General features: G+C 66.1%; 53 protein-coding genes, 2 tRNA genes and 1 pseudogene (2 of these 56 cut by a window edge). 33 read left to right on the top strand and 23 right to left on the bottom strand.

What is annotated here, in order from left to right; genetic code table 11:
- The 5 genes and pseudogenes from QW845_RS34220 to QW845_RS29050 form a co-directional block, all read left to right on the top strand.
- A pseudogene (locus QW845_RS34220) lies at positions 1–270 on the top strand (transposase); its annotated part reaches 64 nt to the left of the window's first position; the annotation flags it as partial.
- A gap of 1,145 nt (positions 271–1,415) precedes the next feature.
- Positions 1,416–2,144: a helix-turn-helix domain-containing protein gene (locus QW845_RS29065; protein WP_315804930.1), complete on the top strand. Its 729-nt coding sequence runs from the start codon at positions 1,416–1,418 to the stop codon at positions 2,142–2,144.
- A 48-nt stretch (positions 2,145–2,192) separates the two neighbouring features.
- Positions 2,193–2,351 carry a hypothetical protein gene (locus tag QW845_RS29060; RefSeq protein ID WP_315804929.1) on the top strand — a complete coding sequence of 53 codons (159 nt, stop codon included), beginning with the start codon at positions 2,193–2,195 and terminating at the stop codon, positions 2,349–2,351.
- A gap of 35 nt (positions 2,352–2,386) precedes the next feature.
- Positions 2,387–2,611 (top strand): hypothetical protein, encoded by a 225-nt coding sequence (locus tag QW845_RS29055; RefSeq protein WP_315804928.1) that lies wholly within the window; start codon positions 2,387–2,389, stop codon positions 2,609–2,611.
- A gap of 120 nt (positions 2,612–2,731) precedes the next feature.
- On the top strand, positions 2,732–4,192 hold the full coding sequence (locus QW845_RS29050; RefSeq protein WP_315804927.1) for a hypothetical protein: 1,461 nt from the start codon (positions 2,732–2,734) through the stop codon (positions 4,190–4,192).
- Positions 4,193–4,218: 26 nt separating this feature from the next.
- Here QW845_RS29050 and QW845_RS29045 read toward each other — a convergent pair.
- A tRNA-Leu gene (locus QW845_RS29045) sits at positions 4,219–4,303 on the bottom strand.
- Positions 4,304–4,439: 136 nt separating this feature from the next.
- Positions 4,440–4,733: a FliM/FliN family flagellar motor switch protein gene (locus QW845_RS29040; protein ID WP_409997983.1), complete on the bottom strand. Its 294-nt coding sequence runs from the start codon at positions 4,731–4,733 to the stop codon at positions 4,440–4,442.
- 20 nt (positions 4,734–4,753) lie between these two features.
- Here QW845_RS29040 and lipB point away from each other — a divergent pair, with 20 nt between their 5' ends.
- A complete protein-coding gene (gene lipB / locus QW845_RS29035) occupies positions 4,754–5,476 on the top strand; it encodes a lipoyl(octanoyl) transferase LipB (RefSeq protein WP_315804926.1) in 723 nt (240 codons plus the stop codon).
- 2 nt (positions 5,477–5,478) lie between these two features.
- On the opposite strand, the gene QW845_RS29030 is transcribed toward lipB, so the two are convergent.
- Positions 5,479–5,907 carry a 4-oxalocrotonate tautomerase family protein gene (locus QW845_RS29030; protein WP_315804925.1) on the bottom strand — a complete coding sequence of 143 codons (429 nt, stop codon included), beginning with the start codon at positions 5,905–5,907 and terminating at the stop codon, positions 5,479–5,481.
- 108 nt (positions 5,908–6,015) lie between these two features.
- On the opposite strand from QW845_RS29030, the gene QW845_RS29025 reads away from it, so the two are divergent.
- Positions 6,016–6,873, top strand: coding sequence for a LysR family transcriptional regulator (locus tag QW845_RS29025; RefSeq protein WP_315804924.1), 858 nt, complete (start codon positions 6,016–6,018; stop codon positions 6,871–6,873).
- A gap of 59 nt (positions 6,874–6,932) precedes the next feature.
- Positions 6,933–7,979 carry an AraC family transcriptional regulator gene (locus tag QW845_RS29020; RefSeq protein WP_315804923.1) on the top strand — a complete coding sequence of 349 codons (1,047 nt, stop codon included), beginning with the start codon at positions 6,933–6,935 and terminating at the stop codon, positions 7,977–7,979.
- A gap of 13 nt (positions 7,980–7,992) precedes the next feature.
- Here QW845_RS29020 and QW845_RS29015 read toward each other — a convergent pair whose 3' ends face one another.
- From QW845_RS29015 to QW845_RS29005, 3 genes are read right to left on the bottom strand one after another with little or no spacing between them, the layout of a single operon-like run.
- A complete protein-coding gene (locus tag QW845_RS29015) occupies positions 7,993–9,429 on the bottom strand; it encodes a TIGR01777 family oxidoreductase (protein ID WP_315804922.1) in 1,437 nt (478 codons plus the stop codon).
- Positions 9,426–10,085 carry a DUF4166 domain-containing protein gene (locus QW845_RS29010; protein ID WP_315804921.1) on the bottom strand — a complete coding sequence of 220 codons (660 nt, stop codon included), beginning with the start codon at positions 10,083–10,085 and terminating at the stop codon, positions 9,426–9,428. The genes QW845_RS29015 and QW845_RS29010 overlap by 4 nt, the downstream gene beginning before the upstream one ends.
- A gap of 17 nt (positions 10,086–10,102) precedes the next feature.
- Complete coding sequence (locus QW845_RS29005; protein WP_315804920.1) at positions 10,103–10,672, bottom strand: GbsR/MarR family transcriptional regulator; 570 nt, start codon at positions 10,670–10,672, stop codon at positions 10,103–10,105.
- Between the two features lie 149 nt (positions 10,673–10,821).
- On the opposite strand from QW845_RS29005, the gene QW845_RS29000 reads away from it, so the two are divergent.
- Positions 10,822–11,631, top strand: coding sequence for a class I SAM-dependent methyltransferase (locus QW845_RS29000; RefSeq protein WP_315804919.1), 810 nt, complete (start codon positions 10,822–10,824; stop codon positions 11,629–11,631).
- A 24-nt stretch (positions 11,632–11,655) separates the two neighbouring features.
- On the opposite strand, the gene QW845_RS28995 is transcribed toward QW845_RS29000, so the two are convergent.
- The 5 genes from QW845_RS28995 to QW845_RS28975 all read right to left on the bottom strand — a co-directional run bounded on the left by QW845_RS28995 (position 11,656) and on the right by QW845_RS28975 (position 16,530).
- A complete protein-coding gene (locus tag QW845_RS28995; RefSeq protein ID WP_315804918.1) occupies positions 11,656–11,958 on the bottom strand; it encodes an acylphosphatase in 303 nt (100 codons plus the stop codon).
- On the bottom strand, positions 11,955–12,821 hold the full coding sequence (locus QW845_RS28990) for an isocitrate lyase/PEP mutase family protein (RefSeq protein WP_315804917.1): 867 nt from the start codon (positions 12,819–12,821) through the stop codon (positions 11,955–11,957). The genes QW845_RS28995 and QW845_RS28990 overlap by 4 nt, the downstream gene beginning before the upstream one ends.
- A gap of 112 nt (positions 12,822–12,933) precedes the next feature.
- A complete protein-coding gene (locus QW845_RS28985; protein WP_315804916.1) occupies positions 12,934–14,949 on the bottom strand; it encodes an acetyl/propionyl/methylcrotonyl-CoA carboxylase subunit alpha in 2,016 nt (671 codons plus the stop codon).
- Positions 14,950–15,106: 157 nt separating this feature from the next.
- A complete protein-coding gene (locus QW845_RS28980; protein ID WP_315804915.1) occupies positions 15,107–15,334 on the bottom strand; it encodes a hypothetical protein in 228 nt (75 codons plus the stop codon).
- Between the two features lie 68 nt (positions 15,335–15,402).
- Positions 15,403–16,530, bottom strand: a complete 1,128-nt coding sequence (locus tag QW845_RS28975; RefSeq protein WP_315804914.1) for a putative zinc-binding peptidase — start codon at positions 16,528–16,530, stop codon at positions 15,403–15,405.
- Positions 16,531–16,756: 226 nt separating this feature from the next.
- Between QW845_RS28975 and QW845_RS28970 the strand changes: the two genes are divergently transcribed.
- The 7 genes from QW845_RS28970 (at position 16,757) to QW845_RS28940 (ending at position 26,229) form a co-directional block, all read left to right on the top strand.
- A complete protein-coding gene (locus tag QW845_RS28970) occupies positions 16,757–19,222 on the top strand; it encodes a PAS domain S-box protein (RefSeq protein ID WP_315804913.1) in 2,466 nt (821 codons plus the stop codon).
- Positions 19,223–19,337: 115 nt separating this feature from the next.
- Positions 19,338–20,783 (top strand): HAMP domain-containing sensor histidine kinase, encoded by a 1,446-nt coding sequence (locus tag QW845_RS28965; protein ID WP_315804912.1) that lies wholly within the window; start codon positions 19,338–19,340, stop codon positions 20,781–20,783.
- Complete coding sequence (locus QW845_RS28960) at positions 20,768–22,126, top strand: sigma-54 dependent transcriptional regulator (RefSeq protein WP_315804911.1); 1,359 nt, start codon at positions 20,768–20,770, stop codon at positions 22,124–22,126. The genes QW845_RS28965 and QW845_RS28960 overlap by 16 nt, the downstream gene beginning before the upstream one ends.
- Positions 22,127–22,237: 111 nt before the next feature.
- Positions 22,238–22,939: a hypothetical protein gene (locus QW845_RS28955; RefSeq protein ID WP_315804965.1), complete on the top strand. Its 702-nt coding sequence runs from the start codon at positions 22,238–22,240 to the stop codon at positions 22,937–22,939.
- Positions 22,940–22,984: 45 nt separating this feature from the next.
- Positions 22,985–23,638 (top strand): hypothetical protein, encoded by a 654-nt coding sequence (locus tag QW845_RS28950; RefSeq protein ID WP_315804910.1) that lies wholly within the window; start codon positions 22,985–22,987, stop codon positions 23,636–23,638.
- A gap of 40 nt (positions 23,639–23,678) precedes the next feature.
- Positions 23,679–24,953 (top strand): MFS transporter, encoded by a 1,275-nt coding sequence (locus QW845_RS28945; RefSeq protein WP_315804909.1) that lies wholly within the window; start codon positions 23,679–23,681, stop codon positions 24,951–24,953.
- 22 nt (positions 24,954–24,975) lie between these two features.
- Complete coding sequence (locus QW845_RS28940; protein WP_315804908.1) at positions 24,976–26,229, top strand: arsenic transporter; 1,254 nt, start codon at positions 24,976–24,978, stop codon at positions 26,227–26,229.
- Positions 26,230–26,242: 13 nt separating this feature from the next.
- Here the strand turns inward: QW845_RS28940 and QW845_RS28935 are convergent, their stop codons facing one another.
- Positions 26,243–26,737: a ferritin-like domain-containing protein gene (locus QW845_RS28935; protein WP_315804907.1), complete on the bottom strand. Its 495-nt coding sequence runs from the start codon at positions 26,735–26,737 to the stop codon at positions 26,243–26,245.
- Positions 26,738–26,941: 204 nt separating this feature from the next.
- Here QW845_RS28935 and QW845_RS28930 point away from each other — a divergent pair, with 204 nt between their 5' ends.
- The gene (locus QW845_RS28930; protein WP_315804906.1) at positions 26,942–28,795 is read left to right on the top strand and encodes an alkaline phosphatase family protein; all 1,854 of its coding nucleotides are present in this window, start codon (positions 26,942–26,944) and stop codon (positions 28,793–28,795) included.
- 188 nt (positions 28,796–28,983) lie between these two features.
- Here the strand turns inward: QW845_RS28930 and QW845_RS28925 are convergent, their stop codons facing one another.
- Complete coding sequence (locus tag QW845_RS28925; RefSeq protein WP_315804905.1) at positions 28,984–30,108, bottom strand: S1C family serine protease; 1,125 nt, start codon at positions 30,106–30,108, stop codon at positions 28,984–28,986.
- A 172-nt stretch (positions 30,109–30,280) separates the two neighbouring features.
- Positions 30,281–30,850 carry a hypothetical protein gene (locus tag QW845_RS28920; protein WP_315804904.1) on the bottom strand — a complete coding sequence of 190 codons (570 nt, stop codon included), beginning with the start codon at positions 30,848–30,850 and terminating at the stop codon, positions 30,281–30,283.
- Positions 30,851–31,214: 364 nt separating this feature from the next.
- On the opposite strand from QW845_RS28920, the gene QW845_RS28915 reads away from it, so the two are divergent.
- Positions 31,215–31,874: a peroxiredoxin gene (locus QW845_RS28915; protein WP_315804903.1), complete on the top strand. Its 660-nt coding sequence runs from the start codon at positions 31,215–31,217 to the stop codon at positions 31,872–31,874.
- A 108-nt stretch (positions 31,875–31,982) separates the two neighbouring features.
- Here the strand turns inward: QW845_RS28915 and QW845_RS28910 are convergent, their stop codons facing one another.
- The 3 genes from QW845_RS28910 to QW845_RS28900 all read right to left on the bottom strand — a co-directional run bounded on the left by QW845_RS28910 (position 31,983) and on the right by QW845_RS28900 (position 35,047).
- Positions 31,983–32,384 (bottom strand): DUF2177 family protein, encoded by a 402-nt coding sequence (locus QW845_RS28910; RefSeq protein WP_315804902.1) that lies wholly within the window; start codon positions 32,382–32,384, stop codon positions 31,983–31,985.
- A gap of 58 nt (positions 32,385–32,442) precedes the next feature.
- On the bottom strand, positions 32,443–34,431 hold the full coding sequence (locus QW845_RS28905) for a DEAD/DEAH box helicase (RefSeq protein WP_315804901.1): 1,989 nt from the start codon (positions 34,429–34,431) through the stop codon (positions 32,443–32,445).
- Between the two features lie 109 nt (positions 34,432–34,540).
- A complete protein-coding gene (locus tag QW845_RS28900; RefSeq protein WP_315804900.1) occupies positions 34,541–35,047 on the bottom strand; it encodes a Spy/CpxP family protein refolding chaperone in 507 nt (168 codons plus the stop codon).
- Positions 35,048–35,159: 112 nt separating this feature from the next.
- On the opposite strand from QW845_RS28900, the gene QW845_RS28895 reads away from it, so the two are divergent.
- The 6 genes from QW845_RS28895 (at position 35,160) to QW845_RS28870 (ending at position 43,744) form a co-directional block, all read left to right on the top strand.
- Positions 35,160–35,669 (top strand): DUF6789 family protein, encoded by a 510-nt coding sequence (locus tag QW845_RS28895; RefSeq protein ID WP_315804899.1) that lies wholly within the window; start codon positions 35,160–35,162, stop codon positions 35,667–35,669.
- Positions 35,670–36,457: 788 nt separating this feature from the next.
- The gene (locus tag QW845_RS28890) at positions 36,458–38,542 is read left to right on the top strand and encodes a hydantoinase/oxoprolinase family protein (RefSeq protein ID WP_315804898.1); all 2,085 of its coding nucleotides are present in this window, start codon (positions 36,458–36,460) and stop codon (positions 38,540–38,542) included.
- 2 nt (positions 38,543–38,544) lie between these two features.
- Positions 38,545–40,200, top strand: a complete 1,656-nt coding sequence (locus tag QW845_RS28885) for a hydantoinase B/oxoprolinase family protein (protein WP_315804897.1) — start codon at positions 38,545–38,547, stop codon at positions 40,198–40,200.
- A 269-nt stretch (positions 40,201–40,469) separates the two neighbouring features.
- On the top strand, positions 40,470–41,471 hold the full coding sequence (locus QW845_RS28880) for a TRAP transporter substrate-binding protein (protein WP_315804896.1): 1,002 nt from the start codon (positions 40,470–40,472) through the stop codon (positions 41,469–41,471).
- Positions 41,464–42,069 (top strand): TRAP transporter small permease, encoded by a 606-nt coding sequence (locus tag QW845_RS28875; protein ID WP_315804895.1) that lies wholly within the window; start codon positions 41,464–41,466, stop codon positions 42,067–42,069. The genes QW845_RS28880 and QW845_RS28875 overlap by 8 nt, the downstream gene beginning before the upstream one ends.
- A 370-nt stretch (positions 42,070–42,439) precedes the next feature.
- A complete protein-coding gene (locus QW845_RS28870; RefSeq protein ID WP_315804894.1) occupies positions 42,440–43,744 on the top strand; it encodes a TRAP transporter large permease subunit in 1,305 nt (434 codons plus the stop codon).
- Between the two features lie 9 nt (positions 43,745–43,753).
- Here the strand turns inward: QW845_RS28870 and QW845_RS28865 are convergent, their stop codons facing one another.
- Complete coding sequence (locus tag QW845_RS28865; RefSeq protein ID WP_315804893.1) at positions 43,754–45,457, bottom strand: methyl-accepting chemotaxis protein; 1,704 nt, start codon at positions 45,455–45,457, stop codon at positions 43,754–43,756.
- 126 nt (positions 45,458–45,583) lie between these two features.
- Here QW845_RS28865 and QW845_RS28860 point away from each other — a divergent pair, with 126 nt between their 5' ends.
- Both QW845_RS28860 and QW845_RS28855 read left to right on the top strand, forming a co-directional pair.
- Positions 45,584–47,029: a deoxyribodipyrimidine photo-lyase gene (locus tag QW845_RS28860; protein WP_315804892.1), complete on the top strand. Its 1,446-nt coding sequence runs from the start codon at positions 45,584–45,586 to the stop codon at positions 47,027–47,029.
- Positions 47,030–47,101: 72 nt separating this feature from the next.
- The gene (locus QW845_RS28855; protein WP_315804891.1) at positions 47,102–47,407 is read left to right on the top strand and encodes a histone; all 306 of its coding nucleotides are present in this window, start codon (positions 47,102–47,104) and stop codon (positions 47,405–47,407) included.
- A gap of 251 nt (positions 47,408–47,658) precedes the next feature.
- On the opposite strand, the gene QW845_RS28850 is transcribed toward QW845_RS28855, so the two are convergent.
- Positions 47,659–48,102 carry a hypothetical protein gene (locus QW845_RS28850; protein ID WP_315804890.1) on the bottom strand — a complete coding sequence of 148 codons (444 nt, stop codon included), beginning with the start codon at positions 48,100–48,102 and terminating at the stop codon, positions 47,659–47,661.
- A gap of 223 nt (positions 48,103–48,325) precedes the next feature.
- On the opposite strand from QW845_RS28850, the gene QW845_RS28845 reads away from it, so the two are divergent.
- The 3 genes from QW845_RS28845 (at position 48,326) to QW845_RS28835 (ending at position 50,233) form a co-directional block, all read left to right on the top strand.
- The gene (locus tag QW845_RS28845; RefSeq protein WP_315804889.1) at positions 48,326–48,586 is read left to right on the top strand and encodes a hypothetical protein; all 261 of its coding nucleotides are present in this window, start codon (positions 48,326–48,328) and stop codon (positions 48,584–48,586) included.
- Between the two features lie 116 nt (positions 48,587–48,702).
- Positions 48,703–48,779 (top strand) — tRNA-Arg (locus tag QW845_RS28840).
- A gap of 227 nt (positions 48,780–49,006) precedes the next feature.
- On the top strand, positions 49,007–50,233 hold the full coding sequence (locus QW845_RS28835; protein ID WP_315804888.1) for a tyrosine-type recombinase/integrase: 1,227 nt from the start codon (positions 49,007–49,009) through the stop codon (positions 50,231–50,233).
- 33 nt (positions 50,234–50,266) lie between these two features.
- On the opposite strand, the gene QW845_RS28830 is transcribed toward QW845_RS28835, so the two are convergent.
- The 4 genes from QW845_RS28830 to QW845_RS28815 form a co-directional block, all read right to left on the bottom strand.
- The gene (locus tag QW845_RS28830; protein WP_315804887.1) at positions 50,267–50,491 is read right to left on the bottom strand and encodes a helix-turn-helix domain-containing protein; all 225 of its coding nucleotides are present in this window, start codon (positions 50,489–50,491) and stop codon (positions 50,267–50,269) included.
- Between the two features lie 520 nt (positions 50,492–51,011).
- Positions 51,012–51,725, bottom strand: a complete 714-nt coding sequence (locus QW845_RS28825; protein ID WP_315804886.1) for a hypothetical protein — start codon at positions 51,723–51,725, stop codon at positions 51,012–51,014.
- Between the two features lie 406 nt (positions 51,726–52,131).
- Positions 52,132–52,377 (bottom strand): hypothetical protein, encoded by a 246-nt coding sequence (locus tag QW845_RS28820; protein WP_315804885.1) that lies wholly within the window; start codon positions 52,375–52,377, stop codon positions 52,132–52,134.
- Entirely contained in the window at positions 52,374–53,054 is a 681-nt protein-coding gene (locus tag QW845_RS28815) for a sigma-70 family RNA polymerase sigma factor (protein WP_315804884.1), read from the bottom strand. Before QW845_RS28815 ends, QW845_RS28820 begins: the two co-directional genes overlap by 4 nt.
- A 26-nt stretch (positions 53,055–53,080) precedes the next feature.
- Between QW845_RS28815 and QW845_RS28810 the strand changes: the two genes are divergently transcribed.
- From QW845_RS28810 to tnpC, 4 genes are all read left to right on the top strand, one after another.
- A complete protein-coding gene (locus QW845_RS28810) occupies positions 53,081–53,989 on the top strand; it encodes a protein-L-isoaspartate O-methyltransferase family protein (protein ID WP_315804883.1) in 909 nt (302 codons plus the stop codon).
- Positions 53,990–54,398: 409 nt separating this feature from the next.
- Positions 54,399–55,295, top strand: a complete 897-nt coding sequence (gene tnpA, locus QW845_RS28805; protein ID WP_315804882.1) for an IS66-like element accessory protein TnpA — start codon at positions 54,399–54,401, stop codon at positions 55,293–55,295.
- Positions 55,292–55,645, top strand: a complete 354-nt coding sequence (tnpB, locus tag QW845_RS28800; RefSeq protein WP_315804881.1) for an IS66 family insertion sequence element accessory protein TnpB — start codon at positions 55,292–55,294, stop codon at positions 55,643–55,645. Before tnpA ends, tnpB begins: the two co-directional genes overlap by 4 nt.
- Positions 55,646–55,714: 69 nt before the next feature.
- A protein-coding gene (gene tnpC / locus QW845_RS28795) for an IS66 family transposase (protein ID WP_315804880.1) crosses the window boundary here: on the top strand, positions 55,715–56,399 show its start. 842 nt of this gene lie beyond the right edge of the window; only the first 685 of its 1,527 coding nucleotides appear in the window; the start codon lies at positions 55,715–55,717; its stop codon lies off the right edge, out of view.

Genomic DNA, 56,399 nt, shown 5'->3' with positions numbered 1-56,399 from the left:
GCCGATGTGCGGCGCGCGCTCTACGAAGCAGCGAGCGCGCTGCTGACGCGCTTCAAGCGTCGCGACAAGGTGAAGACCTGGGGACTGGCGGTTGCCAAGCGGTCTGGACACCGCAAGGCGGTGGTCGCGGTGGCGCGCAAACTCGCGGTGATCATGCACGCGATGTGGTGCGACGGCACGGCGTATTGCGGCGATCAGGCCGTCAGCGCCACTGATGCGGCCGCGCATGCCAAGCGCAAGGACCGCAGGCTGCTGGGAGCGCTGGCATGAACCATAGCAACAGCCCGGCAGCAACGAACAGGCGTCGCGGACGACGCGCGAATTGATGGAGCTCCGCTGTCAGCGGATGAGGACCGGTGCAGATTCAAGACGACGGAACGCACGCTATCTTGCCTGCGACGCGGTGCCCGAAGGGGCCGCGCGATCGCGCAAAATTGCCTGTGACGTGGCTCCGTCAGACCGATGGAGAATTACGCCGCGACGGCTATGCTGCTGCCATCGTGCAGCCGCGCCACGCCGCCGCTGAGCGCGGAAAGCTGCACGGCGCACTGGGTGCTTGACAATGACGATGGAGAGCGCCGCTGGCGAAAGCGACGAAGACGACCGTGGCCAAGAGGCAGAGCATCCGGCCGATTAAAGCGGCAAGATAAAAGCGCCTCTCCGCGGCGTAGAATCGGCGGTCGTAAGTGCCTGTCTTGACTACTAGCGCTCTGGCACTCACGAACTTCATTGTTGCTGTTCGAATACAATTAGTGAGGCGGATCAATCCCCCGAATGGCACTATTCGCACCATAGCGTACGTCTGCGCGGATTGGGCGGAATTGGACCTTCGACGGATGAACGTGCTTTCGTTGGTGATCCGAGACTGCACAGAATTGGCCCTGGTGGATCAACACACGGGATCGCCGCGGTGACGAGCGACGGTTGCTCTAGAAGGGCGCTATTTCTCCATCCAGGGATGACCGGTAGACAGTCGGAACCGAGTAAGTTTGTCGAAGCGGATCGCAGGATCGGCATGATGATCCTTTGCGTTTCTCGTGGCATGTTTGCTCATGCGCTACACCAATCCTCCCTCGCATCAACATTCTCCCGCTACGGAAGCTAATCGAGCAGCAGCCGGCGAGAGCGCGTCTGCAGGCCTTCTCGATCGGCATGCGATCGAGCCGACTCGCCGGCGAGCGGGCTCAGCATGGGCAGAGGTTGGTGCACGGGCGTCTCCTCGGGTTCAATTGCAGCCGCCCCCGTTCAGAGATCTTCAGCAACCTCTTCCGTGCGGCCGCCCTGCTCTCCGTCCGCTGCGGCTGAGAGGTGCCGTGACGCTTTCAATCCTTCAACGCTCATGAGCCGCGCTGTTGGCCTTCCCGCATCTCGGCTCCGGTCGATTGCGCCGAGGGCCGACGTTTGAGGGCGCACGCTTGACCATCGTTCGCCGCGAGCACAGGGCGCACTTCACGATCGTGCCGAATGCCGTGTTCACTGACGAGCGGCTTTCGGTCGAGGCCAAGGGCGTGCTCGGTTTCCTGCTGTCACGCCCACACAAGTGGCGCGTCCGTCTCGACCATATCGGGCGGACGCTTCTGGTCGGCCGGAAGAAACTGCAACGCATTTTCCGTGAATTGATCTCAGCTGGCTACGTCACCCGCGAGCAGCAGCGACTAGCCGACGGCCAGCGGTTCGGCGAGATCGATTATGTCGTCCGCGACGTGCCGGTACCTGCCAACGTTGCTGATCCGCCGCGGGGCCGAAAGGGACCTGCGGCTCCGCAGGTCCAAAAGGGACCTGCGTATAAAGAAGCACCGCGGGGCCCAAAGGGACCTGCCTATAAAGAAATAGATAAAAACAGATCATTGTCATCGGCGGACCATGTGCCCCGGGCATCCCGAAGACATCTGGAGGCCAAGCCGATCGAGGCAGCCCATGACGACGATGATGCCGCGCGGCTCGATCTGCGGATCGTCGAGCTGTTCCCGGACAGGGGCGAAGGCTGGGCATTCCTGATCGCCCTTTCCGCGGCGGATCGTGGTGTTCTGCGCGACCATCAGCGACGAGGTGAACTCGACCGAACTGCGGTGGACGAATTGCGAAAGAGGTACCGTGCCCTGCTGGACGACGGACCCGTCAAACCGACGACAAAAGGCCAATAGCGCCGGGTTCGGGTGCCGTCGGAAGCGGAGCTGCCGCAACGGCGCCTGATGCAGTCGATCGTCGAACTCGGCACCGACTGTCCGTTTCACACGCATTTCGCGCCAAACGTTCGCCGCCGAGAAGCCGAGCACTGTTCGAACGGTGCATTTCGGCGTTTCTTGCTCGCGATCGCTGCCATGGCGTTCGCCGCGGCGGTCCGAAATTGATCCAATGGCGCTCACAGATCGGATGGAGATGCTCGATGCCCCGCCGCCCGGCCAGAGTCACGCAGGCAGACATTTCACGCGCGATCCGCGCGGCAAAGGAAACTGATGCCGCTGAGGTCATCGTCGATACGGACGGCGTGATCAGGATCGCACTCACGTCGAGCGCTCGATCGCGTTCCCGATCGAAGATCGATCTCGGCGAAATCTGGACGCCGTCCGAGGCGCTTGCGCGCCGCCTTAATGGCACCGAAAGCGGGTGAAACGCACCTTTCGCGATTGATGCCGTATCCGAGGATTCGTAGACTCCAGGCATTGGTTCACGGAGCCGACCAATGCCTGAGACAGAACGTCCCGATCCCCGCGCGCCCGGGGATCGTCGCATGTACCTCTATTTCAACTATTCCGAATCCGGATCGTTGCGCTGGTACGTCAAGGTCAGCCGGAAGGGACGCCGGATCGGGATCGCCGAAGACTACGGTACGAGCGCGTTCGATGCTGCCTATGAGGCGGCGGTCGCCGCACTCGGAGGAGTGTTGCGGATGCGGCGAGTTAAAGGAACCAACAAGCCCGGTCAACCGGAGCGCCGCTATCTCTACGTCGATGTCAGCCAGCGCGGTCAATTGCGCTACTACGTGCAGCTTCGTAACAAGCTGCCAAAGATCCGGATCAAGGCCGCGTACGGTTCTTCAGAATTCGATGCAGAGGTCGATGCCGCCATCGCCTCCCAGATCGCGCTCTACGGGCAGGAGAGCGACTACGTCAACGCCCAGAAGCAGCGCAACGACCCCTGCCCTGCGCGACCCACTTCGCCGCCAAAGCCCGGGACACTGCGCTGGTACTGGCACGGTTACCGGCAAAGCGACCATTGGCTCGGCGATCTCAGTGTCGGCCATGCCGGTCTTGCCGAGACAACGCGGCTCCAGCGGACGGGGCTGATCGAAAGCCTGCTGATCGAGAATGGCGAGAAGCCATTTGCGGTCCTCACCCGCAACGTCATCAAGGCGGAAATGAAGGCGCGTACTCCCTCGCAGGCCGGCAATCTGTTATCGGCTCTGCGCGGCCTGATGCGCTGGATGATTGACGAGGGCCACCTGGACGAGGACGACGATCCGACGATCGGTCTGCGCTCCGGGAAGGCGCGTGCTTCGCGAGAGAGCGGTGGCTTCCTGCCCTGGACCGAGGAGGACATGGCCAGGTACCGGGCCAAATGGCCGCTCGGCAGCGAGGCGCGGCTGATGTTCGACATCCTGCATTACACGTTCCTGCGGCTTGGGGACGCCCATCGCTTCGGGCCGCCGCACCTGCGCCAGATCGTGCGCAAGATGGCCGTCCAGATCACCACCGAAAAAAGCCGGGGCAATACGATGGTGACCGTACCGGTGCATCCGGAGTTCGCGGAGAGCCTGCGGGCCGCAAGAGCCGCAGGAATCATCGGCGCCGACGTGTTCACCGGAAAGCGCCTGAAGGGGCGCGTGCTGCCGATGAACAAGAAGGCGTGGGCGATGAAGTTCAAGAAGTACGCCGTCCTTGCCGGCGTCAACGAGGCGAAGAAAAGCTGCCATGGGGTCCGCAAGGCGCGCGCCGAAGTGGCCGCCTATGCCGAGTGCACTGAGAGCCAGATGATGGCGATGTTCGGCTGGACCGACCCGAAGATGCCGGCGCACTACATCGCCCAGGCCAACCGCGAGAAGCTCGGCATCAGCGGAATGGACAAGGTGGTCGCGTTCGACCAGGGCCAGTCACTGGATGATTTTTTGAGGCCTGTCGCGGAAAACAGGACAAGAACGACGAGCGGGAACGAAGTGGTAACATTCCCGGGTAACATCCGGAAAAAACCGTAACGATTTCAAGGGAAAACGTGGGTTTGTGGTGCGCTCGGAGGGACTCGAACCCCCACGGTGTTACCCACTGCCACCTCAAGGCAGCGCGTCTACCAATTCCGCCACGAGCGCGAAGAAGAAGCCGGAGCCAGAGGAAGGGCGGCACCGGATCAGTGGCGCCCGTGTATCAAATCGATGTCAGGGGGACAAGGCCCGCCCTGCCCTAAAATACCGGATTGTGGACGGTTTTGGCGTGGGCCGTGGCGCGCTATCGCGACGTCGGCGTCGGCGAGCGCGGCAGCATCTGCTTGACCTCGACCGCGATGCGGTTGCGGTCGACCAGCACCACCCCATTTGCGATCGGCAGATTGTTGGCGAGCACCTTGACGTCGTCGGCCTCGGTGGCATCCAGCTCGATGATGGCGCCGCGGGACAGGCGCAGAACCTGGTGGATGGGCATGGAGCAGGTGCCGAGAACGACCATCAGGTCGACTGTCACTTTATCGAGGGTTGACACTGCAGGACCACCGAAGTCACGACTGGATTTTGATTGCCCAGACATCACCATGTTGTGGTTAGCCAATGGTTAACAGCCGCGAAACACTCGACCTGACCACCTTTGCGGGCCCTCCCGGCAACGCCGTGGATTGGCGCATCTCCGATTCGCCGGTCGACTACGCCCGGGCGACCGAATTCATGGAGGCGCGGGCGGCCGCGATCGCCGCCCATGAGGCCGCGGAGATGGTCTGGCTGCTGGAGCATCCGCCGGTCTACACGTCAGGCACGTCGGGCAAGGCCGAAGACCTGCGCGATCCGCGCTTTCCGCTGGTGCCGACCGGCCGCGGCGGCCAGGTCACCTATCATGGCCCCGGCCAGCGCGTGGCCTATGTCATGCTCGACCTCAAGCGGCGGCGCCCCGACGTGCGCGCCTATGTCGCCGCGCTCGAGGAGACCATCATCCGCACCCTCGACGCCTTCAACGTGCGCGGCGAGCGGCGCGAGGATCGCGTCGGCGTCTGGGTCAAGCGGCCCGACAAGGGCGAGGGCCACGAGGACAAGATCGCCGCCATCGGCGTGCGGCTGAAGCGCTGGGTGACCTTCCACGGCATCGCCATCAATGTCGAGCCGGACCTGTCGCACTTCCAGGCTATCGTGCCCTGCGGCGTGACCGATCCGCGCTACGGCGTCACCAGCCTGGTCGATCTCGGCCTGCCGGTGACGCTCGCCGATGTCGACGTCGCGTTCCGGCAGGCGTTCGAGAGCGTGTTCGGCGCCGTCAGCGTCGCGCAGCCGGAGACGGCATGAGCTCACGCGGCGCCCTGCTGCGGCGGGACGTCGAGCTTCGCCGCAACATAGCGGCGCTCCTGGCTCAGGCCGCCGAAGCCGTAGGCATCCGCCTTGACCTCGTCGACATGCAGATAGGTCTCGTGATGCAGCGGGCCGATCAGCTCGGCCATGCGCGCGAACACCGCGGCGAGATAGGCGGCCTTCTCGTCCTTGGTGTTGGTGCCCTCGCTGACGTGAACGTCGATCCAGTAGCTGGCAAGCCCTTGCTCCGCCAGCGAGGCGCCGCCAGCGAACCAGTCCGCGGCGTCCGCTTCCGAGACGATGACGGCGGTGACCTTGGGATCCTTGCGCAGGATGCGCGCGGTCAGTTCGGTGATGGCGTCCGCAATGGCCTTCTTCAGCGACGGCGGGCGGCGCTGGCTGGCATAGACGATGTTGATCAACGGCATGGTCGGCTCCCGGTATCCAGCGCGTGACTGCGCTTCGGGAGCAAAGCTAGCCGCGCGCCGCTCATTTTGGTATCTTATCAATATGGATATCAATGATAACGAGTTCATATGACCGCCACGCTCGACATCGCGACCGTCCGCGCCTTTCTGCTGGTGAGCGACCTGCACAGCTTCACCCGGGCGGCCGAGACGCTCGGCACCACCCAGGCCGCGGTCAGTCTCAAGCTGCAGCGGCTCGAAGCGCTGCTCGGAAAGCGGCTGGTCGAGCGTTCGCCGCGCGCGGTCCGGCTCACCGCCGACGGCGCGGCCTTCGCCGAGAACGCCCGCGCTCTGGTTGCCGCGCATGACCTCGCGCTCGCCGGCGCGCCGCGTGTCCGGCCGCTGCTGTCGCTCGGGATCAGCGATCACGTCGCCGGCCCTGAGCTGGTGCCGATGCTCGAGCAGTTACATGCTGCCATGGCGGACCTCGTCCTGTCGGTCAGCATCGGCTTCTCGCGCGACCTGCTCGACCGCTACGATGCCGGCAAGCTCGACGCCGTGATCGTCCGCCAGGAGGCGAGCCGCCGCGGTGGCGAGGCGTTGATCACGGACGAGTTCGGCTGGTTCGCAGCGCCCAGATTTCGTCTGCCGGCCGGCGGCACGCTGCCGCTCGCCACGCTCGCACCGCCCTGTGGCGTGCGCAGCATCGCGGTCCGCGCGCTCGAGCGTGCGCGAATCAGCTTCAGCGAGACGTTCGTCGGCGGCGGGGTGACGGCCGTTGCGGCCGCCGCGCGCGCCGGTCTTGCGATTGCGCCGCTGGCCCGCCGGATCGCACCCAGCGGACTGATCGATATCGGAACGGATCTCGGCCTGCCCAAGCTCGGCCGCTCCAAGGTGATGCTGCATGCAAAGGCGGGAGATGCGGCCAAGCGCGCGGCCTTGCGCACGCTGGCCGCGGCATTCCGAAGCGCCGCGATGTCGAAGTAATTGACGCCGACAGGACCTGATGTAGCATGGGTTAATAATCGGAGTTCAGGAGCAGCGGCTTGAACCGTCTCTTGACCGCAGCTGACATCGTCAGCGCCCCAGCAAAGCCGAGCCCGGCCTCGACCGGCGCGACCGGCCTCGAACCATTGCATCGCCACGCGCTGATCCGGACCTCGAACGCCGACGTGCTGCGCGACCTCGCGGGGCGCCGGCTCGGCGCCGAGCGCGTCGACTTCAGGAACGCCGAGCGCTTCGAGGCGATCGTCAACCTGATCGAACTCGAGACCATCGGTCTCGCCTTCGGCACCACGACCTGCGACATGGTCTGCGACCATCGCGCCGCCGACTTCATCAGAGTGCAGATCGCCCTGAAGGGACGCGCGATCAGTTGCACTCCCGGCGAGGCGACCGACGTCAATGAGCATCAGTTCGCGGTCGCGCCGGCCGGCGTGCCATGGCAGATGGCGTGCCAGGGCGGCCATCGGCGACTGACCCTGCGGCTCGATCCGCAGGCGCTGCGACGGCGCCTCACGGCGCTGGTCGGCGTGCAGCCGCGCGCCGACTTTGCGATCGACCCTGCCATTCCGGCCGCCGATCCGCAGGCCCGCAGCCTGATGCGACTGCTGGACTTCCTGACGACCCAGCTCAACGAGCAGGATACGGCGTTCCCCGCCGCAGTCTATCGCGAGCTGGAGGATGCGGTACATGTCGCCTTCCTCTGCGCCAGCCGTCATCGTTTCCGCGACACGCTCCTGGATCCCTCTCCGATGCCGGACTTCGGTCTGGTCAAGCGGCTCGAGGACTACATCGAGGCCAACTGGCGCGAGCCGATCACGATCGAGCGCTTGGCGCGCGAGGCCGGCGTCAGCGTCCGGTCGATCTTCCGCTTGTTCGAGCGTGTGCGCGGCTATTCGCCGATGGCCTTTGCCAAATCGGTGCGCCTGCGGCGCGCCCACGAGATGCTGCGCTCGGGCGATCCCGCCGTCACGGTGGCGGCGGCAGCCGCCGCCTGCAACTTTGCCAATGCCGGACACTTCGCCCGCTACTACCGCGCCACGTTCGGCGAGCTGCCATCGGCAACGATGGCCCGGGGCGAGCGGTCATGACGCGCTCGGCCGCTCACAGGATGGATTCGAGCGCGCTGCGCAGGCTCTGATGCCGGAACACGAAGCCGCTCGACAGCGCCTTGTTCGGCACCACGCGCTGGCCGCCGAGCAAGAGCTCCTCGGCGAAGTCGCCGCCGATCCGGCGCAAGAGGCCGGCGGGAACACGCAGCAGCGCCGGACGCCGCAGGCAGCGCGCGAGCTCGGCGGTGAAGGCGAGATTCCGCACCGGCAGCGGCGCCGTCGCATTGACCGGCCCGGTGATGGCATCGGTCGCGATCACATGGGCGATCAGCCGAACGAGATCGTCGCGCTCGATCCAGGACATCCATTGCAGGCCGGAGCCGAACGGCCCGCCCAGGCCGAACTCGAACGGCGTCAGCATCCGCGCCAGGAAGCCGCCGTCGCGGCCGACGACGAGCCCGATCCGCAGCAGTGCGACGCGGACACCGTGCGCTTCGGCACCGCGCGCCGCCTGTTCCCAGGCGTCGCAGAGGTCATGGCTGAAGCAGGCATGCGACTTGGCCGATTCGGTCAGCGGCTGGTCCTGCCACAGGCCGTACCAGCCGATCGCCGAACCGTTGACCAACACCTTCGGCTTGCGGTCGAGCCGCGCGATCAGGGATACGACCGCTTCCGTCGTAGCAAGCCGGGACTGCAGGATCGTCGCGCGCCTGGCCGCGGTCCACGGCGCGTTGCCGATCGGCTCGCCGGCCAGGTTGACGATCGCGTCGATACGGGTGCCGGAGGCGAGCTGATCGAGACGTGTGATCAAGGTCAGCGGCGCCGGCAGCATGGCGGCCTTGGCCGGGTCGCGAACCAGGGCGACGACGTGATGGCCGGCCGCGGCGAGACCGGCCGCCAGCCGCGCGCCGATGAAACCGGTCGCACCCGTGATCAGGATGGTCTGCGCTGGCGGCAGCGCCGCGACCAGCCCGGCCGCATCCGGCTGCGACATCCGCGCAAGGCGCCGGGCCGCGGCGAAGTCGCGCAGGCCGCACAGCGCGGCGCCAACCGCGGCAGCAGCAGCAATCCAGCTCAGCACGCCGGCATAGGCCGGCACGATCACCGAAGGCCGCATCGCCCAGCCGATCAGCAGCGGCACCAGCAGCATGAGGATCGCGCCGTAGTTGATGGCGAGCAGTGTGTGATTGACGCGTTCGCTCGGCGGCAGCTTGCGCGTCAGATCCTCCTCGACGAAATCGGTGAGGGTGATAGCGATCTCGGCCAGAAGCACCGCGAGCACGAGGATCGCGAACAATCCATGCACCTCGCACCAGCCGAGGACGGCGAACAGCAGCGCATAGAGCCCATTGCGGACGCCGTGCAGCTTGAGCTCGCCCCGCTGTGACGGGCGCCAGGCCAGGCGCTCGGTGAACTCATGGTGATAGAAGGTGTCGAACACGCCCATCACGATCTGAAGCGCGATCAGGGACCAGAGCAGCGGCGTCATGGTGCGGACTCCCGGAACACGGCGCTCTGGCGGATGATGCGCCCGAAGCGCGGATGGACGATCTCGAGCGAGAAGCGAAAGACGCCGCTGCCGAGATCGGAATGGGTGACGGTGAGGTCGCCGGGCGTGAGCCATGCCGGCAGCACCCAGCGCCGGCCGGCGAAGTCGAACGTGTAGCCGGCGCTATGGAAATGAAGCGCGCCATCGGCGACGCCGACGCGCAGGCTCATGCTGAGGCCCCAGCCGAGATATTCCTCGAGCCCCGTCGGACCGGCGAAGCGCTTGGCGGAATGGATCACCTGCGGGAAGCCATGCGGGCGCCCGCAGATGCGCGTCCAGATCTGGCCGCCACTCGCCGCGTCCTCGGTCACCGCGACGATCATCGGCACGCCGATGTTCGCGCGCGTCGGCAGCGGCCCGCCGATCAGCCGCGCCAGATGCGCGAACCAGAAGCCGGCACGGCTGATCTCGGCCTGATCGACCTCGCCGACATAGACGACGGTGGCGCCATCGGCGAGGCGCTTGGAGAAGCGGCGCCAGATCGACACCGGCAGCCGTCCCCAATCCTCGGCCGACAGCAGCGCACGAAACCTGTGATCATCATGAAGCCTGGCGCTGGCGGGCGTTGAAAGTCCGGGATGTCGCATGGTCACCATGACGCCCTCCACTCTCTTCAAACGCTGCCGGACCTGGACCTTCCCGACGGCAGCAGGTTGACGATCTTCTCGCCGAGCTTGATCAGCGTGACGAGGCGCGGCCGCGGCACCTTCAGCATCTGCACGTACCAACGGTCGACCAGCTCGGTGAACGCCAGCATGTCCTTCAGCCGCTTGGCTGCGACCGCGCTGATCGCGGGATCGCCGGTCGCCTCCGCGACGCAGGCGCGCAGCGCCGCGATGGCGGGGTCGATCTCGCGTTCCTTGCGGCCGGCCGCGATCCGCTGCGCCACCTCCCAGATGTCGGTCTCGGCCTCGAAATGATCGCGGCGGTCGCCGAGGATCGGCACGCGCCGGATCAAGCCCCAGGCGAGCAGCTCCTTCAGCGAGTTCGAGACGTTGGAGCGGGCCATGCCGAGCGTGTCGGCGATGTCCTCCGCCGTCATCGGCTTCTCGGCGAGGTACAGCAGCCCGTGGATCTGGCTCACCGAGCGGTTCACGCCCCACTGGTCGCCCATGTCGCCCCAGTTGAGGATGAAGCGCTCGACGGCGGGAGGAAGTTTTCGATGACCTGCAATTTCTGTCATGACAGAAATATCTGACTGAAGAGAGTGAATGTCAAGAGGCGCGGCTTTGAACCGGACTGGCGGCCGGCCAGACGGATGTTACGGCGCACATTTTGCGCCTGCCGACCGCCCGGTTCCCCGCCTGCCCCCCTCTGCAACAGGAGCAAGCCATGACGGCATCCGACAAGGCGTTCACTGGATCGATCCCGCAGATCTACGATCAACTGATGGTTCCCTTGATCTTCGCGCCCTACGCGCTGGACCTCGCGCGGCGCATCGCGGCGTACCTGCCGCGCGACGTACTGGAGACGGCGGCAGGCACCGGCGTGGTGACGCGGGCCCTGCACGCTCAACTGCCGCCGGAGGTCCGGATCACCGCCACCGATCTCAACGAGCCGATGCTCGCGCAGGCGAGGACCCATCTCGCCGCTGCGGACCGCATCGCATTTCATCAAGCCGATGCGCTGGCCCTGCCCTTTGCCGATGCGAGCTTCGATGCCGTCGCCTGTCAGTTCGGCGCGATGTTCTTCCCCGATCGCGTCAAGGGCTATGCGGAGGCCCGCCGCGTGCTCCGGCCCGGCGGACGTTTCGTCTTCAACGTCTGGGACCGGATCGAGGAGAATGAAATTCCTCACGTCGTTCACGAGACGTTGCAACAGGTCTTCCCCGAAAGCCCGCCGCAGTTCTTCACCCGGACTCCGCACGGCTATTTCGATGCCGGGCGGATCGAGGCCGATCTGACCGCAGCGGGCTTCACGGACATCGCGATCGAGACGGTGACGCATCGCAGCCGCGCGGCTTCGCCTCAGGACGCGGCCATGGCATTTTGCCAGGGCACGCCGATGCGCGGCGAGATCGAAGCGCGCGGCAGGCCCGGCCTCGCCGCCGTGACGCAGGCGACCGCGGAAGCGCTGGCGCGCCGCTTTGGCGAGGGTGCCATCGAAGGCCGGATACAGGCGCTGGTGATCTCAGCGGAGTGAGCGACGGGCTCGCGCGCCGTGTCGTTAGAGCGTCGGCAACACGGAGAACGCCTCGCCCGGCCGGCGCGGTTTGAGCTGATCGGCCGTCGCCGGGTTTTCCATCACGGCATCGACACGCGCTGCTGGCGGTCCCTCGCGGCAGGCTGCCAACACGGCGGCGACGTCGTCCGAGGGACCCGCGAACAACGCCTCGACACTGCCATCGCTGCGATTGCGCACCCAGCCTTCGAGGCCGTTGAGGATGGCCTGGTCCTCGACCCATGCGCGGTAGCCGACGCCCTGGACGCGGCCGCGAACCATGACGTGGACGATGGCGCGATCGGTCATGATCCGAGCCCCAGAAAATCGCGCAGGCGCTTCTTCACATCGGCGTCGCGCATCACGCGTGCCGTCAGTTCGGCCGACGGCAGCCCCTTGAGCTGCTTCGGCGAGACGCCGTCACGCAGCGCCTTCAGCGTCTCATACACCGCCTGCGTCGCGGCGGCGATCGGCGCATGGCCCTGCAGCGCGACGCGGACACGGCGCGAGGCGAGATAGCCGAGATCGGACATCTCCTCCGGCGCACCGCCGAGCACGATCGGCAGCGTGGTGGCGGCCGCGATCGCGTCGAGCTGATCGCGCGAGGTGATGCCGGTGAAGAACAGCCCGTCGACGCCGCAGGCCTCATACGCCCTGGCTCGCGCGATCGCGTCGTCGAGCGAGGTGATGGAGACCGCGCCCGTCCGTCCCAGGATGACCAGCGCGGGATCGCCTCGGCCGTCGAGCGCTGCCTTCACCTTGCCGACACCCTCGGCTAACGGGATCAGCTGCGGCTTCGCCTCGCCATAGCCCTGCGGCAGCAGCGTATCCTCGATGGTGAGACCCGCGGCCCCGGCCGCTTCCAGCTCCTGCACCGTGCGGCGCACGTTCATCGCATTGCCGTAGCCGTGATCGGCATCGACCAGCACCGGCAGCGCTGCCGCGCGCGACATCCGCCGCATCTGCTCGGCGAGCTCGGTCAAGGTGATCAAGGCAATGTCGGGATCGCCGAGGACGGCGAGCGAAGCCGCCGAGCCGCCGAACATGCCGAGTTCGAAGCCGAGGTCCTCGGCAACGCGGATCGAAATCGCGTCGTAAACGGAGCCGGGATGGACGCAGCGATCGCTGGCGAGGATTGTGCGCAACGCTTCTCGGCGAGTACGGAACGTCATCACGCCCTACCTCTCTCCGTCATTGCGAGGAGCGAAGCGACGAAGCAATCCAGAGTCTCTTGCTGGGCCCTGGATTGCTTCGCTTCGCTCGCAATGACGGCGGTTAGACTTACTACGCAAACTCCAGGATCAGCGCGTCCACCGCGAGCGTCGCGCCGGCGGTCGCGTGGATCTTCTTCACCGTGCCGTCCTGCTCGGCGCGCAGCACGTTCTGCATCTTCATGGCTTCGACCACGGCCAGCGTCTCGCCGGCCTTGACCTCCTGCCCTTCGGTCACGGCGATCGAGACCACGAGGCCGGGCATCGGGCACAGCAGCTTCTTGCCGCTATCACCCGCGGTGACGACCGGCATCAGCCGCGCCGCGGTCGCCTCGGTTTCCGTGTAGACGTAGACCGGTGCTTCGACGCCCTGATGCGCGAGCCGCACACCGTTCGCAATCAGGCGCGTCTGCACGGCGATGGCAGCGCCATCGATGGTGCCGTGCCAGACCGCATCGCCCGGTTTCCAATCCGACACCAGCTGATGCGCCGGGCCGACCTTGCCGTCGCCCCCGACGAAGCGGACCGTGATCGCGCCGTTCTCCCTGGTGATGTCGAGCAGGATCTCGTCGCGCCCGAGCCACACCGCGCGGCGGCCCTGTCGCTTCACAGGCCGGCCGATCATCTGCTGCGAAATCTGCCGCTTGCGCTCGCCGAGCACGTGGTCGATCGCAGCACCCACCGCCGCCAGCCGGCGCGCGATCTCGCCTTCCGGCGCACGCGCGGCAAAGCCCTTGGGAAACTCCTCGGCGATGAACCCGGTCGACAGCCGGCCCTCGCGCCAGCGCGGATGGTTCATCAGCGCCGACAGGAACGGGATGTTGTGGCGGATGCCGTCGACATAGAACGCATCGAGCGCGGTCGACTGCGCCTCGATCGCGGCAGCCCGCGACTCCGCATGGGTGACGAGCTTGGCGATCATCGGATCGTAATAGATCGAGATCTCGCCGCCCTCCTGCACGCCGGTGTCGTTGCGCACGGTGATGCCGTCAGCCTTGCTCTCCGCCGGCGGGCGATACTTCACGAGGCGGCCGATCGACGGCAGGAAGCTGCGGAACGGATCTTCCGCATAGACGCGGGATTCCACTGCCCAGCCGGTCATCGTCACATCCTTCTGCGCAAGCGAAAGCTTCTCGCCGGCGGCGACGCGGATCATCTGCTCGACGAGATCGATGCCAGTGACGAGCTCGGTCACGGGATGCTCGACCTGGAGGCGCGTGTTCATCTCGAGGAAGTAGAAGCTCTTGTCCTGGCCGGCGACGAACTCGACGGTGCCGGCTGAGTCGTAGTTCACCGCCTTGGCGAGCGCCACGGCCTGCTCGCCCATCTTGCGCCGCGTCTCCTCGTCGAGCAGCGGCGACGGCGCCTCCTCGATGACCTTCTGGTTGCGGCGCTGGATCGAGCATTCGCGCTCGCCGAGATAGATCACGTTGCCATGCTTGTCGCCGAGCACCTGGATCTCGATGTGGCGCGGATCGACGATGAACTTCTCGATGAAGACGCGATCGTCGCCGAACGAGGCCTTGGCCTCGGCCTTGGCGAGATTGAAGCCCTCGGCGACCTCGGCGGTCGAATGCGCGATGCGCATGCCCTTGCCGCCGCCGCCGGCGGAGGCCTTGATCATCACGGGGTAGCCGATCTCGTCGGCGATGCGCACCGCGTGCTTGTCGTCCTCGATGACGCCGAGGAAGCCGGGCACGGTCGAGACCTTGGCCTTGGCGGCCGCCTTCTTCGATTCGATCTTGTCGCCCATCGCGGCGATCGCGCCTGGGTTCGGGCCGATGAAGACGATGCCGGCCTCGGCCAATGCCCGCGGGAAAGCCTCGCGCTCGGACAGGAAGCCGTAGCCCGGATGCACCGCCTCGGCGCCGGTCTTCTTGCAGGCCTCGACGATGCGGTCGATGAGGAGATAGCTCTCGGCGGCGGCGGGCGGGCCGATCAGCACGGCATCATCTGCCATCTCGACATGCAGCGCATCGCGGTCGGCTTCCGAATAGACCGCAACGGTTCGGATTCCCATGCGGCGGGCAGTCTTGATGACCCGGCAGGCGATCTCGCCGCGGTTCGCAATCAGAATGGTTTTGAACATGTTCTTGCTTGATACCTTTGGGCGGGCTCCCCGCTCGTGGCACAGGCGTCACACCGCGAGCTTGACCGGTTCGTCTATACCAAAATCGCCCGCGCGCAACCCGCCTCTCGCTCGGACCGTGCCGTCCGGCGAGGCATGCCAGCCGCGGGCATTGCCGTCACCCGGAATAGCTGTGGAAACGTCCGCGCGCATAGGCGCGGGACACCGCCTTCATGAGCTCGCCGACCTCGGTCTCGAGAAAATCGTTCGCAACAATCAGGGCCCGAATGGCCGCGCGCAGGTCGCCCCCGCAGGCGGCAATGGCCTGATCCACGGCGGCCTCCAGCGCGAGGTGTTCAGCGTCCGTGGCTTGAGCATCGGTGTTGGATTGCGATCTGGGCTGCATGCGCGATGGCGGTCCTCGCTCCGGTCACGCCGTCATGTTCACTTTATGTTCTCTGGAGTCAAGGCGGATCACGCCGCCCCGATCTCTTGATGCTGCGGCTCGGCCTGCGGCTTTTCGGGCGCCAGGGTGACGGACGTCTCCTGGCCGCCCTGCCGCACCAGGCGGTGGATGAAGCCGAGCTTGCCGATGACCGGCGGCGTCAGGATGAAGGGATACAGATCGCGCGCGCCCATCGCCCGCGCGACGCTGTTCATGGCGAAGGTGAACGGCAGCCAGGCGTTGACGATGGTGTCGAAGTCCTCCGCGACATACGGATCGAAGGTGACGCGCGCTGTCAGTCCGCCGATCTGGTCGGCGGGCGGATCGATCTCGATACCGAACTCGGAGGCCATCTCCAGCGTATCGACGATGTGGAGGTAGTGCGCCCAGGTCTCGGCAAAATCCTCCCACGGATGCGTGGTGGCGTAGGCGGAGACGAAATTGTCCTGCCAGTTCACCGGCGGCCCCTGGTCGTAGTGCCGCTTCAGTGCCTCGCCGTAGTCCTGGGTATCGTCGCCGAACACCGCCCGGCATTCGTCGAGCCTTCCGGCATCGCGCACCAGCACGTCCCAGAAATAGTGTCCGACCTCGTGGCGGAAATGGCCGAGCAAGGTGCGGTACGGCTCGCCCATTTCGAGCCGGCGCCGCTCGCGCTCGAAATCGTCGGCCTCGGCCAGCGCAATGGTGATGAGGCCGTTATCGTGTCCGGTCAAAACCTTCTGCTGGCCGGCAGGATCATCGGCGAGGAAGTTGAAGATCAGGCCGTGCTCGGGATCCTCGATCCGTGTCTTCACGGGAAGCTTCCACCGGATCAGCGAGTAGAACAGCCGGTGCTTGGCCACCTCCAGCTCTCGCCATCCGGCGAGCTGCGCCGGATCGGACAGATTGGGAATCGTGCCGTTGTGCCGGCAGGCGCGGCAGAAGCCTGCGGTCTCGCCGATCTCAAGCAGCCAGTTGCACGCGTCGTGTTCGGCATTGGCGCAGAAGAAGCGCCCGGCCCTGCCGTCAGCCAGCGTCCGGAAACCCTCCTCCGCCGGCTCGATCGCCGACAGGGTCTGGCGCTCCGGCATGAAGGCGAGCTGATGGCCGCAGCGACCGCAGCTGCGATTCTCGAAATACAGGATGTTCTTGCAGGCCTGACAGACGAAGAGCTTCACGGTACGGACCTACGTGTTGCGGTGTTCAGGGCCTGACGACGCACGACAGTAACAGTCCGTTCCGGGGACGCGGAACTTTTTATCTGCCTCGACGTTCACGTCATGCGGTCGTTTGCCCGCCTTAATCTCTGCCCAGTTTGCTTTCCTTGAACCCAATGTCGCCACGCTTCCGAACACCCGCGGTGGAATTCTCGGACGACTGCTCGCCACACCAGTACAGGTCAGCATGAACAGCGCGGATGCGCCTAGAGACGAAGTAAGGCCGGAGGCTGCCGCCGACGCGTTGCGCCAGCATATCGAGGAGATCGCCCGCGATCGCGATCAGGCCTATCGCGCGCTGCAGGAACGCGAGGCGGAGCTCGCGCGCATCCAGCGCATCGCCCGGGTCGGCGGCGTCGAGGTCGACCTGCGCGAGGGCTACCGCAACCGCCGCTCCCCCGAATACCTGATCATTCACGGCCTGCCGCCGGAGGCCGTCCACGAGACTCACGAGGACTGGGTCAGGCGCGTCCATCCCGATGACCGCGTCAAGGCCGAGCAGGACTTCATTGCCGCGGTCAAGAGCGAGCAGGAGGACTACACCACCGAATACCGCATCATCCGTCCCAGCGACGGCGAGATCCGCTGGGTCCGCGTCATCGCCCGCATCGAGCGTGACTGGAACGGCCGTGCGATCCGTCTGGTCGGCGCGCATATCGATGTCACCGACCAGATGCTGGCGCAGGCCGAGCTGCGCGAGAGCGAGGAACGCTTCCGGCTGATCGCCGACAGCGCGCCGGTGCCGATCTGGGTGACGAAGCTCGACCGCACCCGCTCCTTCGTCAATCGCGCCTATATCGATTTCCTCGGCCTGCCCCCTGACGAGGCGCTGGCCTTCGACTGGCGCAAGGTGCTGCATCCCGAGGACCTTCCGCGCATCCTCGCGCAGCAGCAGTCGGGAGAGTGCTCGCTGAAGCCGTTCTTCCTCGAGGCGCGCTACCGGCGCGCCGACGGGGAATGGCGCTGGCTGCGATCGGAATCGCAGCCACGCTGGGATGCGAACGGCAAACATGTCGGCTTCATCGGCGTCGCTCACGACGTCACCGCCGCCAAGCAGGCCGAGATCGAGCTGCGCCGCGTCAACGAGACCCTCGAAGAGCGTATCAGGGAGCGCACCGCCCAACTCGAGGCCAATGAAGCGCGCATGCGCGCGATCTTCGACACCAGCAATCAGTATCAGGCCATCCTCGACGTCGAGGGCCGCGTGATGCATGCCAACCGCATCGCGGTCGCCGGCATGCGCGCCGGTGAAGTGAACGTCATCGGCCAGCCGCTCTGGGATGCGCCCTGGTTCACCCATACGCCGGGCGTGACCGAGATGCTGCGCAAGGCGTTCGCCCGCGTTCTCGCCGGCGAAAGCTTCCGGACCGAGATGCGGCTCGACTTCGCCAGCGGCCAGCGACATTTCGAGCTGTCGATGCGGCCGCTGTTCGACCAGCATGACGTGGTCACCGGCGCGGTCGCCGAGGCCGTCGACGTCACCGAGCGCATCCAGGGCGAGGAGCTGCTGCGGCAGTCGCAGAAGATGGAGGCGGTCGGCCAGCTCACCGGCGGCGTCGCCCACGACTTCAACAACCTGCTCACCATCATCCGCTCGGCCACCGACTTCCTGCGCCGCCGCGATCTTCCCGAGGAGCGGCGCCGGCGCTATGTCGACGCGATCTCGGAGACGGTGGAGCGCGCCTCGAAGCTGACCGCGCAGCTCCTGGCCTTCGCCCGGCGGCAACCCTTGACGCCGCAGGTGTTCAATGTCGGCGAGCAGGTCGAGAACGTCGTGCAACTGATCCGTCCTCTCGTCGGCAGCCGCATCCAGATCGAGCTCGCGGTCACGGACAGCGGGCTGTTCACCCTCGCCGACGTCGCGCAATTCCAGACTGCGCTGATCAATCTCGCCGTCAATGCGCGCGACGCCATGAACGGTGAAGGTCATCTGCAGATCGGCGTGCAGCGAACCGAGAGCATTCCGGCCTTGCGCGGCCAGAGCCCCCGCCCCGGGGCCTTCATCGCGATCTCGGTCACCGACACCGGCGGCGGCATCGCGCCTCAACATCTCAACGCGATCTTCGAACCGTTCTTCACCACCAAGGAGGTCGGCAAGGGCACGGGTCTCGGCCTCAGCCAGGCGTTCGGCTTCGCCAAGCAGTCCGAAGGCGACATCGCGGTCGACAGCCGCATCGGCCACGGCGCGACCTTCACGATCTATCTGCCACAAGCCACGGCAACGGAATCCGGCACGGAAGCGGGTGCCGCGCGCATCGAGCCGGCGACCATCGGGCGCGGCTACCGCGTGCTCGTGGTCGAGGACAATGACGAGGTGGGGCAGTTCTCGACCGAGCTGCTCGAGGATCTCGGCTATGTGACGCGCCGCGTCGCCAACGGCGCCGATGCGCTGGCGATCCTGGCAAACGATGAGTTCGCCGTCGATCTCGTGTTCTCCGACGTCATCATGCCCGGCATCAACGGCCTCGAGCTTGCCGGCATCATCCGCGACCGCTATCCCGGCCTGCCGGTGGTGCTGACATCCGGCTACAGCCACGTGCTGGCGGAAAATGCCCATCACGGCTTCGAGCTGATCAAGAAGCCCTATTCGGTGGAATCGCTGTCGCGCATCCTGCGCAAGGCGATGGCCGAGAAGGCGCCGCTGCCGCGCTGAGCCGGCATCGGAACCAACATTGCCGATCGGACGTTCTGTTCCGCAATGAGGTGCCGTGAACCGCGTCCGCGCGTCGCGCCGCACTCGGTCATCCGATGTCATTGCGGACCATTTGATGCGCTCCCTTCGCTCGCGGCTGTCGGCGCTCTGGCTCATGCTGGCAGTTTCCGGCGCGGCGACGGCGTATCTTCTTGTCGAGTCGTTCCAGCAGTCGAACGACGCCCGCGTGGCGCGCGCGCAGGACCTGGTCACGCGCGGCTGCCGCGACATCGCCGACCGCTATCAGTTCTTCGTCTCGGGCTGGCGCGGCGCGCCGGTCGACGACAGCCTGAAGCAGGACCTCATCCCGCTGCTGCAGTCCGCCTTGGCCGCGACGCCCGGCGTCGAAGGCGGCATCTGGCAGACGGAGACCGGGTCGCTGGCCTACGCCTATCCGACCTACGAAGGCACCGGACCCAAGACCGACCTGCCGGCCGCCGAGCTCAGCGTGATCAAGCAGATCAACAGCGACGCGCAGCGCAGCGGCCGCCCCTTCACGACAAAGAATGCCGGACGGTCGCAGACCCTGATCGTTCATGCCTGCCCGTTGCGCGGTCCGCTCCAGAACGTCACCGCCTGGACCATGACCCGCGCCGCCGCGGCCGAAGGTCCGGCCTACATGCATCTTCTGATCGGACTGATCGTGCTGGCGGCGACGCTGCTCGGTTCGGCGATCTGGCTGGCCTGGATCCTGGTGTCGTGGTCACGCCGCATCGCCATGATCGAGACGGCGCTGGGCGAGCCGACGGACAATGCCGACCTGCCGCAACTGCCGCACACCGGCGCCCGCGAACTCGACCGCCTCGTCGACGCCGTCAACGATGCCGGCCATCGCCTCTCGGCGGAGCGCATGCGCGCAACCGCCGCCGAGCGCCTCGCAGCCGTCGGCCGGCTGTCGGCCACGCTCGCCCACGAGATCCGCAATCCGATCGCGGCGATGCGCCTGAAGGCGGAGAACGCGCTCGCCTCTCCCGACCCTGCGCGCAAGGCCGGCGCGCTCGAAGCGATCCTGCAGCAGGTGGCGCGGCTCGACGCGCTGCTGCGCGATCTCCTGGCGATGACCCAGGCGAGCCAGCCGAAGACCCGTCCCGTCGAGCTCGACGACTTCCTGCAGGCCACGATCGAAGCGCACCGCGATGTTGCCGCGCGCCACGGCCAGTCGCTCCGCGCCGTCGCGCCCTCCTCCGCGCGGTGCTGCTTCGATCCCGCGCAGCTGCAGCGCGCGCTCGACAATCTGATCCTCAATGCGATCCAGAACACGCCCGAGGGCGGCGAGATCGTCGTCGCAGCCGAGATCGCCGATGGACGCCTGCTGTTTCGCGTCACCGACAGCGGCCCGGGCATCGCCCCCGGCATCAGGGATCGCCTGTTCGAGCCGTTCGTCAGCACCCGCGCCGACGGCACCGGGCTTGGACTTGCCATCGTGCGCGAGATCGCGCGCGCCCATCATGGCGATGCGCAACTCGCCCCTGTCAGCACCGGCACCAGCTTCGAGATCTCCCTGCCATGGCAACCATCCTAATCGTCGACGACGATGCGGCGCTACGCGACGGGCTGGCGGAGACGCTGACCGATCTCGGCCACGAGGCGATCACGGCGGCCTCCGGCCGCGAAGCGACCGGCATGGTGTCTCCCGCGACCGATGCCGTGCTGCTCGACCTGCGCATGCCGGGGCTCGACGGCATCGAGACCTTGCGCCGCATCCGCGCCGATGGCGATGCGCCTCCGGTGATCGTGCTGACCGCCTATGCCAGCCCTGAGAACACGATCGAGGCGATGCGGCTCGGCGCGTTCGATCATCTGGTGAAGCCGATCGGCCGCGAGGCGCTGCGCGAGCTGATCGCGCGGCTGCCGCCGCGCCGGTCTCAGCAGCAGGACACGGCCTCCGCCGACGACAGCGGACTGATCGGCACCAGCGAGGCGATGCGCCGGGTGCAGAAGACGATCGGCCGCGCCGCCGATGCCGACGCGACGGTGCTGATCCGCGGCGAGACCGGCACCGGCAAGGAGCTGGTCGCGCGCGCGCTTCATGTCCACAGCCGGCGCAGCGCGTCTCCATTCATTGCCGTCAACTGTGCCGCAATCCCACGCGATCTGCTCGAGAGCGAATTGTTCGGCCACGTCAAAGGATCGTTCACCGGCGCCAGCTCCGACCGCGCCGGCGCCTTCCGCGATGCCGGGTCGGGCACCCTCTTCCTCGACGAGATCGGCGACATGCCGCCGTCGATGCAGGCCAAGATCCTCCGCGCCCTGCAGGAGCGCGTCATCACGCCGGTCGGCGGCAAGCCGGTCAAGGTGTCGGCCCGCGTCGTCGCGGCCACGCATCGCGATCTCGCCAGGCTGGTCGCGAGCGGCGCCTTCCGCGAGGATCTGTACTACCGCCTCAACGTGATCCCGATCGAGCTGCCGCCGCTGCGCGAGCGCGCCCAGGACATCCTGCCGCTGGCCGGCCATTTCGTGGCGCTGGCGTCGGAGGGACGGCCGCGCCCGCAACTGACCGACGCGGCCATCGACAAGCTCGCTCATGCGCCCTGGCCCGGCAATGTCCGCGAGTTGCGCAACGTGATCGAACGCGCCTGCGTGCTGACGCAAGGAGCCCTGATCGACGCCGACGATCTCGACATCACCGACGCGCCGCATGACGAGGAGACGGAGACTTCGACGGACCTGCCGGCGGCGGTGGCGCGGCTGGAAGAGCGCCTGATCCGCCGCGCGCTGGCGGCGTGCGGCGGCAACCGCACCGAAGCGGCGCGACAGCTCAAGATCAACCGGCAACTGCTCTACACCAAGATGCAGCGCTACGGTCTGGGTGACGAGCAGGCGTCAGGAAATCCGACGCGCGCCGTCGGGAAAGACGACGCCTAGCGCCCCAGCCTTCATGCAACCCATTGATTTGTCGTCGTCCGGCACTTGGCACGGCCGTTGCGAACCATCTTGCGTCACCCCTGCCAAAGGAGTTCCAGGATGACGCGAAAGATGACGCCGATCATGGCCGCGCTGATGCTCGCCGCAGCGGGCTGCGGCATGACTGCGGCCAGCGCCCAGGCACCACTGTCCCCGCCGGATGCGACGTGGGATGCATCGCAGCTTCCGGAGACACGCGGGATCGTCAAGCAATACACGCTGACGCCGCGCGGCGATGTCGACGGACTGATTCTCAACGACGGCACCGAGGTGCAGCTGCCGCCGCATCTGACGGCTCAGGTCGTGTTCACGATCCGGCCGGGCGACGGCGTCTCGATCCGCGGCCTGCGCGCCCGCGCGCTGCCGCTGGTCGACGCGGCCTCGATCACCAACATCGCGACCGGCAAGACCGTCGTGGACGACGGTCCGCCCGACCGCCCCGGCCGGCACGGCGCCGACCAGACGGTCAGCGGACGGATCGCCACGGTGCTGCACGGCAAGCGCGGCGAGGTCAACGGCGCGGTGCTCGATGACGGCACGTCGCTCCGCCTGCCGCCGCCCGAAGCCGAACGGCTGGCCGACTGGCTGCATCCCGGACAGACGATCTCGGTGCGCGGCGACCTGCTCGAGACCGCCCTCGGCAAGCTCGTCGACGTCAAGGCCATCGGCACCTCGCCGGATCAGATGACGGAAATCGACGGTCCGCGCCCGCCACGCGGCCCGAGGGGCGGCCCCGACCGTCTCGGCCCGCCGCCGCCTCCGCCGCGCGGCTGATCTCTTTCCTTTCGATCAAAAATAAACGCACCACAGGAGACGAACATGCATTGGATCGATCCCGAGAGCCTGCCGCTCGTGAACGGCGTGCTCGAACGCTTCGTGCTCAACCCGCATGGCGAGGTCGACGGCTTCGTCATGCGGGCGGGCGACACGGACATCCTCGTCCATACGCCGCCGCATATGGCGGCGGAGCTGACGCGCCACATCAAGGCGGGCGATGCAGTCGGCGCGCGGGGCGTGAAGCCGCGCGGGGCGCAACTGCTCGCGGCGGTCGCCGTATCGGCTGAAGATGGCCGGCAAATCATCGACCACGGCCCGGACGAGGAGCGTGAGCATCCCAAGCACGACCATCACAGGATGGACGTGGAAGGCAAGGTGCGACTGTCGCTGTTCGGCCCGAAGGGCGAGCTGCGCGGCGCGCTGCTGACCGACGGCACCGTCGTGCGCGTCGGGCCGAAGGAAGCCACGGAGATTGCCGGGCTGCTCGCGCCGAAAGCGACGCTGGCGGTTCGTGGCGACGGCATCGACACGCGCTTCGGCCGGGTCATCCACGCCCGCGAGGCGGGCCCGGACCTGAAGAGTCTCGCGCCGCTCAAGCACGGCCCCAAGAAGGGCCCCGAGCATGGTCCCAAGAATGGATCGAAGCACGGGCCGAAGCACAAGCACGGGCCCAAGCACGATCACGCGCCCGCGTGATCGCCCGCACAGACGCGACGAGGGACCGAGGCCCGAGAGCATGTCACAGGATGAGACCACCACGCGCCGGGCGCGCCGCGCGCTCGACGCCGCGAATTTCTTCCTGGCCGACGTGCGCGACGGCCTCGGGCCCTATCTCGCGATCTATCTCCTGACCGAGCAGAAATGGGACGAGGCCTCGATCGGCGTGGTGATGTCGCTGGCGACGATCGCCGGCATCGTCGCGCAGACGCCGGCCGGCGCGCTGGTCGACGCGACCAGGGCAAAGCGGCTGGTCATGATCGTTGCCGCGATCATCGTCACGGCGGCGTCGCTGCTGCTGCCGCTGATGACGAGCTTCTGGCCGGTCGCGATCTCGCAGAGCATCGCCAATGCCGCCGGCGTGATCTTCGCCCCGGCGATTGCGGCTGTGTCGCTCGGGATCGTCGGCGCCAAGGCCTTCACGGCGCGCGTCGGCCGCAACGAGACCTTCAACCATGCCGGCAATGCGGTCGGCGCCGTGATCGCCGGCGCCGCCGCCTATGCGCTCGGGCCGTCGGCGGTGTTCTACCTGATGGCGGTCACGTCGATCGGCAGCCTCGTCAGCGTGCTCGCGATCCCCGAGCGCGCCATCGACCACGACGCCGCGCGCGGACTGGCGCACCAGGCGGACGGCAATCGCGCGGAACAGAGCGAGCAGCCGTCGGGCCTGGGCATTCTCCTGACCTGCCGTCCGCTCCTGATCTTCGCGATCTGTGTCGCGCTGTTTCACCTCGCCAACGCAGCCATGCTGCCGCTGGTCGGCCAGAAGCTGGCGCTGCAGGACAAGAATCTCGGCACCAGCCTGATGTCGGCCTGCATCGCCGCCGCCCAGCTCGTGATGGTGCCGATGGCGCTCCTGGTCGGCGCCCGCGCCGACCGCTGGGGTCACAAGCGCTTCTTCCTGGCGGCGCTGCTGATCCTGCCGCTGCGCGCGGTGCTCTATACGCTGTCCGACGACAAGGCCTGGCTGGTCGGCGTGCAGTTGCTGGACGGCGTCGGCGCCGGCATCTTCGGCGCGATCATGCCGGTCATCGTCGCCGACCTGATGCGCGGCACCGGCCGCTTCAACGTCGCCCAGGGCGCGGTCATCACGGCGCAGAGCATTGGCGGAGCGCTGTCGACCGCGCTCGCCGGCCTGGTCGTGGTCCATGGCGGCTACAGCGCCGCATTCCTGGCGCTCGGCGCGGCTGCCGCCCTCGCCGTGATCGTGTGCTGGCTGCTGCTCCCCGAGACCGGTGGAGCAGAGGCCGCCCTCCCGAACGCGGCGCCCTCGCCCGCTATCCCCGCCGAATGATTTGCTCTATCGATCCCCGATCATGTCCCTGCACGATACCTGGCTCGCCTACGCCATCATCATTCCCGCCATCGCCGGCGTCATCATCCGCCCCTTTCGGCTGCCCGAGGCCGTGTGGGCCGCCGCCGGCGCGATCCTGCTGGTCGCGCTCGGCCTGCTGCCACCAGCCGATGCGCTCACCGGCATCCGCAAGGGCGTCGACGTCTATCTGTTCCTGATCGGGATGATGCTGATCGCCGAGCTGGCGCGCCGCGAGGGCCTGTTCGACTATCTCGCGGCCTATGCCGTGGAGCATGCGCGCGGCTCGCCGCAGCTGCTGTTCCTGCTGGTCTATGCGGTCGGCACCCTGGTCACGGTGCTGCTCTCCAACGATGCCACGGCGATCGTGCTGACGCCGGCGGTCTATGCCGCGACGCGCGCCGCCGGCGCCTCGCCGCTGCCGTATCTCTACGTCTGTGCCTTCATCGCCAATGCCGCGAGCTTCGTGCTGCCGATCTCCAACCCGGCCAATCTCGTCGTGTTCGGCGAACGCATGCCGCATCTCACCGAATGGCTGCGCCAGTTCACCCTGCCCTCGATGGCCGCGATCGCCCTCACCTACGTCGCGCTGTGGTTGACCCAGCGCCGCGCGTTGCGGGAGGAGACGCTGCGCACCGATGTCGAGAAGCCGCATCTCAGCCGCGAAGGCCGGCTCGCCGCGTTCGGGATCGGCGCCATCGCAGCCGTGCTGCTGACCGCCTCGGCGCTCGACGTTCAGCTCGGCCTGCCGACCTTCGTCTGCGGCGTGGTCACAGCGGCCGCGATCCTGCTCGTCGGCCGGCAGTCGCCATGGCCGGTGATCAAGGGCATCTCATGGGCCGTGCTGCCGCTGGTCGGCGGCCTGTTCGTGATGGTGGAAGGTCTGAGCCGCGTTGGTGCGATCGGCCAGCTCAGCGTCTGGCTGCACCAGGGCGTGACGTCGTCGCCGCACGGCACGGCGTGGGCCGCGGGCCTGATCACCGCGGTCGCCGACAACATCGCCAACAATCTCCCGGTCGGCCTGGTCGCGGGCTCCGTCGCCAGCAGCGATCACCTGCCGCATGGGGTCATCCGGGCGATCCTGATAGGGGTCGATCTCGGCCCGAACATCTCGGTGACAGGCTCGCTTGCCACCATCCTTTGGCTCACGGCGTTGCGGCGCGAGAAGATCGAGGTGACGGCCTGGCAGTTCCTGAAGGTCGGACTCGTGGCGACGCCGCCCGCGCTGATCGCAGCGCTGGCGGCGGCCATGTGGTAAAGACGACCGAGGCTTATGCGGCCGCCTCGTAGTTGACCGCGGTCTCAGCGATCTTGGTCAGCGACTCGTCGGTCTTGCGCTCTTCATTCAGCGTCTGATCGAGCAGCTTGGCGGCCTTCGGCAGGTTGAGCTTGAGCGCCCAGGCCTTCAGGGTGCCGTAGCGCGACATCTCGTAGTGCTCGACCGCCTGCGCTGCAGCAAGAAGGCCTGCGTCGAGCGCCTGCGTCCCCTTGTACTCGTCCATGATCTCCTTGCCCTCGTCGATGATGCCCTCGATCGCATCGCACTTCTTGCCGCGGGCAGGCTTGCCGATCAGCTCGAAAATCTGCTCGAGCCGCTCGATCTGGCCTTCGGTCTCCTCCTGATGCTTCTCGAACGCCGCCGCCAGCTTCTCCGACTGCGCCGCCTTGGCCATCTTCGGCAGCGTCTTCAGGATCTGCTTCTCGGCGTAGTAGATGTCCTTGAGGGTATCGAGGAAAAGCTCGTTGAGGTCTTTGTCTGCAGCCATGGTGTGCTCCCTGAATTGTGTGAGCCGACAACCGGAAAGCCACACCCTGGTTCCTACCGCGGACTACCGCTCGACGAAAATCCTGTCCGGAGCGGTGCCGATCGGGCGCGAGCCCCTTGTAACAAAACTGTCACCCGGCAAAACTAAAGCTCTTCCCTGCGGCGAGACGCCGCGATTCCGCCGATTGCTTTTCAGGAGTTTTCAATGCGCCGCCCGCTCGTGCTGCTGTGCGCCGGACTGACCCTGCTGTCGTCCAATGCCGCTTTTGCGCAGAACGCCACGCCCCATAACCTGATCCTGTTCATTCCCGACGGCCTGCGCGCGCTGAAGGTGACGCCGGAGACGGCGCCGGCCATGGCCGCTGTTCGCGACAAGGGCGTCAACTTCAAGAACTCGCACTCGCTGTTTCCGACCTTCACCATGGCCAATGGCTCGGCCATGGCGACCGGCCATTATCTCGGCGACACCGGCACGTTCTCCAACACGATCTTCACCGGCTACACCTCGGCGCCGGCCGGCGACACCGTCGTGCCCTTCATCGAGAACGACGCCGTGCTCGGCGACATCGACGAGCATTTCAACGGCGACTACCTCAACGAGGACACCATTCTGAAGCTCGCCCGCAAGGCCGGTTATTCGACCGCCGCGATCGGCAAGCTCGGCCCGACCTATCTGTTCGACCACACCGGCTGCCCCTGCAAGCCGGGCGCCAGTTCCTCGATCGTGGTCGACGACTCCACCGGCAACAAGAATGGCGTGCCGGTGACCGACGAGGTCAAGGACGCCCTGACCAAGGCGGGCTTGGCGCTGGCAACGCCGTCGCGCGGCGACAACGGCAAGGCGGGCGACGCCAAGACGCCGGGCACGACCTCGGCCAACGTCGCGCAACAGGCCTACATGGTCGACGTCGCCACCAAGGCGGTGCTGCCGATGTTCAAGGCCCGCAACAAGCCGTTCGTGCTGGTGTTCTGGTCGCGCGACCCGGACGGCAGCCAGCACAATCACGGCGACAGCTTGAACACCATCACGCCGGGCATCAATGGCCCGACCTCGATGGCCGGCATCAAGAACGCCGACGACAATCTGGCAGCGCTGCGCAAGGCGCTCGACGATCTCGGCCTGGCCGACTCGACCAACATCATGGTCCAGGCTGACCACGGCTTCTCGACCATCTCCAAGGAGAGCAAAACGAGTCCCTCCGCCAAGGTCAGCTATGATGACACGCCGAAGGAGTTCCTGCCGATGGGCTTCCTGGCGCTCGACCTCGCCAAGGCGCTCGACCTGCCGCTGTTCGACCCGAACGACAAGAACGCGGCGGTGCCCGAGGGCAAGCACCCGAAGGCCGGCAATGGCGTGCTCGGCAAGGACCCGGCCAGGCCCGATCTCGTCGTCGCCACCAATGGCGGCTCCGACTTGATCTATTTGCCCAACAACGACAGGAAGCTCGCCCGCCGCACCGTCAAGGCGCTGCTGGCGCAGGACTACATCTCCGGCATCTTCGTCGACGACAAGCTCGGCGAGATCCCGGGCACCTTGCCGCTGTCGCAGATCAACCTGCAGGGCAAGGCGGTGACGCCGCATCCGGCGATCGTGGTCAACTTCCGCACCTATGTCGCGCCGGGTTGCGACCAGCCGTCCAACTGCCAGGTCGAGGTCGCCGACACCGTGCTGCGCCAGGGCCAGGGCATGCACGGCTCGTTCGGCCGCGGCGATACCTACAACTTCATGGCGGCCATCGGTCCGGACTTCAAGGCGGGCTTCGTCGATCCGCTGCCCGTCAGCAACGCCGATGTCGGCGCCACCGCCGCCAGGCTGCTCGACCTCAAGGTCGCTCCGAAGGGCAGACTGATCGGCCGCGTCATGACCGAGGCGATGCCGAACGGCGCGACGCCCAAGGCTGTGTCGGACGTCGTCAAGTCGGACCCGGGAGCGGGCGGCCTGCGCACCGTGCTGAAGCTGCAGCGCGTCGGCCAGCAGCGCTATTTCGACGCCGCCGGCTTCCCCGGCCGCACGGTCGGCCTGGACGACGAGGCGCCGAAGCAGAAGGCCGCGAAGTAGTCAGTCGATCGCCAGTACTTCCATGCGATCACCGAAGTGCCCCGCGAAAGCGGGACACTCCTGTTTCGATCAAACGCGATGCCTTAGCCCGGGTGAGCGCAGCGATACCCGGGGACACTTTTCCCGCATGTCGCTTCGCTCATGCGGGCTACGGCTATCTCCTCGCCGACGGAGTGTGGTCCACTTACTCACCGCGCGACGTCCAGCGTCACCCGAACCTCGACGGTCTTGCCGCCGCGGAGCACGCGCAGCACCACCCGATCGCCCGGAGCCTTGTTCTCCAGCGCGCGCGTCATGTCCTCGGGCGACCCCACCGCCTGCCCGTCGATCGCCAGCACGACGTCACCGAGTGCGAAGCCGCCGTCGCGGGTCAGCCGCGCCGGGATCAGTCCGGCTTTCTCGGCCGCCGAATCCTGCTCGACATCGAGCACGAACACGCCGGACAGGCCGAGCCGCGCCGACAGCGCCTCGTTGGCCTTTGGATCGGTGCGGATGCCAAGGCTCGGGGTGACGTAGCGGCCGCTCGCGATCAGGCGCGGCACGACCCGGTTGACCCTGTCGACGGGCACGGCGAAGCCGATACCGGCAGAGGCGCCCGAGGGGCTGTAAATCGCGGTGTTGACGCCGATCAGCCGTCCCGCGCTGTCGAGCAGCGGGCCGCCGGAATTGCCCGGATTGATCGCGGCATCGGTCTGGATCAGTCCGTTCAGGGTGCGGTCCTGCGTGACCTGAAGGTTGCGATTGAGCGCCGAGACGATGCCGGTGGTGAGCGTGCTGCTGAGGCCGAACGGATTGCCGATCGCGAACACTTTCTGCCCGACCTTGAGGTCGGCGCTGGTGCCGAGCGGCAGCGGCTTCGGCCGGTCGACGCCGACGCCGATCACGAGCACCGCCAGATCGTTCTCCGGACTGGCGCCGACCAGCGCGGCGCGGAACGAGCGTCCGTCGGTCAGGCTGACCAGCGCCTCGGTCGCTCCTTCGATGACGTGATAGTTGGTGACGACGTGGCCGAGGTCGTCCCACACGAAGCCCGAGCCGGTGCCGGAGCGCTCCTGCTGCGAATTGCCGGTCCACGGGTTGACCGATTGTTGAACGGTCGTGATGAAGACGACCGAGCCGCTGCGGCTCTCGAACAGCGCGATCGTGCTCTTCTCGTCGGCGGCGAGATCGCCGCGCGGCGTGATCTCGCGGGGCTTGGCGCGCATCCCGAGCAGCTCGGCCTGGATCAGCGGAAAGGTCTGCCAGGCCATCATGAGCAGCAGCGCCGTCGCCGCCACCGCGAACAGACGCGCGGCGAAGCTCCATCGGCTCATCTCGACATTCTCCGTGTTCGGTCGCATCATCGCCGATTGATTCACCGGCCGGGCGGCGCCATCAAGAGCCGTGATGCGATCGCCGCCGGTCAAAAAGACCGGTCAAAACGAAAAGAGCGCGATGAGATCATCGCGCTCGTCGAACTCATGCGGCTGGATGAACGCGAGGCGCCTACATCCCGATGTCGATCATCGAGGGCAGTTGCGCCAGCGGCAGCACGGTGACGCCGACCAGGGTCGCGACCATCGCCATCAGCGCGCGGTTGCCCTGGCGCTTGCCGCGCATCTGCTTGGCGACCCATTCCAGCGCATCGGTGCGAATGCCCCGCGCATTGATCGGAGCCCAGCTCTCGATCGCGGTCTCCGGCGACAGCGCCACGCTGCGCGGCGGCACGGGCAGGCCGGAGGCGGCCGCGGTGTGATGCGCCACCGCCTTGGCGAGCAGATCCTCGAAACGGCCGTCGTCCTTGCGCTCGGTCGCGGCGGCATCGATCGCGAACAGCGCCTCGGCCTCGGCGCGGCTGACCGGCGCGTCGTTGATCGCGGCGGCGCTCAGAATGCGCGCGCACCAGGCCGCGTCATCGGCATCGAGCACGCGGGAGAAATGCACGCGTCCCGCGGTGGTCGGCCCCTCGCCGGTGATCACGCCGTCGCGCACGATGCCGAGCGCGAGAGCAGCGGTCTCACAGGAGGACGGTTCGAGACCATCGATGCCGATGGTTTTTGGTGCAGAGGTAGCCATGTTCTCTTCTCAGTTGCTGTGTTGACCCACCTTGTCGGCGCCCGTCTGAACGAGTGGTTAACGGTTCGAAACGGTGCTGTGGGTTTTTGTATCGGTTGCCGATTTGCCGCAGTGACCTCGATCACGGTTCAAACCGTGGGGCCTCAGGGGGCGGCGTGTTGCGACCGCCAGATGGCGAAATCTGGGCAACCGGCCATCTCACGGATGTTTCGCCGCAGCCCAGGAACTCAAAAGAAGTTGTTGGCCCCGTGAGCTTTGGAGCAATTATCTTCTCTTTTCCGTCAGCCGGTTCCCTTTCGCGGCGGTATTTCCTATAGTGTTTGGAAGATTTATTCCCACCACCTGCAATGAATTGAGGACTGCCATGGCTCTCCAGATCGGCTCCACTGCCCCGGATTTCGAGGCAGACACCACCGAAGGCAAGATCAAATTCCACGACTGGATCGGCGACAGCTGGGCACTCTTGTTCTCGCATCCGAAGGATTTCACCCCGGTGTGCACCACCGAGCTCGGCGCGCTCGCCCGGCTGAAGCCGGAGTTCGACAAGCGCGGCGTCAAGCTGATGGGCCTGTCGGTCGACCCGGTCGACAACCACGCCAAATGGTCGGAGGACATCCGCGAGACGCAAGGCGCGGCGCCGAACTATCCGATGATCGGCGACACCGACTACAACGTCTCGAAGCTCTATGACATGCTGCCGGCGGCGATCTCCGGGGATCCGTCCAAGCGCAGCGCGGCCGACAACCAGACCGTCCGCAACGTCTTCATCATCGGCCCGGACAAGAAGATCAAGCTGATCCTGGTCTACCCGATGACCACCGGGCGCAACTTCCAGGAAATTCTCCGCGTCATCGATTCGCTGCAGCTCACGTCGAAGCACCGCGTCGCCACCCCCGCCGACTGGAAGCAGGGCGAGGACGTCATCATCGCCGGCTCGGTGTCCGACGACGAGGCCAAGACGATCTATCCGAACGGCTGGAAGGCGCCGAAGCCCTATCTGCGCGTGGTGCCGCAGCCGAAGTGAGGCCGGCAACCGACGTTTGACGACGTCATCCCGGGACGCCTCGCAGAGGCGGACCCGGGATTTCGATTGACCCGGCCTCGACTCGGAGCGCTTCGGGCCGATGCCCTTTCAGCCCCGCGGCGTCGCCCAGTCGGCGATCAGCAACCCCACCGTCGCCGATACCGCCGTGACGAACACGCCCCAGCTGATGTCGACCGCCACCACCGTCCAGGTCCACTGCTTGAGCATCGCGAGCGAGGTCAGCTCGAAGGTCGCGTAGCAGAACAGCCCGAACAGCGCGCCATAGAGCAAGGTCGAGCGCCAAGTCGCATCAAGCGGGCCGCTGACGAAGATCAGAACGCCCACGACATAGAGCAGATAGAATAGCACCGCCGGCACGGGACGAATCTCGCCGAGCATCTCGCCGACCTGCGACTGGAAGAAGCCCTTGGCGACGATGCTCAGGAACGGGATGTCGAAGCCGAGCAGCACGGCCAGGGTTGCAAAATACAGGACGGCGTAGCGGCTCAAGGACGGCTCCTCCTTCACGTTTCACGCACTGCCGTCGGCGCGGGATCGGCCGGTGCCGTCAGCCGCGACGCTTGGTCTTGGGCTTCTTTCCACCAGGCGCCTTCGACCGTGGGCTATGAGACGGAAACGCCGGTCCGCCACGGCTGGACTTGTCGCCGTGCTTCTTTTTCTTCGTGAACGCCTGGGCATGGCCGGACTTCGACGGCGGAGCGTCATGATGTGCCCTGCTCCGCGGCGGAGCTTCCTTGTCCCGGCGAGGCTGATCGCGATGCAGCGGATGGTAGGCGCTTTCCTCTGCCTGGCGCCGTGGCTCGGCCTCGCGCCGCGCCGCCCGCTTCTCCGGACGCGGTTTGTCGGCGGCCCCCTGCCCCGACGGCGCAGCCGCCAGCGGCTCGATGCGGATCGTATCCTCCTTGTCGGGACGGCGGATGTTGGCGGCGAAGGCGTCCGCGACCCGCGCGGCGATCTCGAACTCCGTCGTGGTATCCGAGATCTTGATGGTGCCGATGTCGTGCTTGTCGATGCCGCCGCGACGGCAGATCATCGGCAGCAGCCAGCGTGCCTCCGCATTCTTCCTGCGCCCGATCGCCGCCCGGAACCAGACGCTCGGCTCGCCCATGCCGTGGCGCGCCGACGGCTTCCCGGTCTTCGTTCGGGGCGACGGTGGCCGCTCCTCGCCGCGCGCCGGCCGGGCGGTGTCGCGACCACGATCCTGGCGCGGGCGGCCGCGGTCCTGGCCCGGATCCAGAATGTCCTCCGGCGACGGCAGCCGCGCGCGATAGAGCCGCGCCAATGCGGCGGCGATGTCCTCGGCCGACCGCTCCGCCAGCAGCGCTTGCGCGAGCGCCAGATCCTCCGCCGTCGTCTCCTCGGTGAACACCTGGTCGTGCAGCATGCGCTCCTGATCGAGCTTGCGGATCTCATCAGCTTGCGGCGCTGCGCCCCACGCGGCCTCGATGCCGGCGAGGTTCAGCAGCGTTTCCGCCCGCCGCCGCCGCGCCGGCGGCACCAGCAGCACGCTGACGCCCTTGCGGCCGGCGCGGCCGGTGCGACCCGAGCGATGCTGCATCACCTCGGGATCGTTCGGCAGCTCGGCATGGATGACGAGATCGAGATTGGCGAGATCGATGCCGCGCGCCGCGACGTCGGTCGCCACGCACACCCGCGAGCGGCCGTCGCGAAGCGACTGCAGCGCCATCGTGCGCTCGTTCTGCGTCAGCTCACCCGACAGCGCGACGACGGAAAAGCCGCGCTCCAGCAGCGCCGCCTGCAGATGCCGCACCGCCTCGCGCGTGTTGCAGAACACGATTGCGCTCGGCGACTCGTAGAAGCGCAGCACGTTGACGACCGCATGCTCGACATCGTCGGCGGCGATGCGGATGGCGCGGTACTCGATGTCGGCATGCCCGCCTTCATCGCCCTCGACCTCGATCCGGAACGCGTCGTCCTGATACTGCTTCGCCAGCGCCACGATGCCGCGCGGAAAGGTCGCCGAGAACAGCAGGGTCCGGCGCGTCTCCGGCGTGGTCTCGAGAATGAACTCCATGTCCTCGCGAAAGCCGAGATTGAGCATCTCGTCGGCCTCGTCGAGCACCACGGCCTTCAATTCCGAGATATCGAGCCGCCCGCGCCGCAGATGATCGCAGAGACGCCCGGGCGTACCGACCACGATATGGGCGCCCGCCTCGAGCTCGCGCTGCTCGCGGCGCGGATCCATGCCGCCGACGCAGGAGACAACGCGCGCGCCAGCGTGCTGATAGAGCCAGCCGAGCTCGCGCTGGACCTGCAGCGCCAGCTCGCGCGTCGGCGCCACGATCAGCGCCAGCGGCGCGGCCGCCGGCGCGAACCGTTCGGCGTCACCCAACAGATTCGCCGCCATCGCCAGTCCATAGGCGACGGTCTTGCCAGACCCCGTTTGGGCCGACACCAGGAGGTCGCGATCGGCGGCGTCGTCCGCGAGCACCGCGAGCTGGACGGGCGTGGGAGTCTCATAGTTGCGCTCGGCCAGGGCGCGGGCGAGCGGCGGATGGGTCGCGGGAAAGGGCAATTGACGGAAAACCTCGTTTGATTCCGATGGCTTTACGCCATGCGGAGCGAAATCGCCATGCCCGCCCGCACCCAATCAACGCGGCCCTCCCCGGCCCCCCGCTACGCCGCTACTCGTCGCTCCACGGCCAGTGCCAGTGACGCCAGCCCCAGTTGCGGGGCCCGCTGCTGTCCATCGCCGCCTTCTGCTTGTCGTCGAGCGAGTCGTAGAGCGCCTGGAACGCTGGCCGGACGATCTTGATCGCCTGCTGCATCGTGTCGAGGCGCTGCTCCGCCAGCGCGAGGCGGTCGGTCGCCTTGGCCGGCGGCGTCGCCGGGCAGTCCTTCGTGATCAGCTCCGCAGCTTTGGCCGATGCGGCCTTGAGATCATCGAGCCGCGCCCGCTGCGTGTCGTTCGGCTTGATGGCCGCCTCGATCTGCGACATCCGCCATTCGGCAAATCCGGCCATGCGGGGATTGCAGAGGAAGCCGAACCCCCGGCCGCCCATCATCCCCGGCCCCATCATCATGCCCGGCCCCCAACCCGGTCCGCCTGCGCCCGGCTGGGCAAGGCCCGGGGCGGCGGTGACGGTCACGATTGCGGCTGCGAACACCAGCGCGCGTGGATCTAATCGCATGGCAGAACTCCTCGACGTGGCACCAATGAGTTCGCGCAAACTAAGCGCACGGCGAACTTGCCTTTTGAGCAAGATCAACGGACCAATGATGGGCGACGGCCAAATTGAGGAGATGACAACGATACGCAGCTATCGCTGGATATGGACGTCGGCGGTCGCATCGGGCTGCGGGACGTTGGCTCATATAGGCCTGATGGAGCTCAAGAGCGGGCTTCACCTGTTGCCGCAGTTCGATCCCGCCTCGGCGCTGCTCGATACGCTCCAGCCCCTGTTCGCCCGAGCGATGCAGGACGGGGCGCCGCTGTGGCTGCTCTCGCAGCTCAACGGAGCCTTCCTGATCGGCCTGCTGTTCGGGCGCTTCTTCCACCGCCTGCCCGGCGGCAGCGGTGTCGCCAAAGGCTTCCTGCTCGGGCTCGCCGGCTGGCTGCTGCTCGGAATCGTGTTGTTTCCCGCCATCGGCCTTGGACCGTTCGCAACGTCGCTCGGGCTGGGCGCCGGCCCGGCGCTGTTTTCGCTGGCGATGGTCGAGGCGTATAGCGTCGTGCTGGGCGCCGTGTATGCGGCTCTGCAGGGACCGGATCAGAAGATCGAGGTCGGCCGCGGAGACGGCGGTCACGTCTGAGCGCCGCCGGGAGGGACCCCTGGCGTCATTTCGAAAAGACCGAATTTTTTTCTTTCGTTTTCTCGTAACTCATGTATGATCCGCGTCGTCCTGCCCATGCAGAGGGACGTACGCGTCGTCACGAACGTCGGTGCGGGATGCGGTGGCCGCGAGCCATGCCGGACGCGCATTTCGCGCAGACGACCGGCATGATTGCGGACGTGAAGTCGCAGCGTCCCGATACCCCGAAGCTGGTATCACGCTCGTGACGATGCTTGCGCATCGCGCGGACAATGGTGGCCAACAAGCCGGCGCACCAGGGAGACTGCGTATAAGCGTGAAGACCACCGCGCAGGGAATGCCGGAGTGTTCGGCTTTGCCTGTGGTACCTGCCGCCTGCATTTTTTTCGCAGGCGGGCCATGGGTGAGGCTTTCACCCGGCATTCCCTGCACCCTCTCGTTTGCGGAGGGTGAGCAAGCAGCAGAAACTCGGGCCCATCGTGCCGCGGGAATGCGAAGTCATGTTTGGCGCGTTCGATCAACACACGGTGTCATTCCGGGGCGCCCGCACGGCGAGCCCCGGAATGACGTTGTGGAGATGATCGTCGGTCTCACGCCAATCGTCGCGCGTGGCGACATGACGGTGTCGCAAACAACAGCAAGCCGATCGGCCAAGTTGATCGCCCATCGCACCGCGACCTCAAGTCCGCACCGCAGCAAACGCAGAGCAGCAAACTGCATCCCCGCTGGCGCAATGGCATGGGACTTGCTCAAATCGCACATCAGTTCGTCGCTTGCGGAGACATGGAATGCTTGAAGGAGCCGAAGTCCGGCTGGCCGTCGATATCGGGGGCACGTTCACCGATATCGTTCTCGACATCGGTACGCAGCGCCGGACGCGCAAGCTGCTGACCACGCCGACGCAGCCGGAGCAGGCCGTGCTGGACGGCACCCGTCTCATTCTCGCCGACGCGAAGGCGCGCATCTGCGACATCGATGTCTTCATTCACGGCACCACGCTCGCGACCAATGCCATCATCGAGCGCCGCGGCGCCAGGACCGCACTGATCGCAACGTCCGGCTTCCGCGATGTTCTGGATATTGGAACCGAGAGCCGCTACGACCAGTACGATCTCTCGATCGACAAACCGAAGCCGCTGGTGCCGCGCTCCCTGCGCTTCACCGTGCCCGAGCGCGTTGATGCCCACGGAGACGTCAGACTGCCGCTCGACGAAGCGGCGGTGCGCGCGCTGGTGCCGCAGTTGCGCGCCCTCGATGTCGCCAGCATCGCCGTCGCCTTCCTGCACGCCTACGCCAATCCCGCGCATGAGCGCCGCGCTGCCGAGATCCTGACCGAGGCGATGCCTGATGTCTCGGTCACTTTGTCCTCGGCGGTCTGTCCCGAAATCCGGGAATACGAACGCACCTCGACCGCGGTCGCCAACGCCTATGTGCAGCCGTTGATGGACAGCTATCTCGCGCGCATGGAGCGGGCGCTGCAAATCGAGCAGTTCCGCGGCGCGATCTATCTCGTCACCTCGGGCGGCGGCGTCACCTCGATCGCCACGGCGCGCCGCTTCCCGGTGCGGCTCGTCGAATCCGGTCCCGCTGGCGGCGCGATCTTCGCCGGCCAGATCGCAGCTACGCTCGGCGAGCGCAAGGTGCTGTCGTTCGACATGGGCGGCACCACCGCCAAGATCTGCCTGATCGAGAATTTCGAGCCGGAGAGCTCGCGTGTGTTCGAGGTCGACCGTGCCGCGCGGTTCCTCAAAGGCTCGGGCCTGCCGGTGCGCATCCCCGTGATCGAGATGGTCGAGATCGGCGCCGGCGGCGGCTCGATCGCGCGCATCGATGCGATGAAGCGCGTCACCGTGGGCCCGGAGAGCGCCTCTTCCGAGCCGGGTCCGGCCTGCTACGGCCGCGGCGGCCAGCGCCCGGCGGTCACCGATTCCGATGTCGCGCTCGGCATGATCGATCCCGACGCGTTTGCCGGCGGCACCATCAGGCTCGATCCCGAACTATCGAAACAGGCCCTGCTCCGCGACGTCGGCGCCCCGCTCGGCCTCGATGCGGAGACCGCTGCCTACGCCGTGCATGAGGTCGTCTGCGAGAATATGGCGAGCGCGGCCCGCGTCCATGCCGTCGAGCGCGGCGCCGTGATCGGCCAGCACACGCTGATCGCCTTCGGCGGCGCCGCGCCGCTGCATGCCGCGCGCGTCGCCGAGAAGATCGGCGTCGCCAGGGTGGTCGTGCCGTCGAACGCCGGCGTCGGCTCGGCCGTCGGCTTCCTCGCCGCACCGATCGCCTATGAGCTGGTGCGCAGCCGCCATGCGAGGCTCGACGATTTCGACACGGCGCTCGTCTCCACTCTGCTGCAGGAGATGGCCGATGAGGCCCGCGCGCTGGTGGAGCCTGGTGCGGCCGGCGCACCGTTGCGCGAGCGCCGCTCGGCTTTCATGCGCTATGTCGGCCAGGGCCACGAGATCAATGTCGAGCTGCCGAACCGCCCGCTGACGGCGGACGACCTGCCCACCCTGCGTACGACCTTCGAGGCCGGCTACGCCGCGCTGTTCGAGCGCCCGATCCCCGGTGCGGCGATCGAGGTCCTGAGCTGGTCGGTGCTCGCGACGACGGATGCGCACCAACCGCCCGCCGTCACCGAGGTGCAACGCAAGCCTGCGGGCAAGGCTGCGGGGCACCGCAAGTTCTTCGACGGCCGCGCCGGACGCTTCGTCGAGATCCCGCTGTATCGCCGCGAGCAGATGGCGCCGGGCGCGGTCATCGCCGGCCCCGCCGTGATCGCCGAGGACGAGACCTCGACTTTCATCTCCAACAGTTTTGACGCGCATATCGATGGTGCCGGCAGCATCGTCATGGAACGGAAGGCGGCCTGACAATGAGTCCATCACAGAGCAGCCTGATCGACTTGCAGATCATGTGGCACCGGCTGATCGCCGTGGTCGAGGAACAGGCCCAGGTGCTGCTGCGCACCGCCTTCAGCCCGATCGTGCGCGAATGCGGCGACCTCTCCGCCGGCGTGTTCGACCTGAACGGCCGCATGCTGGCGCAGGCCGTCACCGGCACGCCGGGCCACGTCAACTCGATGGCGGAGTCGGTGAAGCACTTCATCGCGCATTTTCCGATCCACACGATGAAGCCCGGCGATGCCTACATCACCAACGATCCCTGGATGGGCACCGGGCATCTCAACGATTTCGTCGTCACCACGCCCTGCTTCAAGGACGGCCAGCCGGTCGCCTTGTTCTCCTGCACCAGCCATCTGATGGATATCGGCGGCATCGGCTTCGGCCCCGACGGCACCGACGTATTCATGGAGGGGCTGTACATCCCGATGCTGAAGCTGATCGACCAGGGCGTCGTCAACGAGACGCTGATGGCCATGATCCGCGCCAACACCCGGCTGCCGGTGGACACCGAAGGCGACACCTATTCGCTCGCCGCCTGCAACGATGTCGGCTGCCAGCGCCTGGTCGAGATGATGACCGAGTTCGGCATCGCCTCGCTCGATACGCTCGGCGACTACATCTGCGACCGCTCGCGCGACGCCGTCCTGGCCGAGATCGCCAAGCTGCCCAAGGGCACCTGGCGCAACGAGATGGTGGTCGACGGCTATGATGCGCCTGTCACCCTGAAGGCGGCGCTGACGATCTCGGAGAACGGCATCCACGTCGACTTCGACGGCACCTCGCCCGCCTCGAAATTCGGTATCAACGTGCCATTGTCCTACACCACGGCCTACACGGTGTTCGGGCTCGGTTGCGTCGTGGCCTCCGCGATCCCCAACAATGCCGGCTCGCTATCGCCGCTGACCGTGTCGGCGCCATCGGGCGCGATCCTCAATGCGCCGAAGCCGGCGCCCGTCGCCTCGCGTCATGTCATCGGCCAGATGCTGCCCGACGTGGTGTTCGGCTGCCTGCGCCAGATCATCCCCGAGCGCGTGCCCGCCGAAGGCACGTCGTGTCTGTGGAATCTCAACGTCCGCGGCCAGACCCGCTCCGGCGCCGGCGGCAATTACGGGTTCTCGATGGCGGTGACGTCGAACGGCGGCACTGGCGCCCGTTTCGACAAGGACGGGCTGTCGGCTACCGCCTATCCCTCCGGCGTGCGCGGCACGCCGGTCGAGATCGCGGAGACGCAGACGCCGCTGATCTTCTGGCGCAAGGAGCTGCGGCCGGATTCCGGCGGCGCCGGCCGCACCCGCGGCGGCCTCGGCCAGATCATCGAGGTCGGCAGCGGCGTCGACGCGCCGTTCGACATCCTCGCCGCCTTCGACCGCATCGACCACCCGCCGCGCGGCCGCGACGGCGGCCACCATGGCGAAGCCGGCTATGTCGGGCTCGCGTCGGGCAAGAAGCTGCGTGGCAAGGGTTTTCAGACCGTGCCGCCGGACGACCGGCTGGTGGTGCTGACGCCGGGCGGTGCAGGCATCGGCGATCCCCGCGAACGCGCGGCGGAGCTCGTGCAGAGCGATGTCGAGAGCGGGCTGGTGTCGGCGGACAACGCGGCAAAGGTCTACGGGCAGGCGCGGTGAGATCTCATGCCAGTCGAAACATTGGTGGCCTCATGGTTCGAGACGCGTCGCAAGAGCGACGCTCCTCACCATGAGGGTTTAGCACCGCTATCGGTGCTGCACATTGACCATGAGGGGCGTCCTCATGGAGAGGATCAGCATCTGGCCGCGCAACGAGCCCTCATCCTGAGGAGCCCGCCGCAGGCGGGCGTCTCGAAGGATGGCCACGACCACACGGCTCGCCAAACCTCTTCCATTTCCCTTAGCTCAGCAACGAAGCGGAGACACTGATGATCACGCGACGGACGTTCACGGCAGGTGCAGCGGCGCTGCTCACGGCGAGCCAGGTCTCGACAAGGGCACGCGCGGCGACGACCAACTGGGACATGTCGACGGTCTGGCCCGAGGGCAACTTTCACACCCAGAACGCGATGGCCTTCGCCGAGGAGGTGAAGAAGCAGACCAACGGCGCCGTCAACATCACCGTGAAGGCAGGCGGTCAGCTCGGCTTCAAGGGCCCGGAGCATCTGCGCGCGGTGCGCGACGGTCTCGTCCCGCTCGCGGACGTGCTCAACATCCAGCAGGTCGGCGACGAGCCCTTCATGGGCGTTGAGAGCATCCCGTTCCTCGCCGGCTCGATGGACGAGCTCAAGGTGCTGCACAAATACGTGCGGCCTGAATATGAGAAGATCGCCGCGCGCAATAACCAGAAGATCCTCTACATCGTGCCGTGGCCAACGCAGTATCTGCACCTGAAGGTCAAGACATCAGACGTCGCCGGCCTGAAGAACATCAAGATCCGCGTGCCCGACAAGAACGCGGTCGACATGCTCAACGCCATCGGCATGGCCGCGGTCATGATCCCCTGGGGCGAGACGATCCCGGCACTGGCCTCCGGCGCCGTGGCGGGCGTCTCGACCTCCTCGGTCTCAGGGGTCGACGGCAAGTTCTGGGAATTCCTCAAATACGTCTACCCGACCAATCATGTGTGGTCGTCGCAGATGCTCAACGTGAACCTGGATTCCTGGAAGGCGCTGACGCCCGAGCAGCAGAAGACCGTCAGCGACATCGCCGCCAAGATGGAGCCGACCTTCTGGGCGAATTCGCTCAAGGCCGATGTCGACAGCCTCAACCGGCTCAAGGAAGGCGGCATGGAAGTGGTGCCGGTTTCGGATGCGATGATGACCGAGATCCGGGCCAAGACCGCGCCACAGATGGAGGCCTTCCTCAAGCGCGTGCCCGCTGCCGATCAACCGGTGAAGTCCTATCTTGCCGAGATGAAGCGTGGCTGACGCGATCGTGGAGCCGTCGCCGGGCGAACGGGCGAGCCTCAATGCAGCGGCGCCCGCGCCGCTGCGCATCCTGCTCGATGTCATCGACCGGCTGGGCCGGCTCGACGGCTGGATCGGCGGCGGCTGTCTGCTGACCTTGACGGCGCTGATGCTGGCCGAGGTGACGACGCGGGCGCTGTCGAACGTGCTGCCGTTCTTCCCGCCGACCATCTCGATCGCCTGGGAATACTCGTCCTATCTGATGGCGGCCTCGTTCACCTTCGGCGCGGCCATGACCTTGCGCGTCGGCGGCCATATCCGCGTGGTGCTGCTGCTCAAGAACGTGCCGGCGCCGCTGCAGCGCGCGCTGGAGGTGCTGGCCGCCGCCGCCGGCTTCGCCTTCATGGCGTTCCTGACGTCGGCGATGACCAAGTTCGCCTGGAGCTCCTTCGTCCGCGGCCAGGTCTCGACCTCCAGCGACACCCCGCTGTGGTTTCCGCAGGCCGTCGTCACCTTCGGCATGCTGCTCCTGACCCTGCAATTCCTCGCCCGCGCCATTCAGGCCGCGCTGGGACTGCCGCTGGAGGATCACCGCATGAAGGCGTCGCCGGTCGAATGAGAGAGCGTGCCCACGTCGCGACGATCGGTTCGCCGCGAGCAGCGGCCGCCGAACTACGCAGTTCTTGTCCATCAACTGATAGGCGAACTCTCACCCCGCACGCGGTGCGCCCCCTCTCCCCGTCCTTACGGGGAGAGGGTCGGGGTGAGGGGCAGCCGCGCGGGAAGTGCGTGCGGAGAGACCTGTACCCCCTCACCCGGATTGCATCTTGCGATGCAATCCGACCTCTCCCCGCAAGCGGGGCGAGGTCGAACCGCGCCTGCGGCACGACCATCGCGCATCACGGCGATGCCATTCGCGACGATCCCACCAGTCTGGGATTCGCAGGCCCCATCCCGCCCGCCTCCCTCACCGCGGACTCCCCCTCCCCATGACCATCGAACTCGTCGCCCTGTTCGCCATCCTGTTCGCGCTGCTGGCCGGCGGCCTGTGGATCGGGCTCACGCTCGCCTTCACCGCGACCCTGCTGCTGGCGATGTTCCGCTCGATCCCGCTCGACAAGCTGCTTCCGCAATATGCCTGGAACATTCTCACCACCCAGGAGCTGCTGGCGCTGCCGCTGTTCATCCTGATGGGTGAGCTGCTGTTCCGGACGCGGCTGTCGCGCTCGCTGTTCCAGGGGCTGGCGCCATGGGCCGGGCTGCTGCCGGGCCGCCTGCTCCACGTCAACGTCATCGGCTGCACCATCTTCGCCGCGATCTCCGGCTCGTCGGCCGCAACGACGCAGGTGATCGGCCGGATGTCGCTCAACGAGCTGCTGCGCCGCGGCTATGCGCGCGACATCGCGGTCGGCTCGCTCGCGGGCGCCGGGACGCTCGGCTTCCTGATCCCGCCGTCGAACATCATGATCATCTATGGCGTGCTCGGCGACGTCTCGATCCTCAAGCTGTTCACCGCCGGCGTGCTGCCGGGTCTCTTGCTGGCCGGCACCTTCATGGGCTGGGTGATGCTGCACACGACGCTGACGCCTTCGATGGTGCCAAAGGCGGAGGCGCAACTGTCGCAGGTGCCCTGGGCGGAGCGGTTCGCGGCGCTGAAGGATCTCGCCCCCGCCCTGTTCCTGATCGCCTGCGTCCTCGGCTCGATGTATGGCGGCCTGGCGACGCCGTCGGAGGCCGCCGCCGTCGGTGTGCTCGGCGCAGCGCTGGTGGCCTACTTCCAGGGCGCGATGTCGCGGCAGGTGGTGCGCGACGTGATGATCGGCTCGGTCATCACCTGCTCGATGATCGCCCTGATCGTGCTCGGCGCCTCGATCCTCGGCAACGCCGCGGCCTTCCTCGGCATTCCGCAAGCCGTGGCTACCTTCGTCAAGGGTCTCGGCCTGTCGCCGTTCATGCTGATCACAGTCCTGATCGTGTTCTACCTGATCCTCGGCTGCTTCCTCGACGGCTTTTCGATGATCGTGATGACCCTGCCGATCGTGCTGCCGATCGTGAAGGGCGCCGGCTTCGACGAGGTCTGGTTCGGGGTCTTCCTGGTGCTCGCGGTCGAGATGGCCCAGATCACGCCGCCGGTCGGTTTCAACCTGTTCGTGATCCAGGGCCTGACGGAGGACGGTCTCGGCTATATCGCCCGTGTGACCGCCCCCTATCTCGCCATCATGGTCGCCTTCGTGCTGCTGCTCACCCTCTTCCCGGGCATCGTGACGATCCTGCCAAGGCTGCTCTACGGATGAGCCGCGATGTCAGGCGGCGCGCATTCCGTCGAGGAACTTCTGCACCTCGGCCTTCAGCCGCAGGCTTTCGCTGGACAGCGCCTGGGCCGAGGCGAACATCCGGTTGGAGCTTTCGCCGGTCTCGCCCGCCCCACGCGCCGCGCTGCGGATGTTCTCGACCACCTCGGCGGTCCCGGTCGCGGCCGAGCGGACGCTCTGGGTGATGTTCTGCGTGGCGGCGCGCTGCTGTTCGACGGCGGCCGAGATCGAGGCAGCGATCCCGTTGATGCGCTCAATGGTCGAGCCGATCGCCTTGATGGCGTCGACGGATTCCTGGGTCACGGTCTGCATGTTGGCGATCTGGCTGGAGATCTCCTCCGTCGCCTTGGCGGTCTGGCCGGCCAAAGTCTTGACCTCCTGGGCGACCACCGCGAAGCCGCGGCCGGCATCGCCCGCGCGGGCGGCCTCGATGGTGGCGTTGAGCGCCAGCAGGTTGGTCTGCTCGGCGATCGAGGTGATCAGCTTGACGACGTCGCCGATGCGGTTGCCGGCGTCGGACAGCTCCTTGATGCGCTGGTCGGTCGCGGTCGCCTGGTTGACCGCCTCGGCGGCGATGGCGTTGGACTCCTGCACGCGACGGATGATCTCGGCGATCGAGCCGGACAGCTCGTCCGAGGCAACGGCCGCGGTGCGGACGTGCTCGGAAGCGCTTTCCGAAGCGCCGGCCGAATGGCCGGACAGGTCGGCGGTAGTCCGCGCGGTCTGGGTGAGCTGGCGCGCCTCGCGCTCGAACTCGCCCGACGAGGTCAGGACGTTCTCGATGATGCCGCCGATGCTGGCCTGGAAGGAATCGACGAAACGCTGCAGCTCGGCCTTGCGCTGCTCGACAGCCGCAGTGGCCGCGGCCGCCTGCTCCTCGCGCATCCGGCGCCGCTCGCTCGCGGCACTGCGGAAGACGACCAGGCTGCGCGCGATCTCGCCGATCTCGTCGCTGCGGTCATCGGACTTGATCGCAACGTCCTCGCGCCCCTCGGCGATTGCGGTGAGCGCGTCGGTCACGGCGGCGAGAGGCTTGGTGACACGTCGCACCGCCAGCATGGTCAAGCCGAGCACCAGCAGCGCAGCGATCGCCGCGGCGACGACCATGGTCCGCATCGCCTGCGACAGCATGGCGTCGAGCTCGGCCATGGGCACGCCGACATAGAGAATGCCGATCACCTTGTCCGCCGGATTGGTGACGGGAAAATAAGCGGTCATGAACGACTTGCCGAACAGCGTCGCGGGGCCCTTGTAAGCCTCGCCGCGGCGCAGCAGCGCCTGCGCCGGATGATCCGCGGCAAGCTGGGTGCCCACGGCGCGGTCGCCATTCTCCTTCTTCACGTTGGTCGAACGGCGGACGAACTGTCCGCTGTCATCGACCACGAACAGCGTGGCGCTGCCGCCGACATAGGACACCGCGCGATCCACGATCGCATGATCCTTGATCTCGGGAATCGCCGGAATCTCGATGCGCGTAACGACGCCGTTCTGCACGCTGACTTTCGCGTCCTTGAACGTCTCGGTGAACGTCAGCGCAAAGGTGCGCAGATTGCCTTCGATGTCGCGCTTGGCGCGATCGGTGAAATCGGAGGACAGCGACCAGTACGCTGCGCCGACGACCAGGGCGGTATTCAGGGCGATCACGACAACGGCGCCGATCAGCGCCTTGGTGCCGAGCTTCAATTGGACGGACACGTCATAAACCTTCCAGGGGAACTGCAACTGAATCTCAAACTGCCCGTAGTTGGTTTCAAAGCAGTTATTTTCCGGAACGTAGAATACCGGAACTCACTATAAAAAACGGCAATAAGATACCTGATCATGTCCTCCTCCCCCATCATCGTATGGTTTCGCGAGAGCCTGCGGCTGTCTGACCACCCCGCGTTGTATGAAGCCGCGAAGTCGGGCGCTCGGATCGTTTGTAGTTACGTCCACGATCAGGAAAGCCCCGGGTTGCGTCCGCTCGGCGGCGCGTCGCGCTGGTGGCTCGCGCAATCGTTGCGTGCACTCCAGGCCGAACTACATGCGCTCGGCGCCGAACTCGTGATCCGGCGCGGATCCGCGGCCACCGCGCTCGGCGAGCTGGCACGCCAGAGCGGCGCGAGCGCGGTGTACTGGAACGATGTCGCGCAGGCCGCACCGCGCGCCGTGGCTGCCGATGTCGAAGCAGCACTCGCCGAGATCGGCGTCTCCTCACGCGTGTTTCCCGACGACCTTCTGGTCGACCCCGCCGAGTTGCGCGGCAAGGATGGACGCGGCCCGCGCGTGTTCACGCCGTTCTGGAAGCGCGTGCTCGCTCTGGGCGATCCGCCGAAGCCGCTGCCGCGGCCGGCCCGGCTGTCGCGCGCGCCGGGCGTCACGAGCCTGACGATCGACGAGCTCGCGCTCGAGCCAAGCAGGCCCGACTGGGCCGGCGGACTGCGTGCGACGTGGCAAGCCGGCGAGCGCGCGGCGCAGGCGCGCCTCGCCAGCTTTCTCGAAACGGCCGTGCAGACCTATGCCGCCAATCGCGACCGGCCCGACATCGAGGCGACCTCCCGTCTGTCGCCGCATCTGCGCTTCGGCGAGATCAGTCCGCGCCAGATCTGGCATGCGGCGCGATTTGCCGCCGCCGAGCGCCCGGCCTCCGCCGCCGGCATCGACAAGTTCCTGAGCGAGCTCGGCTGGCGCGAGTTCAGCCGCCACCTGCTCACCAACAATCCCGACCTCGCGACCCGCAACCTGCAGCCGGCCTTCGATGCCTTTCCCTGGGCCCAGGACGATGCAGCGCTGGAGGCCTGGCAGCGCGGGCGAACCGGCTATCCGATTGTCGACGCCGGGATGCGCGAGCTATGGCATACCGGGAGCATGCACAACCGCGTCCGGATGGTCGCAGCCTCGCTGCTCGTGAAGCACCTGCTGATCGACTGGCGGCGCGGCGAAGAGTGGTTCTGGGACACGCTGGTCGACGCCGACCCGGGCAGCAATCCGGCAAGTTGGCAATGGGTTGCGGGATCGGGCGCCGATGCCGCGCCCTACTTCCGCGTCTTCAATCCCGTGCTGCAGGGCGAAAAATTCGATTCTGGCGGGACCTATGTCCGCCGCTGGGTCCCGGAGCTGGCACGCCTGCCGGCCGCGCTGATCCACCAGCCCTGGGCGGCGAAGCCGCTCGAGCTCGCCGAGGCCGCGGTTGCACTCGGCCGCACCTACCCGGCGCCGATCGTGGATCACAAGCCCGGGCGGGAGCGCGCGCTGGCAGCCTACGCGAGCTTGCGCACAAGTGATTAGTTGGGGCGCGCTTTGACAGCACGGAGAATCCAGCTATCGTCGCAGGGTTTCCAACAAATCGGGGGACCCGATATGGACGACACTCCACTCTCTGATCCGACCGTGACCGAGACCAGCATGCCCGCCGAGGCGCCGAAGGATCCGGTGATCGCGACGGCACCCAAGGCCCGGCGAGCGGCCAAGAAGACCGCGAAGAAGACCTCCAAGAAGGCTGCACCCAAGCGGGCCGCTGCCAAGGCCAAGAAGGTCGCGACCAAGAAGTCCGCGAAGAAGACTGCGAAGAAGACCGTGAAGAAGGCGGCCAAGAAAGCTGCGAAGAAGACGGCCAAGAAGGCCACCAAGAAAGCGGCCAAGAAGACGAAGAAGGCCAAGCGCTGATTCTGCCTGGCTCGGGACCGAAGGCGACTCGTCACCTTCGCTGCTGGTCTCGGCGAAACAATCCAGTGCCCGGTAGTGGGGACGATCTGGCGCTGGATTGTTTCGTTTGTCGCCGTTCGGTTGGGAGCCGGGACCTGGCATCCGCGGCGCGGCGTAGCAAACGGTGATGCCGCGCGGACGCGGGACCGGCTTGCGATCGGATTGCCGGCGGAGGTCTGCTTGGACAGAGAGATTCCGTGCGGGCGGCGCCCTCACCAGACGTCAGGACAGGGGTCGACGATCTTCCAGAGTTCGATGCCGTTCTTGATCCGCTTCATCTCGGTGGTGAGCCCGCCGTTGCGCCGGATCCAGTCCTTCACCGAATCGGGGTAATAGGACATCAGCTCGGACGTCCCCTCCACGCTGGTGACCTTGATGCCGAACGTGAACGCCTTGTCGTAATAGGCCTGGTGGAAGCCGAGGCTGGCCCTGGGCGTGACGCAGATCCTGTTGAGCGGCACAAAGCCGAAGACGAGCGTGCAGGCGGAATTGCAGATGCCGTCGATGATGACGCGCTGACGCGTTTCCCTGACGCGCTTGTACTTGGCCTTGTACTCTTCGATGTAGCCACCGTGATCGCGCGTAATGTGCAAATCCGCACGCGCCGGGCTAGCGGCGACCAGCAGGAGCAAGACGCTTGGGATCAGGCGATTCATGGACAGGACGGCAAACCCGGTCTTTTCTGGCGCTGTCGCGACAACGCCTCGGGCCCAATGCGCGACGGCACTTGCCGGACCTTGTCATGGTCTTCTTAAGCACGCGGAAAAGGCCAAAAATTTGACGGATTGTCGCCTTTTGCGCACCCTTTCCGCCACTTCCGCGTTAGGCTATCAGCCGGACGGCCGGCCTTGACGTCGTTTTCCGGAGAAGAGAAAAGTCATGAGCAAGCTCGCATCCCTCGCCGCCGCCTTGATCGTGTCGATGGCCGCCCTGGTGCCCACCACGTCCGAGGCGCGCAGCCATCATCGGCATCACCGCCACCACTACGGGCTGCCCTACACCGTCAGCTTCCTGCACAATTATGGCCCCGGCCCGCTGCCCGGCACCTTTGCGTTCTATGACGGTCCTTCCACCAACCACTGCTACCAGAGCTCGGCCGCCTATATCGGCCAGGACCGACGCCGGCATCCCTGCTTCTGACGCCATCCAAGGACGCCCGGCCAGCTTCGGCAAACGACCGTTGATATCCGACGGAGGCTGGCCTTGCCCATCCAAGTCTGGTATCCCGGTCACGCGGGAGATTTGGCCCGCATCGCGCGCTCGTAGCTCAGCTGGATAGAGCATCGGATTTCGATTCCGAGGGTCGGGAGTTCGAATCTCTCCGAGCGCGCCAGGGTCGTCTTCGCCCCCCTTCACCCGCCATCGCCGATCATCACCGAAGCCCACGATAACACCTTGTTGGATCGTTGTTTTTCGTAGCTTAGGTGGCTGCGGCGTACCATCGGCGACCGACGGCGAGCTCCGCCGGACCGTCCATTTGGCCATCCCTCGATCTGAGTTAGAATCCCCCTCACCTGAAACGCTGCATTTTTCAGCGAGGGACAGGAGTTCGAATCTCCCATGCAGCTTCTAACTCAGAAGCCCGAGATCACCGCCAAGAACTATCTCTCCGTCGGGCCCGGTGAATACCCGTGCGGCAACAACCTCTATCTGATCGTTACCCCAAGTGGCGGCCGCCGCTGGGCGTTCCGCTACCAGCGCAACGGCATCGTCAAGAAGATGGGTTTTGGTTCGGCCAAGGAAACCGGCCTGAAGCTGTCCGAGGCCAGGGACAAGGCGATCGACGCTCTGCGACTGCTGGCCAAGGGGACCGATCCGCGAGAGCACCGTGACGTCGAGAAACGCCGCACGCAGGGATCGCGCCAGTTCGGCGAATTCGCCGAGGAATGGCGGCGAACCTACGAGACCGGCATGAGGCACAAGGCCGCCAAAGCAAAGCTGAAGCGCATCGTGCAAGTCGTCTGCCGCCCGCTCCACAAGCACTGGGTCCACGAGATCGAAACCGCCCATGTCGTCAACGTGCTCATGCCGATATGGCAGCAGCCTGAGACCTCGCGCTCCGCTCGCCAGATCATCAAGAAGATTCTCGACGCAGCGATCGCCCACAACCTGCGACCGAAAGACAACCCGGCTGATTGGGCCAGCCGACTGCAACCGATCATGCCGAGGCAACGGCGGCGTGGCACGATACGGGGCGGCCACAAGGCGATGGACTACCAGGACCTGCCGGCGTTCATGCACAAGCTCAGCGCCATCTCGACACAAAGCGCGCGGGCGCTCGAGGTCATCATCCTGACGCTGGGACGAACCGCCGAAGTTCAGAACATGCGCTGGGCGCAACTCGATCTCGATAACGGAATCTGGGATCTTGGCTTTCTCAGCACCAAGAACGAGCGGTTGAAGCGCACGCCGTTGCCCCGGCAGACGTTGACCTATTTGCGCGAGGCTTACGAGAGCCGCGTCAATGACGAATTCGTGTTTCCCGGTCGCAGTCTGAAGAGACCGATGAGCAACATGACGATGCTCAAGTATCTCAAGGAGCTCACCGGAGACGACTCCCTGACTGTGCACGGCTTCCGCACGACGTTTCGAACCTGGGCGCAGGAGCAGACCCACTTCGAGGAGGAAATCGTCGAGCATTGCCTGCACCACATCACGGGCGATGATGCCGAAAAGGCCTATAAGCGCGGCGAGGCCCTGAAGAAGCGACTGCATGTGATGCAGACATTCGCAGACTTCGCAACGCAACCACCAAGGAGCAATGTGACCCCGATGAAGGTCGCCTGAAAGTTCAAGCTATCCCCTGCCCCGCCGAGGATGTCAGCGCTCGGGCTGCTTAGCCGCATCGGGCAGGCTTTCCAGGAAGGAGGCCAGATCTGCGCGCGTGATGATCGTCCGCGTGCCATACTTTCGGATTCGCAGCCGCCCTTCTTTGATGGCCTTGTAAAGGGACGTCTGGCCGAGCGAAGACAGGACCGCAGCCTCAGGAACGGTGAGGCAGAGCTTTTCCGCGGCGTTTCGAAGCATCGGTTCGCGCTTTGGCATCCAGGGGTATTCTCGCTTTATTTGATTGCCGCGACGACATCGAAGGCACGCAGATCCGACCGATGAAGGCTAAGCGAATGCTTGGCAACATTCGAAGTCCCCTAGGCGGAGTTTCGGACGCGATTTCGTACAATTGGGATGGTTGAGAATTCTGACTGAACTGCAGCGAAGCGCGGATGCCGAGACCAGCTAAGAGGCAGCCGCAGTGTCAACATCGTGTGGCGACTGTTGCCCCCATTACTGCGCCTCGGTTCCACAGCTCTCCAAATCCTTCCGGACGTCCTTGGAGTGCCTCAAAGGAGATCGGCGCGGACAAAGAGCCGATCCATTCACTTCAGTCTCCTGCGCCCGCTCTGGGCCTTGCAGCGCATGTTCACGAGGAGGCAGAGATCAGGACGATACACGGCATGGCCTCCGGTTCGGCCCCTGAACCGCCCCTGCCGGCTCTCCCCACCGGTTTGGAGCTTCGTCACGTCACTGCACCCAGCACAATCTGGGCGCCCCGCGACAACTCGATCGCTTACCTCACTTTCGGCCGACCGCCAGCTGGCAAATGTCGGTATCGGGTCCGGAGCTCCATGATCGCAAACCGATCGAGCTCACCCCGCCGGTAGCGTTGACGCAACTCGTCCCTTGCTGGGTCCGGAAGCGCGACAATCAATTCCCAACCTTCAGTGGCGTCGTCGAAAAGGCCGACAATCCTCGGATCGAGGCAGGCGTCATCCTGGAGCTCGGCCACCTCATCGTGCACCGAGCCGACGACGTCAGGCCAACCATCGAAAGCGCGTGCTCCCAGCAGATCAGGTCTGTTTTTATATAGTTCTTTATAGGCAGGTCCCTCAGGGCCCCGCGGTGAGTCTTTATACGCAGGTCCCCTTTGGACCCGCGGAGCCGCAGGTCCCTTTCGACCCCGCGGACGCGCCGACTTGTCCACAGGCACCGGCACGTCACGGACGACGTAATCGATCTCGCCGAACCGATGTCCGTCGACAATTCGTTGCGGTTCGCGTATGACGTAGCCGGCGGCTATCAACTCTCGGAAAATACGCTGGAGCTTCTTGCGGCCGACCAGGAGGGTTCGCCCGATATGATCGAGGCGGACGTGCCATTTGTGGGGACGCGACAAGAGATAGCCGAGGACGCCCTTGGCCTCGACAGAGAGGCGGGGATCCGCGAAGACCGCGTTCGGAACGATGGTGAACTGCGCCTTGTGCTCGCGACGGACAATGGTCACCGGCGGGTGACCGTCCAGGTGAGCCCATGCAGATCGGCGCGAACTCGAGCCGCCTGACGGCACCCTGCCCCTATGGAACGGCGTGCGAAGCTCACGAGAGTATATGCCCCGCTCAGGAGCTTGCAGGACCTCGCATTGGTCGGAGCGCGCAACTCACTCGGGCAATGGTCGCACGGCGACATAGGTCGATTGTGCCACAGCAACTCCGGACTCGCATATCGCCGAGTCTTCGCTGTGCTACGCCGCCATGCGATCGACAGGTCGCGGAGGTCTAGGTAGCGCGAGATGTGTCAACCACGATGAGCGTCCCCAGTGCGAGGCTCGCCGTGCACCGCATGCAGTCCCCTCAACCGACCGCCCCTCAAAGAGGCCGGCTCCCTACTCTTCCAGGCCTTCTCCCACTCGATCAGTGCCGATTGTGATGTGACAGGACTGACTCGAGGCCGCGTTCTGTATCACTAGAGCTCACAATGCGGGGCTCGCCGCCCTCGGCGGCTTGCGCCGCCTTGACGATACGCCTGACCTGACGTGCCGTGCCGGCCAGGGCACGTCCCTGGATCTCCCGGAGCTCCTCGTCAGTCGCCGCAATGACGTCATCGCTGAGCGCCTGGAGCAGGCGCGCGAGTTCGAGACGGGGGTGCCAGCGTGTCATGGCGAGCTCCAATTCCGTTGGTGGCGGAGCAGCGCGCGCCGCATTCGCCGCCGCGCAGTATCGTATTCGATATCAGGGATGCGGTAGGCGCGGCAGATCTCCCTGGCCGTGAGGCCGTTGGCCAGCCCATCAATGATCTGCAACACGACCCGATCTCCTGCAAACAGCCGGAACACCTCGGCGAGCCCTGCGACCGCCACGGCCACGCGTTCGGGATCGGCCAATTCGTCAACGGGATCGCTCAGGACGCCGTGCTGGCCGCGATCATCGCGGCTGACCAGTAGCCGTTGCTCGCTCCTAACGCGCCGCCAATAATCGTCGCAGAGGCTGCGCATGACGCCGGACAGGAAAGCCAGGATCGGCACACCCAGCGGCCAGACCCGCGATCCGTCGAGAACGCGGAGGATGGCCTCATGCAGCACGTCGGTCCAGCCGATCCCTCCGGGCAGCCCGCGGCTCCACAATTGCGCCAGAGCTTTCAGCCGCACCAGATCGGTCTCAGACAAGGCCTCGATGGCCGCCCCCGCATCGGCGACCGTGCGACCGGCCTTCGAGCCAACTCCAGGGGTGCCAATCGATCGTTCCATCACCCCTATTATGCGGCCGAGCAGATCCGTTGCGGACAGCCTCGGGAAAACTTTTCCGCCGTGTCCGCGCGACCGATCCGAGATCCGCATCCTCTCCATGCTGAGAGGAGAGAACCGTGGATCAGATCGCAAATGCACGCCGCTGGTATGCCGAAGACCTACGCTGCAAGACGCCCATTCTGCGCAACCCACACATCGTCGAGGCCTTCGGCGCCGTCCCGCGAGAGGCGTTCGTCGGCCCAGGTCCTTGGCAGATCATACCCTACCCCTACCGGGAGCCGTTCATCACCCCGGACGACGATCCGACTTGGCTCTATCACGACGTCCTGGTCTCGATCGACCCGACCCGGAAGCTCAACAATGGGATGCCGAGCTTCTGGGCGCGCAATTTCGAGCACCTCGATATCGCCAGAGGTGAACGGGTGCTGCAGATCGGAGCCGGCAGCGGCTATTATTCAGCCGTGCTCGCCGAAATCGTCGGGCCCTTCGGGCGGGTGACGGCGATCGAAGTCGACCCGGCTCTGGCCGCTCGAGCCCACACCAACCTGAAGGGCTGGCCGCAGGTCCAGGTGATCTCGGGCGACGGCCGAAACGTCGATACCGACGCGAGCGACCATGACGTGGTGATCGTGTTCGCAGGCTGCACTCATCCCGCTCCGCAATGGCTCGATGGCCTCACCGACAACGGCCGGCTATTGCTCCCGCTGACCAGCGAAGATTGGTCCGGCTTCCTGCTGCGCGTGGTCCGCCGCGGTGCATCCTTCGAGGCCTCGTCGATCGGCGGCGTCAGCATCTATCCCTGCGCAAACGGGCGCGATGAGGACGCCAGCCGCCGGCTGAAGAGCGCCCTCGAGAACTCGCCGATGATGAGAGTTCCGATCCTAGCCCTCCATCGTGGCGTTCCATCATCCGCCGAGTCGGACCGGGTCTGGTACCAGGCCCCCGGCTTCTGGCTGGAGCGACAGGGATCGGAGGTCAATGCGACCACACAGCAGGCCGAAGGCGGCAACAACGACACCGCCTGATGCGCGATCCGCGTCATCGTCTAAGACAGCCTTCACCCAGCCCGGGCGGAATGCGTCAGTGCAAACTCGCAGGCGCCACGGCCGCGATACGGCATCATCCGCCGGCGCAGACCGCGTAGCGGATTCTGCCCTTGGCGCGGAATGATCCGAGTCTTCGCCAGAGTTCGCTACAGCAACGATCAGTGCCGAAATGATCTTTGAGTTCGCTGGGAAAACTCTCAATCGCGGCACGCCCACCGACCGACCGGCACGGTTGAACGCAAGCCATGTCAGTGGCTTGCTGTTCGACCGGCGAGCCGCTTTTATCTTGCCGGGAGTAATCGGGCGGTAACCGTCCGGTCTCTGCACACCTTCCCCCTCGTGTGTTGTCGTTCCATTTCGAGTTCTCTGCTGCTGTGGAGAATCTTCGGTGGGATCCAAACATTTCGAGAACAAAGCGCGCCGCGAATGGTGGTCGCTGCACATCGAAGCGTGGCGTCGCAGCGGTCTCGGGATCCGCAAATACTGCCAGCAACAACGCCTGACCGAGAACACTCTGCGGCGTTGGCTGAAGCGGCTGGCCGGCAACGAGACTGCGCTTAAGCTCGAGAAATATCAGACGGAATTGCGCCGCGAGCGCGCCCGAGACGAGCGAGAAAAGGCGCTCCGAAAGCAGAAGCAGCGCAGGTTCACGATCACCTCGGATGTACGCAATCGAGCGTCCCAGGCGTTCTGGGCGATGCATGTCGAGGCGCTGAACTGGAGCGGGATGGAGCTCCGCGCCTACGCCGCGGCGATGCAGCTGTCGCCGCATTCGCTGCACAAATGGCGCGACCGACTGGCCACCGGCGAGGTCACGATCGACTGGCGCGCCCATCTTCATCCCTCCGCCCGTCCGCCCGTTAGCACTAGTGCTAGGAACTCACAGCCCGAACGCCGCTTGACAGCCGCTGAAATCGGCGATCCGGCCGCGACCAAAACGCCGGCCCGCCGCTTCTTCAGCGACGAAGAGAAGCTCGCGATCGCCAGGGAAACCGAGCTACCAGGCGCCAAGGTTTCCGCCGTCGCGCGCAAGCATGGGATCGTCACCGGGCTTCTGTTCCGCTGGCGGGCGCAGTTCGGCATTGCGCAAAAGAAGCGCTCCAAGCTCGCCCGTGTCGTGCTGCCCGACGACATGCCCGCCGCACGCGCCCTGCGCGATCTCGTGCGTCCACCAGAGGGCATGATGGCTGTCGACCTCGCTGATGGACGGCGTGTCTTCGCTCCCGCCGGCAGCGATCCGAATGCGGTGCGGGCGCAGATCGAAAGCGGAGAGACAGCATCATGATGTTCATTCCTGCAGGCGTGAAGGTGCACCTGGCGCTCGGCTACACCGACATGCGCAAGGGCATGGACGGGCTTGCGATGCTGGTGCAGGACACGCTGAAGAAGGATCCGTTCTCCGGTCATCTGTTTGCCTTCCGCGGCAAAAAGGCATCGATCCTGAAGGTCCTGTTCTGGGACGGAAACGGGCTTTGTCTGTTCACGAAACGCATCGACCAGGGTGGCTTCGTGTGGCCGGTGATGGCGGGCTATGATGGCTCGATCACGCTCACGCCGGCGCAACTCGCGATGCTGATCGAAGGCATCGACTGGCGCGCGCCAGAACGCGTATGGAAGCCTGCGATTGCAGGATGATCTGCAAAAGCCGGTGTTGAACTGAGTTGCGATTCTTCTACGAATCAGCGTGTTCGAGTACCATCGGACATGCAGCTCGATCTCACCAATCTCCCCTCCGATCCTGAGCTTCTGCGGCGCCTGGTGCGCGACATTGCCGCTGCGATCGACCATCGCGACACCGAGATCGAGCGGCTCAAATCCATCATCAAACAGCTGCAGCGAATGCAGTTCGGCCGCAGTTCCGAGCGCATCGACCCCGATCAGCTTGCACTCGGTCTGGAGGAGCTCGACAGCGACATCGGCCGCGTGGAAGAAGCGCAACCGAAGGTCACACCGGAAGCCAAATCTCCGCCGCGACGCCGTCCGCTGCCCGATCATCTGCCACGCGAAGACGTTCTGCTTGACGTACAAGACCGGGTCTGCGGCCGCTGTGGCGGTGCTCTCCATCTGATCGGTGAGAGCGTCAGCGAAATGCTGGATTGGGTCCCCGCGCAGCTTCGCGTCGTGCGCACGACCAGACCCAAATACGCCTGCAGAGCCTGCAAAAAGGTCGTGCAAGCCGGCGCGCCCGAGCGGTTGATCGCTGGCGGTCTGGCGACGCCAGCGCTGCTCGCGCAAGTGTTGATCAGCAAATACTGCGATCATCTTCCGCTCTATCGGCAGTCGCAGATCTTCGACCGTCACGGCGTCGATCTCTGCCGCTCGACGCTCGCGGGCTGGGTTGGCGGCGCATGCTGGTGGCTCGAGGCCTTGCACGAACGGCTGTGCAAGA

It is taken from the genome of Bradyrhizobium sp. SZCCHNS3002 (assembly GCF_032377435.1).
Taxonomy (GTDB): Bacteria; Pseudomonadota; Alphaproteobacteria; order Rhizobiales; family Xanthobacteraceae; genus Bradyrhizobium.
Note: the sequence above shows the minus strand (reverse complement) of the source record. Positions and strands in the feature narration are given on the sequence as shown.

Excerpts from the sequence above, each read along its gene's own strand:
- QW845_RS29060 (WP_315804929.1), top strand. The coding sequence starts at position 2,193 with ATGCAGTCGATCGTCGAACTCGGCACCGACTGTCCGTTTCACACGCAT.
- QW845_RS29055 (WP_315804928.1), top strand. The coding sequence starts at position 2,387 with ATGCCCCGCCGCCCGGCCAGAGTCACGCAGGCAGACATTTCACGCGCG.
- QW845_RS29050 (WP_315804927.1), top strand. The coding sequence starts at position 2,732 with ATGTACCTCTATTTCAACTATTCCGAATCCGGATCGTTGCGCTGGTAC.
- QW845_RS29040 (WP_409997983.1), bottom strand. The coding sequence starts at position 4,733 with ATGTCTGGGCAATCAAAATCCAGTCGTGACTTCGGTGGTCCTGCAGTG.
- lipB (WP_315804926.1), top strand. The coding sequence starts at position 4,754 with ATGGTTAACAGCCGCGAAACACTCGACCTGACCACCTTTGCGGGCCCT.
- QW845_RS29030 (WP_315804925.1), bottom strand. The coding sequence starts at position 5,907 with ATGCCGTTGATCAACATCGTCTATGCCAGCCAGCGCCGCCCGCCGTCG.
- QW845_RS29025 (WP_315804924.1), top strand. The coding sequence starts at position 6,016 with ATGACCGCCACGCTCGACATCGCGACCGTCCGCGCCTTTCTGCTGGTG.
- QW845_RS29015 (WP_315804922.1), bottom strand. The coding sequence starts at position 9,429 with ATGACGCCGCTGCTCTGGTCCCTGATCGCGCTTCAGATCGTGATGGGC.
- QW845_RS29010 (WP_315804921.1), bottom strand. The coding sequence starts at position 10,085 with ATGGTGACCATGCGACATCCCGGACTTTCAACGCCCGCCAGCGCCAGG.
- QW845_RS29005 (WP_315804920.1), bottom strand. The coding sequence starts at position 10,672 with ATGACAGAAATTGCAGGTCATCGAAAACTTCCTCCCGCCGTCGAGCGC.
- QW845_RS29000 (WP_315804919.1), top strand. The coding sequence starts at position 10,822 with ATGACGGCATCCGACAAGGCGTTCACTGGATCGATCCCGCAGATCTAC.
- QW845_RS28995 (WP_315804918.1), bottom strand. The coding sequence starts at position 11,958 with ATGACCGATCGCGCCATCGTCCACGTCATGGTTCGCGGCCGCGTCCAG.
- QW845_RS28990 (WP_315804917.1), bottom strand. The coding sequence starts at position 12,821 with ATGACGTTCCGTACTCGCCGAGAAGCGTTGCGCACAATCCTCGCCAGC.
- QW845_RS28985 (WP_315804916.1), bottom strand. The coding sequence starts at position 14,949 with ATGTTCAAAACCATTCTGATTGCGAACCGCGGCGAGATCGCCTGCCGG.
- QW845_RS28980 (WP_315804915.1), bottom strand. The coding sequence starts at position 15,334 with ATGCAGCCCAGATCGCAATCCAACACCGATGCTCAAGCCACGGACGCT.
- QW845_RS28970 (WP_315804913.1), top strand. The coding sequence starts at position 16,757 with ATGAACAGCGCGGATGCGCCTAGAGACGAAGTAAGGCCGGAGGCTGCC.
- QW845_RS28965 (WP_315804912.1), top strand. The coding sequence starts at position 19,338 with ATGCGCTCCCTTCGCTCGCGGCTGTCGGCGCTCTGGCTCATGCTGGCA.
- QW845_RS28960 (WP_315804911.1), top strand. The coding sequence starts at position 20,768 with ATGGCAACCATCCTAATCGTCGACGACGATGCGGCGCTACGCGACGGG.
- QW845_RS28955 (WP_315804965.1), top strand. The coding sequence starts at position 22,238 with ATGACGCCGATCATGGCCGCGCTGATGCTCGCCGCAGCGGGCTGCGGC.
- QW845_RS28950 (WP_315804910.1), top strand. The coding sequence starts at position 22,985 with ATGCATTGGATCGATCCCGAGAGCCTGCCGCTCGTGAACGGCGTGCTC.
- QW845_RS28945 (WP_315804909.1), top strand. The coding sequence starts at position 23,679 with ATGTCACAGGATGAGACCACCACGCGCCGGGCGCGCCGCGCGCTCGAC.
- QW845_RS28940 (WP_315804908.1), top strand. The coding sequence starts at position 24,976 with ATGTCCCTGCACGATACCTGGCTCGCCTACGCCATCATCATTCCCGCC.
- QW845_RS28935 (WP_315804907.1), bottom strand. The coding sequence starts at position 26,737 with ATGGCTGCAGACAAAGACCTCAACGAGCTTTTCCTCGATACCCTCAAG.
- QW845_RS28930 (WP_315804906.1), top strand. The coding sequence starts at position 26,942 with ATGCGCCGCCCGCTCGTGCTGCTGTGCGCCGGACTGACCCTGCTGTCG.
- QW845_RS28925 (WP_315804905.1), bottom strand. The coding sequence starts at position 30,108 with ATGAGCCGATGGAGCTTCGCCGCGCGTCTGTTCGCGGTGGCGGCGACG.
- QW845_RS28920 (WP_315804904.1), bottom strand. The coding sequence starts at position 30,850 with ATGGCTACCTCTGCACCAAAAACCATCGGCATCGATGGTCTCGAACCG.
- QW845_RS28915 (WP_315804903.1), top strand. The coding sequence starts at position 31,215 with ATGGCTCTCCAGATCGGCTCCACTGCCCCGGATTTCGAGGCAGACACC.
- QW845_RS28900 (WP_315804900.1), bottom strand. The coding sequence starts at position 35,047 with ATGCGATTAGATCCACGCGCGCTGGTGTTCGCAGCCGCAATCGTGACC.
- QW845_RS28895 (WP_315804899.1), top strand. The coding sequence starts at position 35,160 with ATGACAACGATACGCAGCTATCGCTGGATATGGACGTCGGCGGTCGCA.
- QW845_RS28890 (WP_315804898.1), top strand. The coding sequence starts at position 36,458 with ATGCTTGAAGGAGCCGAAGTCCGGCTGGCCGTCGATATCGGGGGCACG.
- QW845_RS28885 (WP_315804897.1), top strand. The coding sequence starts at position 38,545 with ATGAGTCCATCACAGAGCAGCCTGATCGACTTGCAGATCATGTGGCAC.
- QW845_RS28880 (WP_315804896.1), top strand. The coding sequence starts at position 40,470 with ATGATCACGCGACGGACGTTCACGGCAGGTGCAGCGGCGCTGCTCACG.
- QW845_RS28870 (WP_315804894.1), top strand. The coding sequence starts at position 42,440 with ATGACCATCGAACTCGTCGCCCTGTTCGCCATCCTGTTCGCGCTGCTG.
- QW845_RS28860 (WP_315804892.1), top strand. The coding sequence starts at position 45,584 with ATGTCCTCCTCCCCCATCATCGTATGGTTTCGCGAGAGCCTGCGGCTG.
- QW845_RS28855 (WP_315804891.1), top strand. The coding sequence starts at position 47,102 with ATGGACGACACTCCACTCTCTGATCCGACCGTGACCGAGACCAGCATG.
- QW845_RS28850 (WP_315804890.1), bottom strand. The coding sequence starts at position 48,102 with ATGAATCGCCTGATCCCAAGCGTCTTGCTCCTGCTGGTCGCCGCTAGC.
- QW845_RS28845 (WP_315804889.1), top strand. The coding sequence starts at position 48,326 with ATGAGCAAGCTCGCATCCCTCGCCGCCGCCTTGATCGTGTCGATGGCC.
- QW845_RS28835 (WP_315804888.1), top strand. The coding sequence starts at position 49,007 with ATGCAGCTTCTAACTCAGAAGCCCGAGATCACCGCCAAGAACTATCTC.
- QW845_RS28830 (WP_315804887.1), bottom strand. The coding sequence starts at position 50,491 with ATGCCAAAGCGCGAACCGATGCTTCGAAACGCCGCGGAAAAGCTCTGC.
- QW845_RS28820 (WP_315804885.1), bottom strand. The coding sequence starts at position 52,377 with ATGACACGCTGGCACCCCCGTCTCGAACTCGCGCGCCTGCTCCAGGCG.
- QW845_RS28815 (WP_315804884.1), bottom strand. The coding sequence starts at position 53,054 with ATGCGGATCTCGGATCGGTCGCGCGGACACGGCGGAAAAGTTTTCCCG.
- tnpB (WP_315804881.1), top strand. The coding sequence starts at position 55,292 with ATGATGTTCATTCCTGCAGGCGTGAAGGTGCACCTGGCGCTCGGCTAC.